This window comes from Kitasatospora sp. NBC_01246, from assembly GCF_036226505.1.
Lineage (GTDB): Bacteria > Actinomycetota > Actinomycetes > Streptomycetales > Streptomycetaceae > Kitasatospora.
Window position 1 is genome coordinate 4,621,298 of the sequence record NZ_CP108484.1, and the last position, 57,671, is coordinate 4,678,968.

A 57,671-nucleotide genomic window follows, 5' to 3' on the forward strand; every position below is an offset into this window, starting at 1 on the left:
GGTGGTCTCGGTCGGCCCGTAGATGTTGATCAGGGCCGTCCGCACGCCGAACTTCGCCGTCCAGGGAGCCAGTTGCGACATGTCCAGGCGCTCACCGCCGAACACGACCGCACGCAGCCCCAGCCGGTCGACGCGCGGGTCGCCCTCCTGCACCAGCCCGGTCAGCGAGCGGAACGCGGACGGGGTCTGGCAGAGCACGGTGACCCGCTCGGCCACCAGCAGCTCGACCAGCTCCTGCGGCGACCGGGCGACCATCGCGGGGACGACCACCAGGCGGCCGCCGTGCAGCAGCGGGGCCCAGATCTCCTTGACCGAGAAGTCGAAGGCGTAGGAGTGGAACAGCGCCCACACGTCGTCCGCGGCGAACGGGAAGTCCGCACGGGTCGCGCCGAACAGGCGCGGCACGTTGGCGTGCGCGGTGCCGACGCCCTTCGGCAGGCCGGTCGAACCGGAGGTGTAGATGACGTACGCCAGGTTGTCCGGGCGCACCCCGGTGGCCGGGGCGGTGGCCGGGCGGGCGTCGATCGCGGCCCGGTCGGCGTCCATCAGCACCCGGGCGCCCGCGAACTCGATCGGCTCCAGGGCGGAATGGGTCACTAGGATCGGCGCCTTGGCGTCGGCCAGCATGTAGGCGAGACGGTCGGCCGGGTTGGCCGGGTCCAGCGGCAGGTAGGCGGCGCCGGACTTCAGGATGCCCAGCAGGGCGGGGACGAGGTCCGGGCCGCGCTCCAGCGACAGGCCGACGACCCGCTCCGGCCCGGCGCCCAGGGCGATGAGGTGGTGGGCGATGCGGTTGGCCCGCTCGTCCAGCTCGGCGTAGGTGAGGCTCTGATCGCCACTGGTCAGCGCGACGGCGTCCGGGGTGCGGGCGGCCTGGGCGGCGAACAGCTCGTGCAGGCAGCCGGCGGCCTGCTGCTCGACCGGTGCCCGGAGCACCGGGACGAGCCGTCGGTCGGCCTCGGCCAGCGGGACGGGCAGGGCGTCACCGTCGGCGTCGGCGGCCATCGCCTCCAGCACCGACCGGTACATCGCGCCCAGCCGCTCCAGGTTCTCCCGGCTCATCGTCGAGACCGCGGCCCCGAGGCTGAGCCGGCCGACCCCGGCGATCGCCATCAGGCCGAACTCGTTGCGGCCGTCGTTCAGGCCACCACCGGTGTCCACCGTGCCGGTGTCGACCTGGTGGAAGTCCTGGTGGTCGAAGAGCACGGTGAGCAGGTCGCGGGTGTTCCCGGCGGCGCGCTGGATGGCGGGCAGTGGGTACCGGCGGTGCGACCAGATCTCGGTCTCCGTCGCGTAGGTCCGCTCGACCAGTTCGCGCCAGGTCTTCGCGCCCCGCGTGGTCGGGAACGGCAGGGTGTTGAGGTGCATGCCGAGCACGCGGTCGGCGCCCGGCGCCTCCAGGCGGCCGTGGTAGACCACGCCGGTGTGGAAGGCGTCCTCGGCGGTGAGGCTGCCCATCACCTTGAGGTGAGCGGCCAGCATGACGGTCTTGAGCGAGGTCTTCGCCTCGGCCGCCAGCCTGTGCAGGCCCTCCTCCAGGTCCGCGAACGGCACGCCGATCGAGTGGCGCTGCTCCGAGTCCTCGGCGCCGGCCCAGGTGGCCGGGATCCGCAGCGGGGTGTACCCGTCCACGACGTCCTGCCAGAAGACCTGCTCCTCGGTGCTCGCCAGGGCGGCCTCCTCGGCGGCGACGTAGTCGGCGTAGCGGACCGCCGGGGCCACGTGGGCGGCCGGCTCGCGGCCGTCCCGCAGCGCCTGGTAGCAGCCGACCAGCTCCATCAGGAAGGAGTTGATCGTCCAGCCGTCGGTCACCGCGTGCAGGTGGCTGACCGTCAGGCGCCAGGCCTCGGCCGACTCGATGTGGACCGCCAGGTGGAGCAGCGGGCCGTTCACCAGGTCGAACCCGGCCGTCCGGGCCGCGGCGACGAACGCGCGGCCGTGGGCTTCCTGCTCGGACTCGGTCAGGCCGCGCAGGTCCTCGACGACGAACGGGATCTCGACGTCGGCGTGGACGAGCTGGAGCGGCCGGCTGTAGCCGGTCAGGTCGACCGAGGTCCGAAGGATCTCGTGCCGGGCGGTGACCAGGCCGATGGCCTCGCTCATCGCTGCGGCGTCGAAGGCGTTCGCGTCCGGCAGACGGAAGGAGTTGATGTTGTGGTAGCTGTTTCCGCCGTCCGCCGTGAGCATCTCGACGAGCATGCCGGTCTGGATCTGGGAGAGCGGGTAGGCGTCGACGATGTCGGCCGGGAGGGCCTTGCGGTCCTCGTCGCCGATGAGGGCGAAGGGCTGGACGGCGGTGATGAGGGATTCGCCGGTGCCGTTGCCGGGGAGGGCTGCGGCCATGGCGGTGATGGTGCGCTGCTGGAAGACGTCGCGGATGGTGACGTCGTAGCCGGCGGCGCGCAGGGCGCCGACGAGGCGGACGGCGCGGATGGAGTCGCCGCCGAGGTCGAAGAAGCTGTCGTGGATGCCGATGCGGGGGAGGTCGAGGACCTCGGCCCAGATGGTGGCGAGGCGTTCTTCGAGGGGGGTGCGGGGGGCGGTGTAGTGGGTGGTGGTGAGGGTGTCGAGGTCGGGGGTGGGGAGGGCGCGGGTGTCGATCTTGCCGTTGGGGGTGAGGGGGATGGTGTCGATGGTGAGGTAGGTGGTCGGGATCATGTAGTCGGGGAGTTTGTCGGCGAGTTGGGCGCGTAGTGCCTGGGTGTCGATGGTGGTGTGGGTGATGAGGTAGGCGGTGAGGCGCTTGTTGCCGGGGCTGGGTTCGCGGACGGTGACGACGGTGTCGGTGATGTGGGGGTGTTCTCGCAGGCGGGCTTCGATTTCGCCGAGTTCGATGCGGTAGCCGCGGATCTTGACCTGGTTGTCGATGCGGCCGAGGGTTTCGAGGGTGCCGTCGGGGAGGAAGCGGGCGAGGTCGCCGGTGCGGTAGAGGCGGGTGCCGGCGGGGCCGTGGGGGTTGGGGAGGTACTTCTCCGCGGTGAGGTCGGGGCGGTGGTGGTAGCCGCGGGAGATGCCGGTGCCGTCGATGTGGATCTCGCCGGGGACGCCGACGGGGACGGGGTGGAGGTGCTCGTCGAGGACGTGCATGCCGGTGTTGGGGAAGGGTGTGCCGAGGGGGACGGCTTCGAGGGTGAGGGTGGTGTCGACGGGGCTGCCGGAGTTGCCGATGGTGATCTCGGTGGGTCCGTACTCGGTGGCGAGGCGGGTGCCGTGGGGGCCGGCGAGGTCCTGCCAGCGCTGGGCGAGGGTGAGGGGGAAGTTGTCGCCCGCGGCGATGACGATGCCGGCGAGGTCGCGTGCCTGGGTGGGGGTGAGTTGGTGGGTGAGGAGGTCGAGGTGGCCGGGGGTGAGCTTGATGAAGGAGAACGGTCCGGCTTCCACCAGTGCCGTGCCCAGGCTCGCGGTGTCGAGGCTGTCGGGGAGGAGGGTGAGGGGCTGGCCGGTGAGGAGGGGGTGAAGAGGTTGGGGATGCCGAGGTCGAACGCGATGGAGGAGAAGAGGGGTGCGCCGCCGGTTCCGGCAGCGGCGTAGAGGTGGGTGGTGTGGTTGAGGTAGTTGGCGAGGCCGTGGTGGTGGACGAGGACGCCCTTGGGGCGGCCGGTGGAGCCTGAGGTGTAGATGGCGTAGGCGAGGTTCTGGCCGTCGAGGGTGCGCTGGGGGGTGGTGGTGGGGTGGCGGTCGATGCGGCGGTGGTCGCGTTCGAGGACGACGAGGGTGGCGTCGAAGACGGGGGTGAGGGTGGCGGTGAGGGCGCCGGAGGTGACCACGATCGGGGTGGCGGTGTCGGTGAGGACGTAGGCGAGGCGGTCGGCGGGCCAGGACGGGTCGAGGGGGAGGTAGGCGGCGCCGGCCTTCCAGACGCCGAGGAGGGTGGGGACGAGGTCGGGGCCGCGGTCCAGGCAGACGCCGACGAGGACGTCCGGTCCGGCGCCGAGGGTGAGCAGGTGGTGGGCGATGCGGTTGGCGCGTTCGTCGACCTCGCGGTAGGTGAGGCGGACGTCCCCGGCGATGACGGCGATGGCGTCGGGCGTGGCCTGCGCCTGGGCTTCGATCAGGTCGACGGTCAGGCCCTGCGGCCAGTCGACGGGGTCGCCCGCGGCCCAGGTCGTGAGCTGGGCGCGCTCGGTCTCGGGCAGGTGGGAGAGGGTCGCGTCGCCGTTGGGGTCGGCGGCCATCGCCTCCAGGACCAGCCGGTAACGCTCACCCAGCAGGCCCAGCCACTCCCGACCCACCACGGCGGTCGGGGCACTGAGGTTCACCCGGTCCGGGCGGGCCAGCACGTTGAGGGCGAACTCGTTGGCGCCGTCGCCCAGCGAGCCATCGGTGTCGATGGGGCCGTCGTCGACGAGGTGGAAGTCCAGGTACTCGAAGAGGATCGAGACCAGGTCGCCGGAGCTGCCGGCGGCGCGCTGGACGGCGGGCAGCGGGTAGCGGCGGTGCGACCAGATGGCGGTCTCGGTGGCGTAGGTCTGCTCGACCAGCTCACGCCAGGTCTTCGCGCCCCGGGTAGTCGGGAAGGGCAGGGTGTTGAGGTGCATGCCGAGCACCCGGTCGGCGCCCGGTGCCTCCATCCGGCCGTGGTAGACCACGCCGGTGTGGAAGGCGTCCTCGGCCGTCAGGCTGCCGAGCACCTTGAGGTGCGCGGCCAGCAGCACGCTCTTGAGCGAGGTCTTGGCGGCGGTGGCCAGTCGGGTCAGTCCGTCCTTGAGGTCCAGGAACGGGACCGGGACACCGTGGCGCTCGTTCCCGTGGCGCTCGCCCTCACCCCAGGAACCGGGCAGGACCAGCGGGCTGTGGGCATCGACGAGCTGCTGCCAGAAGGCCTGGGTGGCCGGGTCGGCCAGCGCGGTCTGCTCGGCGGCGATGAAGTCCGCGTAGCGGACCGCCGGCACCTCGTAGGCGGTCGGCTGCTCGCCGTTCCGCAGGCTGCGGTAGAGGGTCACGATCTCCATCGCCAGGGTGTGGTAGCTCCACCCCTCGGTGACGGCATGGATATGACTGAACGTCAGGCGCCAGCTCTGGTCCGACTCGACGTGTGCGGCGATGCGCAGCAGCGGGGCGGCGGTCAGGTCGAAGCCCGTCGCCCGCTCCTGCTCGACGTAGGCGGTCGTGCGCTCCGTGACCTCGGCCTCGGTCAGTCCGCGCAGGTCGTGCGTGGTGATCGGGACCTCGGCCGTGGCGTGGACGAGCTGGAGGGGCTGGCTGTAGCCGTCCAGGTGCATCGAGGTGCGCAGGATGTCGTGCCGGGCGACCACCGTGTCGACGGCCTGGCGCAGGACGTCCGGCGAGAACGACAACGCGTCCGGCAGGCGGAACGAGTTGATGTTCCGGTAGGTGCTGCCGCCCTGTGCCGCGAGCATCTCGACGAGCATGCCGGTCTGGATCTGGGAGAGCGGGTAGGCGTCGACGATGTCGGCCGGGAGGGCCGCGCGGTCGTCCTCGCCGATCAGGGCGAAGGGCTGGACGGCGGTGATCAGGGACTCGCCGGTGCCGTCACCGACCGCGATGGCCATGGCGGCGATGGTGCGCTGCTGGAAGACGTCCGGGATGGTGATGTCGTAGCCGGCGGCGCGGAGGGCTCCGACGAGTCGGACGGCGCGGATGGAGTCGCCGCCGAGGTCGAAGAAGCTGTCCTCCACACCGACCTGCGGCAGACCCAGCACCTCGGCCCAGACCGCGGCCAGGCGCTCCTCGACCGGAGTACGCGGGGCGGTGTAGCCGGTGGTGCTGAAGGCGTCCAGGTCGGGCGCGGGGAGGGCGCGGGTGTCGGCCTTGCCGTTGGTGGTCAGCGGAATCGTGTCCAGGGTGACGAACGCGGCCGGGACCATGTACTCGGGCAGTGAGGTCCCGAGGTGGGTGCGGAGCGCGGTCGCGTCGAGGACGGTGTCGGTGGCCGGGACGACGTAGGCGACGAGCATCTTCTCGCCGTTGGTGTGGCTGTCGCGAACGGTGACGACGCTCTGGCGGACGGTGGGGTGTTGGGTGAGCGCGGCTTCGATTTCGCCCAGTTCGATGCGGTAGCCGCGGATCTTGACCTGCTTGTCGATCCGGCCGAGGGATTCGAGGGTGCCGTCGGGCAGGCGCAGGGCGAGGTCGCCGGAGCGGTAGAGCCGGGAGCCGGCGGGTCCGTGGGGGTTGGGGAGGAAGCGTTCGGCGGTGAGTGCGGGGCGGTTGAGGTAGCCGCGGGCGACGGCGGGGCCGGTGACGTGGATCTCGCCGGGGACGCCGGTCGGGACGAGGTGTCCCCGGGCGTCGAGGAGGTGGATGGCGGTGTCGTCCATCGGGGAGCCGACGGGGCTGTGCGCGGTCCGGGTGACGTCGGTGTCGGTGATGCGGTGGTAGGTGGAGTGCACGGTGGTCTCGGTGATGCCGTACATGTTGACGAGTGCGGTGTGCTGGGTGCCGACGCGGTCGGTCCAGGGACGCAGTTCGGTCATTTCGAGGCGTTCGCCGGCGAAGACGATGGCACGTAGGGCGAGTTCGTCGATCCGGGGGTCGTTGTCGGCGGCGAGCTGGGTGAGGGTGCGGAACGCGGAGGGGGTCTGGCAGAGGATGGTGGCCTGTTCGGTGGTGAGCAGGTCGAGCATGTCGTGCGGGGAGCGGGCGATCGCGGAGGGAACGACGACGAGTCGGCCGCCGTGGAGGAGGGCACCCCACATCTCCCAGACGGAGACGTCGAAGGCGTAGGAGTGGAAGAGCGGCCAGACGTCGGTGGGGCCGAAGCGGTAGTTCTCGCGGGTGGCGGTGAACAGGCGGGCGACGTTGGCGTGGGTGAGGCTGACGCCCTTGGGCAGGCCGGTGGAGCCCGAGGTGTAGATGACGTAGATCAGATTGTCCGGACGGACACCGGTGACCGGCGGGGTCGCCGGGCACGCGTTGATCTCCGCCGCGTGGACGTCGACGAACAGACGGGTCCCGGTGAACTCCAGCTCTTCGAGGGCGGAGTGGGTGACGAGCAGGTCGGCCTTGGCGTCGGCCAGCATGTAGGCGAGGCGGTCGGCGGGGTTGGCCGGGTCGAGTGGCAGGTAGGCGGCGCCGGACTTCAGGATGCCCAGCAGGGCCGGGATGAGGTCGGGTCCGCGCTCCAGCGAGAGGCCGACGATCCGCTCGGGGCCGGCGCCGAGGGCGATGAGGTGGTGGGCGATGCGGTTGGCCCGCTCGTCCAGCTCGGCGTAGGTGAGCTTAAACGAGCCACTGGTCAGCGCGATGGCGTCCGGGGTGCGGGCGGCCTGGGCGGCGAACAGCTCGTGGACGCAGTCCTCGACCGGCTGCTCGACGGCGGTGTTCCAGGTGTCGAGCAGCCGGGAGAGTTCGTCGGCCGGCAGGTGGGCGGCGCGGGCGTCACCGTCGGCGTCGGCGGCCATCGCCTCCAGCACCGACCGGTACATCGCGCCCAGCCGCTCCAGGTTCGCCGCCGTGAAGAACTCCGTCGAGCTGCTCAGGTTGACGTGCCCGCCCTGCGGGATCGCCATCAGCGCGAACTCGTTCGAACCGCCCGCCATGGTGGCCTCGACATCGACGGAGTCGGTGTCGACCTGGTGGAAGTCGTGGTGGTCGAAGAGGACGGTGAGCAGGTCGCGGGAGCTGCCGGCGGCGCGCTGGATGGCGGGCAGTGGGTAGCGGCGGTGGGACCAGATGGCGGTCTCGGTGGCGTAGGTCCGCTCGATCAGTTCGCGCCAGGTCTTCGCGCCCCGGTCGGTCGGGAAGGGCAGGGTGTTGAGGTGCATGCCGAGCACCCGGTCGGAGCCGGGGGCCTCCAGGCGGCCGTGGTAGACCACGCCGGTGTGGAAGGCGTCCTCGGCGGTGAGGCTGCCGAGCACCTTGAGGTGCGCGGCCAGCAGCACGCTCTTGAGCGAGGTCTTCGCCTCGGCCGCGAGCCTGCGCAAGCCGTCCTCCAGGTCCGCGAACGGCACCCGGACCCCGAGGCGCTCGCCCGGCTCACCGCCCCAGGTGGCGGGCAGCACCAGCGGGCTGTGGGCGTCGACGACGCGCTGCCAGAAGGCCTGGGTCGCCGGGTCGGCCAGCGCGGTCTGCTCGGCGGCGACGAAGTCGGCATAGCGCACCGGAACCGGCTCGTGGGCCGCCGGCTCAAGGCCGTCCCGCAGTGCCCGGTAGGCGCCGTGGAGCTCCATCAGCAGCGAGTTGAGCGTCCAGCCGTCGCTGACCGCGTGGTTGTGGCTGATCGTCAGGCGCCACGCCCGGTCGGACTCGACGTGTGCGGCGAACCGCAGCAGCGGAGCCGTCGTGAGCTCGAACCCGCGGGCCCGCTCCTCCTCGGCGTAGGCGAGCGCACGCTCCGTGATCTCGGCCTCGGTCAGACCGCGCAGGTCGTACACGGCCACCGGGGCCTCGGTGGCGGCGTGGACGAGCTGGAGGGGCTGGCTGTAGCCGTCCAGGTGCATGGAGGTGCGCAGGATGTCGTGCCGGGCCACCACCGTGTCGACGGCGCGGCGGAAGGCCTCGGCGTCGAACGGCTGCGGGTCGGGCAGCCGGAAGGAGTCGATGTTGTGGTAGACCGCACGGTCGACCGCGGACATGACCTCCACCAGGATGCCGGTCTGCGCCTGGGAGAGCGGGTAGGCGTCGACGATGTCGGCCGGGAGGGCCGCGCGGTCGTCGTCGCCGATGAGGGCGAAGGGCTGGACGGCGGTGATCAGGGACTCGCCGGTGCCGTCGCCGACCGCGATGGCCATGGCGGCGATGGTGCGCTGCTGGAAGACGTCCGGGATGGTGATGTCGTAGCCGGCGGCGCGGAGGGCTCCGGTGAGGCGGACGGCGCGGATGGAGTCGCCGCCGAGGTCGAAGAAGCTGTCCTCGACGCCGACCTGGGGCAGGCCGAGGACCTGGGCCCAGACGGCGGCGAGGCGTTCCTCGACGGGGGTGCGGGGGGCGGTGTAGCCGGTGGTGGTGAAGGCGTTGAGGTCGGGGGTGGGGAGGGCGCGGCGGTCGGTCTTGCCGCTGCTGTTGAGGGGGATGGCGTCGAGGGTGACGAACGCCGCGGGGATCATGTATTCGGGGAGGGTGGTGGCGAGTTCGCGGCGCACGGTGGTGAGGTCGAACCCGGTGTTGTCGGTGACGAGGTAGGCGAGGAGGGTGTCGTCGCGGACGATGGCGACGGCCTGGTGGATGTGGTCCAGGGCGGTGAGGGCGGTTTCGATTTCGCCGAGTTCGATGCGGTAGCCGCGCAGTTTGATCTGGTTGTCGATGCGGCCGAGGTAGTCGATGGTGCCGTCGGGGAGGTAGCGGGCGAGGTCGCCGGTGGCGTAGAGGCGGGTGCCGGCGGGGCCGTACGGGTCCGGCACGAACTGCTCGGCGGTGAGTTCGGGGCGGTTGAGGTAGCCGCGGGCGACGGCGGGGCCGCCGACGTGGAGTTCGCCGGGGACGCCGATGGGGACGGGGTGGCCGGCTTGGTCGAGGAGGTGGATGGTGAGGTCGGTGAGGCGGGTGCCGATGACGCTGCGGCGGGGGCCGGTGAGTTCGGCGGGGGTGACCTGGTGGAACGTGGCGTAGACGGTGGTCTCGGTGGGGCCGTACATGTTGACGAGGGCCGGGTTGTTCCAGCCGAACGTGCTGGTCCAGTCGGTGAGTTCGGTGACGTCGAGGCGTTCGCCGGCGAACACGACGGTGCGCAGGGCGGTGCCGGTGCCGCTGCCGGTGCTGGTGGTGAGGGTGGTGGCGAGGGTGCGGAATGCGGAGGGGGTCTGGCAGAGCATGGTGATCTGCTCGGTGGTGAGCAGGTCGGCCATGTCCTGGGGGGAGCGGGCGACCATGGTGGGGACGACGACGAGGCGGCCGCCGTGGAGGAGGGCGCCCCACATCTCGAAGACGGAGACGTCGAAGGCGTAGGAGTGGAACAGGGCCCACACGTCGTTCGCCGAGAGGGCCAGCTGGTCGCGGGTGGCGGTGAACAGGCGGGCGACGTTGGCGTGGGTGAGGCTGACGCCCTTGGGTCGGCCGGTGGAGCCTGAGGTGTAGATGACGTAGATCTGGTTGTCCGGACGCACGCCGGTCACGGGTGCGGTGGCCGGGCGGGCCGCGATCTCGGCCGCGTGGGCGTCGACGAGGACGCGGGTGCCGGTGAACTCCAGCTCTTCGAGGGCGGAGTGGGTGACGAGCAGGTCGGCCTTGGCGTCGGTGAGCATGTAGGCGAGGCGGTCGGCGGGGTTGGCCGGGTCGAGTGGCAGGTAGGCGGCGCCGGACTTCAGGATGCCCAGCAGGGCCGGGATGAGGTCGGGTCCGCGTTCCAGGGAGAGGCCGACGATCCGCTCGGGGCCGGCGCCGAGGGCGATGAGGTGGTGGGCGATGCGGTTGGCCCGCTCGTCCAGCTCCGCGTAGGTCAGGTGGGCCGAGCCGCTGGTCAGCGCGATGGCGTCGGGGGTGCGGGTGGCCTGGGCGGCGAACAGCTCGTGGACGCAGTCCTCGACCGGCTGCTCGACGGCGGTGTTCCAGGTGTCGAGCAGCCGGGAGAGTTCGTCGGCCGGCAGGTGGGCGGCGCGGGCGTCGCCGTCGGCGTCGGCGGCCATCGCCTCCAGCACCGACCGGTACATCGCGCCCAGCCGCTCCAGGTTCGCCGCGGTGAAGAACTCCGAGGAGCCGCCCAGCTGAACGGCGCCACCGCTGGCGATCGCGTTGAGGGCGAACTCCGTGGTGCCCTGGTTGAGTGAGGCCTCGACGTCCACCGCGTCGGTGTCGACCTGGTGGAAGTCCTGGAACTCGAACATGACGTTGATCAGGTCGCTGTTCCCGGCGGCGCGCTGGACGGCGGGCAGCGGGTAGCGGCGGTGCGACCAGATGGCGGTCTCCGTCGCATGGGTCCGCTCGACCAGTTCGCGCCACGTCTTCGCGCCCCGAGTCGTCGGGAACGGCAGGGTGTTGAGGTGCATGCCGAAGACCCGGTCGGCGCCCGGCGCCTCCAGCCGGCCGTGGTAGACGACGCCGGTGTGGAAGGCGTCCTCGGCGGTGAGGCTGCCGAGCACCTTGAGGTGCGCGGCCAGCATGACGCTCTTGAGCGAGGTCTTCGCCTCGGCCGCGAGCCTGCGCAGGCCGTCCTCCAGGTCCGCGAACGGCACCCGGGCCGTAACGGACTCGCCCGGGTCGCCGCCCCAGGTGGCGGGCAGGACCAGCGGGCTGTGGGTGTCGACGACCTGCTGCCAGAACTCCTGGGTCTGCGGGTCGGAGAGCGCGTCCTGTTCGGCGGCGATGTAGTCGGCGTAGCGGACCGACGGCACCTCGTGTGCCGCCGGCTCAAGGCCGTCCCGCAGCGCCTGGTAGGTGCTGAGGAACTCCATCAGCAGCGAGTTGATGGTCCAGCCGTCGGTGATCACGTGCAGGTGACTGACCGTCAGGCGCCAGGCCTGGTCGGACTCGACGTGCGCCGCGAACCGCATCAGCGGGGCCGTGGTCAGCTCGAAGCCCGTGCCGTTCTCCTGCTCGACGTAGGCCCGGGCCTGCTCGGCGATCGCGGCCTGGCTCAGACCGCGCAGGTCGTGGACGGCGACCGGGATCTCGACGTCGGCGTGGACGAGCTGAAGCGGCTGGCTGTAGCCGTCCAGGTGCATGGAGGTGCGCAGGATGTCGTGCCGGGCGACCACGAGGTCGGCGGCGCGGCGGAAGGCCTCGGCATCGAAGGGGTGGGTGTCCGGGATGCGCGAGGAGTTGATGTTCCGGTAGACGTGCTCGTTCTCCGTGGACATCAGCTCGACGAGCATGCCGGTCTGGATCTGGGAGAGCGGGTAGGCGTCGACGATGTCGGCCGGGAGGGCCTTGCGGTCCTCGTCCGAGATCTGGGTGAAGGGCTGGACGGCGGTGATGAGGGATTCGCCGGTGCCGTTGCCGGGGAGGGCTGCGGCCATGGCGGTGATGGTGCGCTGCTGGAAGACGTCGCGGATGGTGACGTCGTAGCCGGCGGCGCGGAGGGCGCCGACGAGGCGGACGGCGCGGATGGAGTCGCCGCCGAGGTCGAAGAAGCTGTCCTCGACACCGACCTGGGGCAGGCCGAGGACCTCGGCCCAGACCGCGGCGAGGCGTTCCTCGACGGGGGTGCGGGGGGCGGTGTAGCCGCTGGTGGCGAACGCGTCCAGGTCGGGGGTGGGGAGGGCGCGGGTGTCGATCTTGCCGTTGGCGGTGAGGGGGATGGCGTCGATCGTCAGGTAGGCGGTCGGGACCATGTACTCGGGGAGCTTGTCGCCGAGTTCGGCGCGCAGTGCCGCGGTGTCGATGGTGGTGCCGAGCACGGTGTCGGTGACGAGGTAGGCGACGAGGGTCTTCTCGCCGTTGGTGTTCTCGCGGACGGTGACGACGGTGTCGGTGATGTGGGGGTGTTCGCGCAGGCGGGCTTCGATTTCGCCGAGTTCGATGCGGTAGCCGCGGATCTTGACCTGGTTGTCGATGCGGCCGAGGGTTTCGAGGGTGCCGTCGGGGAGGAAGCGGGCGAGGTCGCCGGTGCGGTAGAGGCGGGTGCCGGCGGGGCCGTGGGGGTTGGGGAGGTACTTCTCTGCGGTGAGGTCGGGGCGGTGGTGGTAGCCGCGGGAGACGCCGGTGCCGTCGATGTGGATCTCGCCGGGGACGCCGACGGGGACGGGGTGGAGGTGCTCGTCGAGGACGTGCATGCCGGTGTTGGGGAAGGGTGTGCCGAGGGGGACGGCTTCGAGGGTGAGGGTGGTGTCGACGGGGCAGCCGGAGTTGCCGATGGTGATCTCGGTGGGTCCGTACTCGGTGGCGAGGCGGGTGCCGTGGGGGCCGGCGAGGTCCTGCCAGCGCTGGGCCAGGGTGAGGGGGAAGTTGTCGCCCGCGGCGATGACGACACCGGCGAGGTCGCGTGCCTGGGTGGGGGTGAGCTGGTGGGTGAGGAGGTCGAGGTGGCCAGGGGTGAGCTTGACGAAGGAGAACGGTCCGGCTTCCACCAGTGCCGTGCCCAGGCTCGCGGTGTCGAGGCTGTCGGGGAGGAGGGTGAGGGGCTGGCCGGTGAGGAGGGGGGTGAAGAGGTTGGGGATGCCGAGGTCGAACGCGATGGAGGAGAAGAGGGGTGCGCCGCCGGTTCCGGCAGCGGCGTAGAGGTGGGTGGTGTGGTTGAGGTAGTTGGCGAGGCCGTGGTGGTGGACGAGGACGCCCTTGGGGCGGCCGGTGGAGCCTGAGGTGTAGATGGCGTAGGCGAGGTTCTGGCCGTCCAGGGCGCGCCGGGGTGCGGTCGCCGGGTACTGGCCGATGGTCGCCTGCTCGCGCTCGACGACGACGAGGGTGCCGTCGTACTGGGCGCCGACAGTGTCGGCCAGGGCGGCGGAGGTGACGATCACCGGGGTCGCGGTGTCGGTGAGGACGTAGGCGAGGCGGTCGGCGGGCCAGGACGGGTCCAGCGGCAGGTAAGCGGCGCCGGCCTTCCACACACCGAGGAGGGTGGGGACGAGGTCGGGGCCGCGCTCCAGGCAGACACCGACGAGGACGTCCGGTCCCGCGCCGAGCGCGAGCAGGTGGTGGGCGATGCGGTTGGCGCGTTCGTCGACCTCGCGGAAGGTGAGGCGGACGTCCCCGGCGATGACGGCGACGGCGTCCGGAGTCGCGGCGGCCTGGGCTTCGATCAGGTCGACGGTCAGGCCCTGCGGCCAGTCGACGGGGTCGCCCGCGGCCCAGGTCGTGAGCTGGGTGCGCTCGGACTCGGGCAGGTGGGAGAGGGTCGCGTCGCCGTTGGGGTCGGCGGCCATCGCCTCCAGCACCAGCCGGTACATGGCGCCCAGGCGCTGCAGGTTCGCCAAGCTGATCACATTGGTCGCACCCGCGAGGTCGAGCTTGCCGCCGACCGTGATGACGCTGAAGCCGAACTCGGTCGTGCCGTCGACCATCGTGCCCTCGACGTCGACCGAGGACTTGTCGACGAGGTGGAAGTCGAGGTACTCGAAGAGGGCGTTCAGCAGTTCCCGGTTGCCTCCGGCGGCGCGCTGGATGGCGGGCAGCGGGTAGCGGCGGTGGGACCAGATGGCGGTCTCGGTCGCGTGGGTGCGCTCGACCAGCTCGCGCCAGCTCGCGGCACCGCGCGTGGTGGGGAACGGCAGGGTGTTGAGGTGCATGCCGAGCACGCGGTCGGCGCCCGGTGCTTCCAGGCGGCCGTGGTAGACGACGCCGGTGTGGAAGGCGTCCTCGGCGGTGAAGCTGCCGAGCACCTTGAGGTGCGCGGCGAGCAGCACGTTCTTGAGCGAGGACTTCGCCTCGGTCGCGAGCCTGCGCAGGCCGTCCTCCAGGTCCGCGAACGGGATGTGGACGTGGTTGCGGTCCGCGACGCCGTTCAAGTCGGACTCGGCGAAGCCGTCCGGCAGGACCAGCGGGCTGTGGGTGTCGACGACCTGCTGCCAGAACGCCTGGGTCTGCGGGTCGGAGAGCGCGGTCTGCTCGGCGGCGATGAAGTCCGCGTAGCGGACCGACGGCACCTCGTAGGCCGCCGGCTCAAGGCCGTCCCGCAGGCTGCGGTAGCAGGCGAGCAGCTCCATCAGGAGGGTGTGGTAGCTCCACCCCTCGGTGATGGCGTGAATGTGACTGAACGTCAGGCGCCAGGCCTGGTCCGACTCGACGTGCACCGAGATGCGCAGCAGCGGGGCGGCGGTCAGCTCGAAGCCGTTCCGGTGCTCCTGCTCGACGTAGGCGAGCGTGAGGGCCGTCACCTCGGCCTCGGTCAGGCTGCGGACGTCGTGGATGGCGACCGGGATCTCGACGTCGGCGTGGACGAGCTGAAGCGGCTGGCTGAAGCCCTCCAGGTGCATCGAGGTGCGCAGGATGTCGTGCCGGGCCACCACGAGGTCGGCGGCGCGGCGGAACGCTGCGGCGTCGAAGGCCTTCGGGTCGGGCAGGCGGAAGGAGTTGATGTTCTGGTAGACGTCCCGGGACTCGGCCGCGAGCATCTCGACGAGCATGCCGGTCTGGATCTGGGAGAGCGGGTAGGCGTCGACGATGTCGGCCGGGAGGGCCTTGCGGTCCTCGTCGCCGATGAGGGCGAAGGGCTGGACGGCAGTGATGAGGGATTCGCCGGTGCCGTTGCCGGGGAGGGCTGCGGCCATGGCGGTGATGGTGCGCTGCTGGAAGACGTCGCGGATGGTGACGTCGTAGCCGGCGGCGCGCAGGGCGCCGACGAGGCGGACGGCGCGGATGGAGTCGCCGCCGAGGTCGAAGAAGCTGTCCTCGACGCCGACCTGGGGCAGGCCGAGGACCTCGGCCCAGACCGCGGCGAGGCGTTCCTCGACGGGGGTGCGGGGGGCGGTGTAGCCGCTGGTGGCGAACGCGTCCAGGTCGGGGGTGGGGAGGGCGCGGGTGTCGATCTTGCCGTTGGCGGTGAGGGGGATGGCGTCGATCGTCAGGTAGGCGGTCGGGACCATGTACTCGGGGAGCTTGTCGGCGAGTTCGGCGCGCAGTACCGGAGCATCGAGCACGGTGTCGGTGACGAGGTAGGCGACGAGGGTCTTCTCGCCGTTGGTGTTCTCGCGGACGGTGACGACGGTGTCGGTGATGTGGGGGTGTTCGCGCAGGCGGGCTTCGATTTCGCCGAGTTCGATGCGGTAGCCGCGGATCTTGACCTGGTTGTCGATGCGGCCGAGGGTTTCGAGGGTGCCGTCGGGGAGGAAGCGGGCGAGGTCGCCGGTGCGGTAGAGGCGGGTGCCGGCGGGGCCGTGGGGGTTGGGGAGGTACTTCTCCGCGGTGAGGTCGGGGCGGTGGTGGTAGCCGCGGGAGATGCCGGTGCCGTCGATGTGGATCTCGCCGGGGACGCCGACGGGGACGGGGTGGAGGTGCTCGTCGAGGACGTGCATGCCGGTGTTGGGGAAGGGTGTGCCGAGGGGGACGGCTTCGAGGGTGAGGGTGGTGTCGACGGGGCAGCCGGAGTTGCCGATGGTGATCTCGGTGGGTCCGTACTCGGTGGCGAGGCGGGTGCCGTGGGGGCCGGCGAGGTCCTGCCAGCGCTGGGCGAGGGTGAGGGGGAAGTTGTCGCCCGCGGCGATGACGACGCCGGCGAGGTCGCGTGCCTGGGTGGGGGTGAGTTGGTGGGTGAGGAGGTCGAGGTGGCCGGGGGTGAGCTTGATGAAGGAGAACGGTCCGGCTTCCACCAGTGCCGTGCCCAGGCTCGCGGTGTCGAGGCTGTCGGGGAGGAGGGTGAGGGGCTGGCCGGTGAGGAGGGGGTGAAGAGGTTGGGGATGCCGAGGTCGAACGCGATGGAGGAGAAGAGGGGTGCGCCGCCGGTTCCGGCAGCGGCGTAGAGGTGGGTGGTGTGGTTGAGGTAGTTGGCGAGGCCGTGGTGGTGGACGAGGACGCCCTTGGGGCGGCCGGTGGAGCCTGAGGTGTAGATGGCGTAGGCGAGGTTCTGGCCGTCCAGGGCGCGCCGGGGTGCGGTCGCCGGGTACTGGCCGATGGTCGCCTGCTCGCGCTCGACGACGACGAGGGTGCCGTCGTACTGGGCGCCGACAGTGTCGGCCAGGGCGGCGGAGGTGACGATCACCGGGGTCGCGGTGTCGGTGAGGACGTAGGCGAGGCGGTCGGCGGGCCAGGACGGGTCCAGCGGCAGGTAAGCGGCGCCGGCCTTCCACACACCGAGGAGGGTGGGGACGAGGTCGGGGCCGCGCTCCAGGCAGACACCGACGAGGACGTCCGGTCCCGCGCCGAGCGCGAGCAGGTGGTGGGCGATGCGGTTGGCGCGCTGGTCCACCTCGGCGTAGGTCAGCCGGGTCTCCCCGGCGATGACGGCGACGGCGTCCGGCGTCGCGGCGGCCTGGGCTTCGATCAGGTCGACGGTCAGGCCCTGCGGCCAGTCGACGGGGTCGCCCGCGGCCCAGGTCGTGAGCTGGGTGCGCTCGGTCTCGGGCAGGTGGGAGAGGGTCGCGTCGCCGTTGGGGTCGGCGGCCATCGCCTCCAGCACCAGCCGGTAACGCTCACCCAGGGAGTTCAGGTTCGCCCGGTCGATCGCGGTGCTCATGCTGTCGAGGTTGATTCGGCCGCCACGCACGATCACGTTGAGGGCGAACGAGTTGGCGCCGTCGCCCATCGATCCGTCCAGGTCGACGGAGTTCTCGTCGACGACGTGGAAGTCCAGGTACTCGAAGAGGACGGAGACCAGCTCGCCGGAGTTGCCGGCGGCGCGCTGGACGGCGGGCAGCGGGTAGCGGCGGTGGGACCAGATGGCGGTCTCGGTGGCGTAGGTCTGCTCGACCAGCTCACGCCAGGTCTTCGCGCCCCGAGTGGTCGGGAACGGCAGGGTGTTGAGGTGCATGCCGAGCACCCGGTCCGCGCCGGGCGCCTCCAGGCGGCCGTGGTAGACGACGCCGGTGTGGAAGGCGTGCTCGGCCGTCAGGCTGCCCATCACCTTGAGGTGCGCGGCCAGCAGGACGCTCTTCAGCGACGTCTTCGCCTCGCCGGCGAGACGACGCAGGCCGTCCTCGATGTCGGTGTAGGGCACCCGGGCATGCAGCTGCTCGACGCCGGCGTCCGGGGTGCCGAAGGAGGTCGGCAGGACCAGCGGGCTGTGGGCATCGACGAGCTGCTGCCAGAAGGCCTGGGTGGCCGGGTCGGCCAGCGCGGTCTGCTCGGCGGCGATGAAGTCCGCGTAGCGGACCGACGGCACCTCGTAGACGGCCGGCTGCTCGCCGTTCCGCAGGCTGCGGTAGCAGGCGAGGATCTCCATCACCAGGGTGTGGTAGCTCCACCCCTCGGTGACGGCATGGATGTGACTGAACGTCAGGCGCCAGGCCCGGTCGGACTCCAGGTGGACGGCGATGCGCACCAGCGGCGCCTCGGCCAGCTCGAAGCCCAGGGCGCGCTCGGAGGTCATGTACTCCTGCTTGCGCGCCGCGATCTCCTCGGCGGCGAGCGCACGCAGGTCGTGGATCGCGACCGGGACCTCGGCGGTGGCGTGGACGAGCTGGAGGGGCTGGCTGTAGCCGTCCAGGTGCATCGAGGTGCGCAGGATGTCGTGCCGGGCCACCACCGTGTCGAGGGCGCGGCGGAACGTCGTTGCGTCGAAGGGGACTTCGTCGGGGACGAGGAAGGAGTTCAGGTTGTGGTAGGTGTTGCCACCCTGTGCCGCGAGCATCTCCACGAGCATGCCGGTCTGGACCTGGGAGAGCGGGTAGGCGTCGACGACGTCGGCGGGGAGGGCCGCGCGGTCGTCGTCGCCGATGAGGGCGAAGGGCTGGACGGCGGTGATCAGGGAGTGGCCGGTGCCGTCACCGATCCGGGCCGCGAGGGCGGTGATGGTGCGCTGCTGGAAGACATCGGGGATGGAGATGTCGTAGCCGGCGGCGCGCAGGGCTCCGACGAGGCGGACGGCGCGGATGGAGTCGCCGCCGAGGTCGAAGAAGCTGTCCTCGACGCCGACCCGCGGCAGGCCGAGGACCTCGGCCCAGACCGCGGCCAGACGCTCCTCGACCGGAGTACGCGGGGCGGTGTAGCCGCCGGTGGCGAACGCGTCCAGGCCGGGGGCGGGGAGGGCGCGGTGGTCGACCTTGCCGCTGTTGCTCAGCGGGACGGCGTCGATCGTCACGAACGCGCCCGGGACCATGTACTCGGGCAGGGTTTCGGCGAGGCGGGCCCGCAGCTCCCCCGCGTCCACCCTGCCGCCGGCGGGCACGACATACGCGACGAGGGCCTCGTCGTGGACGGTCACGACGGCCTGGCGGACCTGCTCCAACCCGCTCAGGACCGTCTCGATCTCACCCAGCTCGATACGGTAACCACGGATCTTGACCTGGCTGTCGATCCGGCCCAGGCACTCCAGACTGCCGTCCGCCAGGAACCGCGCCAGGTCACCCGTCGCGTACAGCCGCGAACCCGCCGCCCCGAACGGGTTCGGCAGGAACCTCTCCGCCGTGAGGTCCGCCCGCCCGTGGTAACCCCGGGCCACCCCGTCACCGTCGATGAACAACTGACCCGTCACCCCCGACGGAAGCAGCCGCAGCCCCTCGTCCAGGACATAGACGCCGGTGTTGGCCAACGGGTGGCCGATGGCGATGGTCTCCGGCTCCTCGGGGACGTCCCAGAAGCTCGACCAGATGGTCGTCTCCGTCGGACCGTAGACATTGACCACCCGCCGCGTGACCGCCGACAAGGCGGACGCCAGGTGCCCGGGCAACGGCTCGCCACCCGTCAGCGCGGTGACCGAACGCTCCTCGAAACCCGCCTCCAGCAGCAGCCGCCACGCCGACGGCGTCGCCTGCACATGACTCACCCCATGCGCCCCGACCAGAGCGATCAGCGCCGCCGGATCCTTCACCTCATGGTCCCGCGCCAGCACCACCCGGCCACCCGTGACCAACGGCAGGTGCAGCTCCAGACCCGAGATGTCGAACGACACCGACGTCGAGGCCAGCCACACCGACCCATCCGGCACACCCAGGTCGTCCCGCACCGACGCCAGCAGATTGTGCAGCGCACCGTGCCCGATCATCACGCCCTTCGGACGCCCCGTCGAACCACTCGTGTACAGCACGTACGCCAACTGCTCCGGAACCACCACACCCGGCACGGCAAGGGTCGGCGGCTCGTCGAACACCACCGTGTCCAGGTCGATCCTGGTCCCGGCGAACTCCACCGACCGGCCGCTCACGGTGACCAGCACCGCCGCGCCCGAGTCCGCCAGCATGTAGTCGATCCGCTCACCCGGCAGCGCCGGATCGATCGGCAGATACGCGCCACCGGCCCGCCAGACGCCGTGCAGCAGCGGCACCAGATCCGCCTCACGCGGCAGGCACACACCCACCACGCTCTCCGGACCGACACCAGCGGCCCGCAACAGGGCACCGAACCGCGCCGCCCGCTCAGCCACCTGCCCGTACGTCAGCTCCACATCACCGACCACCACCGCGACCGCGTCCGGCGACTCCACGACCCGGGCCGCGAACGCCTCCGGCGCACTGGCCGTCGACCACACCACCTCACGCCCCGGCGCGGACAACACCGCCACCTCGGCCCCGGACAACGGCACCACACGCGCGTCACCCTCCGGATCCGCCGCCATCGCCTCCAACACCGACCGGTACAACCCACCCAACCGCTCCAGGCCCTCGGCACCGAAGGCCTCGGTCGTGCTGCTGAGGTGGAAGCGCCCGTCACGGGTGATGACGGTCAGCCCGAACTCGTTTGCGCTCTCCCGCAGTTCGGCGGAGGTGTCGACCTCATCGGCGTCCAGCTGGTGGAAGTCGTGGAAGTCGAACATCACGGAGACCAGCTCGCCGCTGCTGCCGGCGGCGCGCTGGATGGCGGGCAGCGGGTAGCGGCGGTGGGACCAGATGGCGGTCTCGGTGGCGTAGGTCCGCTCGACCAGCTCACGCCAGGTCTTCGCGCCCCGAGTGGTCGGGAACGGCAGGGTGTTGAGGTGCATGCCGAGCACCCGGTCGGCGCCCGGTGCTTCCAGGCGGCCGTGGTAGACGACGCCGGTGTGGAAGGCGTCCTCGGCCGTGAGGCTGCCCATCACCTTGAGGTGCGCGGCCAGCATGACGCTCTTGAGCGAGGTCTTCGCTTCGGCCGCGAGCTTGCGCAGCCCCTCCTCCAGGTCCGCGAACGGCACCTGCAGACCGGTCCGGCCGCCCGCGTCACCGCCCCAGGTGGCGGGCAGGACCAGCGGGCTGTGGGTGTCGACGACCTGCTGCCAGAAGGCCTGGGTCGCCGGGTCGGCCAGCGCGGTCTGCTCGGCGGCGACGAAGTCCGCGTAGCGCACCGGGAGCGGCGCCGGGGCGGCGGGCTCGCGGCCGTCCCGCAGCGCCTGGTAGTCGCCCAGGAGCTCCACCAGCATCGAGTTGACGGACCAGCCGTCGGTGATGGCGTGCGGGTAGGTGAGGGTCAGGTACCAGGACTCGTCGGACTCCAGGTGTGCGGCGACGCGCATCAGCGGAGCGGTCGTGAGCTCGAACGCGGCGGCGTGCTCGGCGGCGGCGAAGGCACGGCCGTGCTCGGCCTGCTGCTCGGCGGTCGAGCCGCGCAGGTCATGGACGGTGACCGGGATCCCGGCGGTCGCGTGCACCAGCTGGAGCGGCTGCGAGAACCCGTCCAGGTGCATCGAGCTGCGGAGCGTCTCGTGGCGCGCGGTGATCAGCTCGACGGCGCCGCGCAGGGCGTCCGGCGAGAACGCCTGGCGGTCCGGAAGGCGGAAGGAGGTGATGTTCTGGTAGACGTTCCGCCCGTGGGTCGCTGCCAGCATCTCGACGAGCATGCCGGTCTGGACCTGGGAGAGCGGGTAGGCGTCGACGACGTCGGCCGGGAGGGCCGCGCGGTCGTCGTCGCCGATGAGGGCGAAGGGCTCGACGGCGGTGATCAGGGACTCGCCGGTGCCGTCACCGATCCGGGCCGCGAGGGCGGCGATGGTGCGCTGCTGGAAGACGTCGCGGATGGTGATGTCGTAGCCGGCGGCGCGGAGGGCTCCGGTGAGGCGGACGGCGCGGATGGAGTCGCCGCCGAGGTCGAAGAAGCTGTCCTCGACGCCGACCTGGGGCAGGCCGAGGACCTGGGCCCAGACGGCGGCGAGGCGTTCCTCGACGGGGGTGCGGGGGGCGGTGTGGTTACTGGTGGTGAAGGCGTTGAGGTCGGGGGTGGGGAGGGCGCGGCGGTCGGTCTTGCCGCTGCTGTTGAGGGGGATGGCGTCGAGGGTGACGAACGCCGCGGGGATCATGTATTCGGGGAGGGTGGTGGCGAGTTCGCGGCGCACGGTGGTGAGGTCGACGCGGGCGTTGTCGGTGACGAGGTAGGCGAGGAGGGTGTCGTCGCGGACGATGGCGACGGCCTGGTGGATGTGGTCCAGGGCGATGAGGGCGGTTTCGATCTCGCCGAGTTCGATGCGGTAGCCGCGCAGTTTGATCTGGTTGTCGATGCGGCCGAGGTAGTCGATGGTGCCGTCGGGGAGGTAGCGGGCGAGGTCGCCGGTGGCGTAGAGGCGGGTGCCGGCGGGGCCGTACGGGTCCGGCACGAACTGCTCGGCGGTGAGTTCGGGGCGGTTGAGGTAGCCGCGGGCGACGGCGGGGCCGCCGACGTGGAGTTCGCCGGGGACGCCGATGGGGACGGGGTGGCCGGCTCGGTCGAGGAGGTGGATGGTGAGGTCGGTGAGGCGGGTGCCGATGACGCTGCGGCGGGGGCCGGTGAGTTCGGCGGGGGTGACCTGGTGGAACGTGGCGTAGACGGTGGTCTCGGTGGGGCCGTACATGTTGACGAGGGCCGGGTTGTTCCAGCCGAACGTGCGGGTCCAGTCGGTGAGTTCGGTGACGTCGAGGCGTTCGCCGGCGAACACGACGGTGCGCAGGGCGGTGCCGGTTCCGGCGTCGGTGCTGGTGGTGAGGGTGGTGGCGAGGGTGCGGAATGCGGAGGGGGTCTGGCAGAGCATGGTGATCTGCTCGGTGGTGAGCAGGTCGGCCATGTCCTGGGGGGAGCGGGCGACCATGGTGGGGACGACGACGAGGCGGCCGCCGTGGAGGAGGGCGCCCCACATCTCGAAGACGGAGACGTCGAAGGCGTAGGAGTGGAACAGGGCCCACACGTCGTCGGCGGTGAAGTCGATGCGTTCGCAGGCCGCGGTGAACAGGCGGGCGACGTTGGCGTGGGTGAGGCTGACGCCCTTGGGCCGGCCGGTGGAGCCCGAGGTGTAGATGACGTAGATCTGGTTGTCCGGACGCACGTCCGTGACCGGCGGGGTCGCCGGGCACGCGTTGATCTCGGCCGCGTGGACGTCGACGAGGACGCGGGTGCCGGTGAACTCCAGCTCTTCGAGGGCGGAGTGGGTGACGAGCAGGTCGGCCTTGGCGTCGGCCAGCATGTAGGCGAGGCGGTCGGCGGGGTTGGCCGGGTCGAGCGGCAGGTAGGCGGCGCCGGACTTCAGGATGCCCAGCAGGGCCGGGATGAGGTCGGGTCCGCGTTCCAGCGAGAGGCCGACGATCCGCTCGGGGCCAGCGCCGAGGGCGATGAGGTGGTGGGCGATGCGGTTCGCCCGCTCGTCCAGCTCGGCGTAGGTGAGCTTAAACGAACCACTGGTCAGCGCGATGGCGTCCGGGGTGCGGGCGGCCTGGGCGGCGAACAGCTCGTGGACGCAGTCGTCCACCGGCTGCTCGACGGCGGTGTTCCAGGTGTCGAGCAGCAGCTCACGCTCCGCGGCCGGCAGGAAGTCGATCGCGGAGAGCCGGGCGTCCGGCGTCGCGGTGAGGCCGGCCAGCAGGTTCAGGTAGTGCGCGGCCATCCGCTCGATCGTGCCGCGGTCGAAGAGGGCGGTGGCGAAGCAGAGCCGGGCCTCCAGCGGCCCGTTCACGCCGTCGGTGATGTCCAGGGTGAGGTCGACCTTGGCGATCCGGTCGGCGGACTCGGGGCGCACGGTCAGGCCGGGCAGCTCGAAGGTGGGCGCCTGGTGCTCGCGGAGGATGAAGTCGACCTGGTACAGCGGCGTGCGCGAGAGGTCGCGGTTCGGCTGCAGCTCGTCGACGAGGCGGGCGAACGGCACGGACTGGTGCTCGTAGGCGTCCAGCATGGTGCGGCGGCCGGTCGCGAGCAGCTCGCGGAAGGTCGGGTCGCCCTGCCAGTCGAGGCGGTTGACCACGACGTTGATGCCGTAGCCGATCAGCCGCTGGAGCTCGGGGCGGGCGCGGCCGGAGACGGTGACGCCGACGGGGATGTCGGTGGTGCGGGTGTAGCGGGAGACCAGCGACTGGAAGGCGGTGAGCAGGACGACGAACCGGGTGACGTCGTTCTCGGCAGCCACCTGCTGGGCCCGCTCGGCGAGTTCGGCCGGGATCGTGAAGGTGACGGCGTCGCCGGCGGACTCGCGGCGGGCGGGGCGGGGGCGGTCGGTGGGCAGGTCGATGACCGGGACGTCGGACAGCCGGCCGCGCCAGTAGTCGAGCTGGCGGTCGAGCACGTCACCGCTCAGCTCCCTGCGCTGCCAGGCGGCGAAGTCGGCGAACTGGACCGGCAGCGGGGCGAGCGGGGAGGGCGCGCCGGTGGTGAACGCGGTGTACAGGGCGCCGAGTTCCTCCGCGAAGACGCCCATCGACCAGGCGTCGCACGCGATGTGGTGGAAGGTGACGACCAGGATGTGCCGGTCCTCGGCGAGGGCGAGCAGCCGGGCGCGGACCGGCCAGTCGCGCTCCAGGTCGAACGGGGTGACGATCTCCTGCTCGGCGAGCTCCCGGGCCCGCGCCTCGCGGTCCTGGACGGGGACGTCCGCCAGGTCCACGACGGGGAACGGCGGGGCCGCGGGAGCGTCGACGATCTGGACCGGCTCCTCGCCGGCCAGCAGGTAGCGGGTCCGCAGGATCTCGTGGCGGGCGACGATCTCCGTCCACGCCGCGCGCAGGGCGGCGCGATCCAGCGTCCCGTCGAGCCGCAGCGCCAGCGGTACCAGGTACTCGGCGCTGTCGGGCTCCAGGCGGTTGAGGAACCACATCTGCTGCTGACCGAACGTGACGGGCAGCGGCTGGTCCCGATCAACCGTGGTGATCAGGGACCGGCGACCGCCCCGCTTGCCGGCCAGCCGGCGCCGCAGCAGCTCCTCGCGCTGCGCTGCCACGTCCTGCTTGGTCGACTTCATGTCGCCGGTGTTCATTCCTAGTTCTCCTTGGAGTTCGTGGCGGCGGCGCCGGCCGTGGCGGTGCTGGGGGCGAAGAGGTCCGACTCCGCGATCTCGGAGTCGCTCAGCTGCTCGATCTCGGCCCTGATCTGGTCCTCGATCGCCGCGGCCAGACGGCCGACGGTGGGCTGGGCGAAGACGGTGCCGATGGAGAGGTCGATGTCGAACTCGTCCTGGAGCTGGGAGGTCATGCGGATGGCCAGGATCGAGTGGCCGCCGAGCGTGAAGAAGCTGTCCTGCACGCCGACCCGGGGCAGTCCGAGCAGTTCGGCCCAGATCTGGGCGATCCGCTCCTCGGTGGGGGTGGTGGGCGGCTGGAAGCCGTCGTCCCCGGCGTCGATGTCGGGCAGGGCCCGACGGTCGACCTTCCCGTTGGCGGTGAGCGGGATCCGGTCGATCACCGTGAGGGCCGACGGGACCATGTAGTCGGGGAGGCGCTCGGCGAGCGCGGCCCTGACCGGTTCGAGGTCGACGGGCCCGGTGCCGTCCGTGACCAGGTAGCCGACCAGCGACTTCTCACCGGTGGTGCTCTCCCGGACGATCACCACGGCGTCGCGGACCGGTGCCAGCTCCGACAGTACGGCCTCGATCTCTCCGAGTTCTATGCGGTATCCGCGCAGCTTGACCTGGGTGTCGATGCGGCCGAGGAAGGAGATGCTGCCGTCGGAGAGCACCCGGGTCAGGTCACCGGTGCGGTAGAGGCGGGAGCCGGCCGGGCCGTAGGGGTTCGGGACGAACTTCTCGGCGGTCAGCTCGGGCCGGCCGTGGTAGCCGCGGGCCAGGCCCTCGCCGCCGACGTGGAGTTCGCCGGCGACGCCGACCGGGACGGGCCGGCCGGCCCGGTCCAGCACCAGGGTGGTGGTGTTGGGCAGCGGGCCGCCCAGCGGTACGGCGGCGGCCTGCGGCCGGTCCACGGGGTGCACGGTGGAGCCGATCGAGGCCTCGGTCGGTCCGTACTCGTTGATCAGCCGGCCGGGGCCGAGGGCCGTGAGCCAGCGGTTGGCGAGGCGGGCGGGCAGTTCCTCGCCGGCCACCAGGACCAGCCGGGCCAGTGCCGACATCCGGTCGTCGGTCAGCTGGTCGGTGAGCAGTTCGAGGTGCCCGGGGGTGAGCTTGACGAAGGCGTACGGCGCACCGGCCAGCAGCGTCTCGCCGAGGGTGGCGAGATCCAGGTCGGCGGGCAGGACGTGCACCGCGCGGCCGGTGATCAGCGGCACGTACAGGTTGGTGGCCGGCAGGTCGAAGGCGATGGAGCTGAACAGCGGGGCGCCGCCCTCGGCGCCGGTCAGGTCGCGGGCCGCCCAGCGCAGGTGGTTGGCCAGGCCGCGGTGGTGCACCATGACGCCCTTGGGGCGGCCGGTGGAGCCGGAGGTGTAGATCGCGTAGGCGAGCAGCTCCGGGTCCCCGGAGCGGGCGGGCCGCTCGGCCGGGCGGGCCTCGACGGCGGCGCGGTCGGCGTCCAGCAGGACGAGGGCGCCCTGGTGGCCCGCCGTGGCGGAGGCCTGGTCGGAGGTGGTGACGAGCAGCGGCGAGCGGCAGTCGGAGAGGACGTGGCGCAGCCGCTCGGCGGGCAGCGACGGGTCCAGCGGCAGGTAGGCGGCGTCGGCCTTCCAGATGCCGAGCAGGGCGGGGACGAGCTCCGGTCCGCGGGCCAGGCAGAGGCCGACGACGGTGTCGGGGCCGGCGCCCAGGGCGATCAGGTGGTGGGCGATGCGGTTGGCCCGCTCGTCCACCTCGGCGTAGGTCAGCCGGGTCTCGCCGGCGATCACGGCGACGGCGTCGGGGGTGGTCCGGGCCTGCTCCTCGAACAGGTCGAGGGTGGTGCCGGCCGGCCAGTCGGCGTGCTCGCCGGTGCCCCAGCCGGTGAGCTGCTCGCGGTCCCGCTCGGCCATGATCCCGGCGGCCGCGAGGGTGACGGCGGGCTCGGCGGTGACGGACTCCAGCAGGCGCAGGAAGTGGTCGGCCAGCCGCTCGACGGTGGTCCGCTCGAACAGCGCGTCGGTGTACTCGAAGGCGCCGCTCCAGGTGCCGTCGGCCTCGCTGCGGACGTAGAGGGTGAGGTCGGTCTTGGCGACCTGGCGGGCCGGGTGGAGGTAGTCGATGTCGGCGCGGTCGGGCATGCCGCCGATCAGCTGGCCGTCGTGCAGGTTGAAGGCGACCTGGTAGAGCGGGGTGCGGGACTGGTCGCGCTCGGGGCGCAGCTCGTCCACGATGTGCTCGAAGGAGAGGTTCTGGTGGGCGAAGGCCTCGCGGCAGACCACCCTGACCTTCTCCAGGGCCTCGGTGAAGGTCAGGCCCTCCGCCAGCCGGCAGCGCAGCACCAGCGAGTTGAGGAAGAAGCCGACGGTGCGGTCGACCTCGGGCCGGGTGCGTCCGGCGACCGGGGTGCCGATCACCACGTCCCACTGGCCGCTGAGCCGGGCGAGCACGGTACCGAAGGCGGTCAGCAGCGTCATGAACGGCGTGGCCTCGCGGCTCTGGCCGAGGTCGGTGACCGCGGCCATCAGGCGCTGCGGGATGTCGAAGGTGACGACGTCGCCGTGCGGGTCGCGCTTGGCGGGGCGCGGGTGGTCGGCGGGCAGCTCCAGCGGGACGAGCCCGTCGAGCGCGGTGCGCCAGTAGGCGAGCTCGTCGGCCAGCCGCTCCTTGGAGTGCCACTCCTGCTGCCAGCCGGCGTAGTCGGCGTACTGCACCGGGACGGCGGGCAGCCGCGGGGTGACGCCGGCCCGCAGGGCGGCGCACAGCTGGTGGAACTCCTCCTCCAGGACGGCGGCCGACCAGCCGTCGCAGGCGATGTGGTGGATGGTGACGAGCAGCAGCTGCTCGTCGCCGTCGGCGGGGGTGCGGGCCAGGGTGGCGCGCCAGAGCCGGCCGGAGGCGAGGTCGAAGCCGGTCTCGAACTGCTCGCGGAAGAGCTCGACGATCCGCTCACGGCTGCCTTCGGCGCACCGCAGCTCGATCGGCAGGGTTTCGCCGATCTCCTGGAGCGGTTCGCCGTCGACGACGGTGTAGCGGGTGCGCAGCGCCTCGTGGCGGTCGGCGAGGGTGTCGAGCACCAGGCGGACGGTGTCGGCCTCGACGTCCCCGGGCAGCCGCAGGAACAGCGGGGCGGTCCACTCCGGGCTGGGCTCCATGGTGTCGAGCAGCCAGATCCGGCGCTGGCCGTACGAGAGCGGCAGCGGCCGGTCGCGCGGCACCGGGGTGATGCCGGCGGCGGTCGGCCGGGCGTCCGCGAGCAGGGCGACCTGCTCGCGGACGGTGACCGCGCCGAACAGGTCGGCGAGCACGATCGGGGTGCCGGTGGCCGCGTGGAGGCGCTTGGCCAGCTCGGTCATGATCAGCGAGTAGCCGCCGAGCTGGAAGAAGTTGTCGTCCAGGCCGACCTGCGCCACCTCCAGCAGCTCGGACCAGATCCGGGCCACGGTCCGCTCGACGGCGGTCACGGGGGCGACGTGGGCGGGGCGGCCGGGCGCGGTGTCGGCGGGCGCGGCCTGCGGGCGGTCGGCCTCGTCGAGCAGCTCCAGGACGCCGTCGCCCTGCCAGCGGACCAGGTCGCCGGTGGCGTGCATGCGGCTGCCGGCGGTGCCGTAGACGGCGGGGCGCAGCCGCTCGGCGGTGGTGCGCGGGTCGTCGAGGTAGCCGGCGCCGGCGCCGAGGCCGGCCGCGTTCAGCCGGCCGGGGACGCCCGGCGGGACGAGGTCGCCGTACTCGTCGAGGACGAGCAGCGGGATCCGGTCGATCGGGCGGCCGAGCAGGGTGTTCGGGCCGGTGCGGTCCGGGTCGACGGTGTGGGCGGTCACCGCGAGGGCGCCGTCGAGCAGGTGGACGCTGCACACTTCCTCGGCGCCGGTGGCGGTCAGGGCGCGCGCGGTGCCGGCGGTCAGCCCGGCGCCGGCGGCGAGCACCAGGCGGGGGGCGGTGCCGGGCCGCAGGTCGGCGGCGGCGAGCAGCGCGGGCGCGCCGGCCAGTACGGTGGCCCGCTGCTCGGCGGCGACGGCGGCGAGGCCGGCGGGGTCGGTCACCGGGACGGCGGTGGCCCCGGCGGCCAGCGCGGCGAACAGCGGGGCGAACCAGCCGTCGGTGCCGCCGGCGCAGAGCACCCGGTCGCCCGGCTCCAGGCCGAACTCCTCGACCAGCCAGTCGATCTGGTGCAGTACGGCGGCCTGGTCGAGGACCAGGGTGCGGCCGGTGGCCGGGTCGTGGCGCAGCCAGGCGGCGTCGGTCGGCCCGGCGGGCCGACCGGGGTGGTCGGCGGGCCGGTCGGCGAGGTCCAGCGCCAGCGTGCGGGGGCCGACGACCCGGGCGGCGCCGTGCCGCTCGGGCGCGTCCTCGTCCAGGGTGAGGACGAGCTCCACCCGGGCGGGCAGGGAGCCGAGCGGGAGGTCGGCGGGCAGGGGCAGGACGGCCGCGCCGGCGCGCCAGACGCCGAGGGCGGTCCGCGCGAACGCCGCCCCGGGGGAGAGGCGCACGCCGACGACGCCGCCGGGCGCGATGCCCGCCTCGGCGAGGAAGTGCGCCAGCCGGCCGGCGTGCTCGTCGAGCCGGCGGTAGTCGGCGCGGTCCTGGTGGTCGGACACGGCGATGGCGTCGGGAGCCCGGCGGGTCGAGCTCGCAATCAGGTCGTGCAGGGAAGGCCGCGGGGTCACGAGAGCTCCTCGCTCGGTGTCACGGTGGGGTGGGCGGTACGACGACGCGCGCTCTCCCGCGGCGGCCGGTGGGGGCCGCCGCGGGAGAGCGGGGTCGTTCAGTTGGCGGCGGCCTGGGCGGCCATCCGGGTGCGCAGGCTCAGCGGGCGCATGTCGGTCCACACCTCGCCGATGCGGGTGAGGCACTCCTGCTTGGTGCCGCCGGTGCCCTCGGCCCGCCAGCCGTCCGGCAGGGCGCGGTCCGCCCACCAGATCGAGTACTGCTCCTCGTCGTTGAGCACCACGAGGTAGCTCTGCTCGTCGACAATCTGCTCAGCCATGACGCTCCCAGGTCGGTTGAGGCCGGTGCCGCCAGGGGCGGCTGGATGCACGGGACGGCCGAGCTGTTGGGCGGGCCGGCTGCCCGCACACTCGTCCGACTGCCCGGGAAGTCTGCGGTGGCCCGCTATAGACGCTCTATACCGTCGGATCCGGCCGTCGGCGTGCCTTCCGGCGCAGGTCACGAGGGGTGCGCGGGCCCCGGATCGGGGCGGTCCGGGGCGTGGTGGAAATCACGATTGCTTATATCGAGGGGTTTGCGGTGGCCGAAAAATGCCCTTCCGCCACCCTGGGTGTCCATTACTTGACTTCATGTCATTCGATGACAGAAACTCGACCGGGGGCGTGCAGGGAGTGACATTTCCGTGGCTCGGCCCAGCCGGGGGGCAGCCATATTCAAGGCCCCCGTGTGAAGAAGTTCAGAGATTCCTCGGGGGACGTTTCACCATGTCAGACCTGCTTCGCGTGATCAGACCGCGTCTGTGTCCAGCCTCTTCGCATTCCGACTGTCCAATGTCGACTGATTCTTGACGGCCCATCAGACCATCCTCCCTGGACAATTGGATTCACGGCAATGCTGGAGAAGCTGGGCCTCGGTGCCGAGGCCGGTTCGGTCTACAAAGAAATGCTCAAGGATCCGCAGAGCGGACCCGCCGACATCGCCGGCCGGCTCGGCTGGACCGAGGCCCGGGTGCGGTCGTCCCTGGACGAGCTCGCCCGCCTCGCGCTGCTGAGACCGTCCTGGCAGGACCCGGGCGTGCTGAAGCCGGTGGAGCCGGAGGTCGGGCTGCGCTATCTGCTCGACCGCCGGGAGGCCGAGCTCCAGCGGCGCCTGCTGGAGATCGAGCAGGGCCGCCGCGACCTCGTCGAGGTGGTCGCCGAGTACGCCAACCTGACCCGGTCCTCCCGCAAGAGCGCGGACGTCGAGGTGCTGGAGGGGATCGACTCGATCCGGCTGCGGATCGAGTCGCTGGCGACCGGCTGCACCGAGGAGGTGCTGGGCTTCGTCACCTCGGGGGTGATGTCCGAGGCGAACATCGAGGCCAGCCGTCCGCTGGACCTGCGGGTGCTGCGCGGCGGGGTCCGGCTGCGCTCGATCTACCTGGAGAGCATCAAGAACGACAACAACACCATTGCGTATGCTCATTGGCTGACGGAGCAGGGCGCCCAGGTGCGCGTCGCGCCGACGCTTCCGCCGCGCATGGTGATCTACGACCGGTCCACCGCTATTGTTCCGGTGGACCCCGAGGAGACCCGCAGGGGCGCCCTCGTGCTGCGCGGCCACGGAGTGGTCGGCGCGCTGTGCGAACTGTTCGAGCGGGTCTGGCAGAGCTCCCTGCCGGTCGCCTCCGAGCCGGAGGCTCCGGTCGGCCGGGAACAGCCCGAACTGTCCCCGCGATCGCAGGCCATCCTGGTCCTGCTGGCCAAGGGCGCCACCGACGAGATGATCGCCCGCAGGCTCGGCGTCTCGGTCCGCACCGTACGGCGCGGCACTGCCGAGCTGGCCGCCCAGCTGGGCGCCAAGACGAAGTTCCAGGCCGGGATGATGGCGCTCCAGCACGGCTGGGTCGATCCCGCCCTGCTCTCCTGACACCGGCCGCCGCCGGACCCGGACCCGGGGCCGGCGGCGCTCGGCCCGGTCGGGAGCGTCGGCGGCCGGCCGGGGCGGGAACGCCGGTGCCGCGCCCGGCTGGACCCACCTGCCGCATCCCCGTCCTCGCGGGCCGGGCCGGCCGCCCCGTGCCACCGGGGGTGTAGCCAGCCATACCCCGGGACTGAATCCCAGGCCATTGAGCCGCACCCACCCCGACTGATGGGCTGAGACTATGAACGCCACGGACTTTGCCGTTGAACTCCGATCGGTCTGCCGGACCTACCGACGCGGACCCGAGCCGGTCGTCGGCCTGGACGACGTGAGTGTCGGATTCCCCTTCGGGACCTTCACCGCCGTCATGGGCCCCTCCGGCTCCGGCAAGTCGACCCTGCTGCGGTCCGCCGCGGGCCTGGAGCCGATCGACCAGGGGGAGGTACGGGTCGACGGCACCGCCCTGGGCGGCCTGCGCGACAACGACCTGACCGTGCTGCGCCGGGAGAAGATCGGCTTCGTCTTCCAGTCCTTCAACCTGCTGCCCGCCCTGACCGCGGCGCAGAACGTGGCGCTCCCGGCCAAGCTGGCCGGCCGGCACCCCGCGCCCTCCGAGGTGACCGCCGCGCTGGCCGTCGTCGGCCTCGCCGAGCGGGCCGGACACCGGCCGGGCGAGCTCTCCGGCGGTCAGCAGCAGCGGGTGGCCATCGCCCGCGCGCTGATCACCCGCCCCGCGGTGCTGCTGGCCGACGAGCCGACCGGCGCCCTGGACACCAAGAGCGGCCGCGAGGTCCTGGCCCTGCTGCGCTCCATGGCCGACGAGCCCAGCCGCGCCGTGGTCATGGTCACCCACGACCCGGTCGCCGCCTCCTACGCCGACCGCGTGGTCTTCCTCCGCGACGGCCGGCTGGCCGGCTCGCTGGAGCGGCCCACCGCCGAGCAGGTCGCCGCCCGGATGACCGCGCTGGAGGCCGTGGCATGCTGAGCCTCGCCCTCGCCACCATCAAGCTGCGCTGGGCCTCGTTCGTCGGCAGCTTCGTCGCCCTGGCCTGCGGTGTCGCCCTGATGGCGACCTCGATCCTGGTCATGGCCGCCACCTCGGACATCCCCGACCAGGAACGCCAGCGCTTCTCGCAGGCCCCCGTCCTGGTGTCCGCCTTCCACACCCTGGACTTCAGGCGGGACGACGGCGACGTCTCCCCGACCCCGGTGGCCAAGCAGCAGGGCCTGCCGGCCGAGCTGATCGCCGCGGTGGCCGCCACCGGCCGGACGGTCGAGGACCGCACCTTCTACGCCCAGCTCGCGGACGGCCCGCACGACCAGGTCGGACGCGCCTGGTCCAGTGCGGAGCTCGGCGGCTACCGGCTGACCGCCGGCTCGGCGCCGAGCACCGACGAGCAGATCGTCATCGGCGGCGGCAGCCCCGACCAGGTCGGCCGGCGCGTCCAGTACGTCACCGCCGACGGCCTGCACAGCGCGACCGTCTCCGGCGTCACCGAGGCGGAGCCGTTCGAGCACGCCGTCTTCTTCACCGACGCGCAGGCCGCCCGCTTCTGCCCCGCCGTCGGCGTGCTGGCCGCCTTCGGCCCCGTCGACGCGGTCCGCCAGGCGGTGGCCGGCGCCGGCGGCGCGACCACCGCCCGGGTGCTGACCGGTGCCGAGCGCAGCCAGCTGGACCCGCACCACATCGACGTCGCCGGCCAGCTGGACAACGTGCAGACCCCGCTCGGGCTCTCCGCCGCGGTCTCCGGCGGCACCGCGGTGTTCGTGGTCGCGGGCACCTTCGCGCTGTCGATCGCCCAGCGCCGCCGTGAGCTCGCCCTGCTCCGCCTGATCGGCGCCACCCGCAAGCAACTGCGCACCCTGGTCAACCGGGAGGCCCTGCTGGTCGGCCTGCTGGCCTCCGTCACGGGCTGCGTGCTCGGTGCGGTCGGGGCGCCGCTGGCCGGCCGCTGGCTGATCGACCACGACATGGTGCCGGCCGACTTCACCGTCCCGATCAGCTGGTGGGGGCTGCTCGTCGCGGCCCTGATCGGACTGCTGACCGCGATGGCCGGCGTGGTGCTCTCCTCGTTCAAGGCCGGACTGGTCAGCCCGGGCGAGGCGCTGATGGAGGCCGACGTGGAGCGGCGCTCGCGGGTCGCCCTGGCGGTCCGCTGGATCAGCGGCCTGCTCGTGCTCGGCGGCGGCATCGCGGCGCTCGTGGTGGTGGCCCGGACCTGGCCCGACGCCGCGGCCAGCGCCGCCGACTCGCTCGGACTGCTGCTGGCCGTCGTCGGCGGCTGCGTCCTGCTCGCGGGCGTGCTGGCCACCCCGGTGATCCGGCTGCTGACGGTGCTGCCCACGCTCTCGGCCCGGCTGCGCGGCCGCCCCGCCGAGGACGGCGGCGGCATCGTCTGGGCCACCGCCCGGCAGAGCGCGCTGACGGCCTTCCGGCGCACCGCCGCCACCACCACCCCGGTGGTGCTGGTCGTCGCCTTCGCCGGCTGCCTGCTCGGCAGCGTCGACACCATCAACCGCTCGAAGGTCACCGAGGTCCGCGGCCAGCTGGCCGCCACCGACTTCGTCGTCGCACCGGCCGGCACGCCCGGGCTGAGCCGGACCGTGGTGGACCGCGTCCGCGCCGTGCCCGGCGTGCGGAGCCTGGTCATCACCCCGACCCTGGTGATGGCCGACCAGGACGGCCAGGCCCTGGTCGCCTTCCCCGCCGCGACGGCGGACGCCGCCGCGCTGGCCGAGGTCGACCGGCTCCCGGTCGTCGAGGGCTCGCTGGCCGACCTCGGCCCCGACTCGATCGTGCTCAGCCGCACCTGGCCCGGCTCGCCGCGGACCGGGCAGCAGGTCCCGGTCTGGCTGGCCGACGGCACCCCCCGGACCCTGCGGGTCGCCGCCGTCCTCGGCACCGGCGCCGAGACGGTCCAGGCCTGGGTGACCGGGCACAACGCCGTCACCGGCGGGGTCGGCGGCCAGGCCCTGGCGAGCCAGATCCACCTGCGGGTGCTGCCCGGCACCGACCGGCAGCAGGCCGCCGACGCCCTGCGGACGGCCGTGCAGGGGCTGGGCGCCAAGCTCGCGACCTCGGAGGAGACCTGGTCGGCGGCCACCGACAGCAACGAGGAGGCCTCCTGGAACGCCCTGCTGATGATCCTCGGCCTGGCGATCTGCTACGCGGCCATCGCGCTGGCCAACTCGCTGGTGATGACCGTCGCCGACCGCAGGAAGGAGCTGTCGCTGCTGCGCCTGGCCGGCGCCACCAAGGCCCAGGTGCTGCGCACCGTCGCCGTCGAGACGATGCTGTGCGTGGCGGCCGGGACGTTCCTCGGCCTGCTCGGTACCGCGATCAGCATCGGCGGCTCCTGGGCGGCCCTGACCAACCTGGTCGGCCCGACGCCCGCGGTGGTGCCCTGGGGCACGATGGGCGTGCTCGCCGCCTGCTGCGCGGCCATCGCGCTCGTCTCGGCGGTGCTGCCGGCCGCGCTCGCGCTGCGCGACCGGGACGGCCAGGGCATCCTGCGCGGGGCCGCCGGTTCGGCCTGACCACCCCGCCAGCGGCTCCAAGTGCCGGGAACTCCACGGGAGTTTCCGGCACTTTCGGTTTCCGGGGGCGGTGCCGGAGCGGCCGGCCCGGCGGCGTATAGGGGCGTTATAGCGAGGCTGCGCAGACTGGCCGGGAATCCCATCCCACCGTGAACTCGGGAGCGTCATGGCTGAGCAGATTGTCGACGAGCAGACCTACCTGGTGGTGCTCAACGACGAGGAGCAGTACTCGATCTGGTGGGCGGACCGCGCCCTGCCGGACGGCTGGCGGGCCGAGGGCACCGGCGGCACCAAGCAGGAGTGCCTCACCCGCATCGGCGAGGTGTGGACCGACATGCGCCCGCTGAGCCTGCGCACCCGGATGGCCGCCCAGGCCGCCGCCAACTGACCCACCACCGACTCGTCCGGGGAGGCCGCACGCCCGCTGGGGGCGACGCCGGCCGCCCCGGACGGTGATGTCACCGCCAGCTACCCGCCCGAAGTGGAGCAAGTCGAAGTGTCAGGATCGCGGATCGATGCGAGCAACCCCGTACTGACCGGCGAGCTGTTCGCAGCCCGGGCGGCGGCCACTCCGACCGCGGTCGCGGTGGTGGTCGGTGATGTCGAGCTGACGTACGGGCAGGTGGCGGAGCGGGCGGCGCGGTTCGGAGCCCTGCTGCGGGCGGCGGGTGTCGGTCCGGAGAGCGTGGTGGGTGTGTGCCTGCCGCGTGAGGCGGATCTGGTGCCGCTGCTGCACGGCGTCTGGCGGGCCGGTGGCGCGTATCTGCCGATCGACCCGGCCCTGCCGGGTGAGCGCATCGACTACATGCTGGCGGACTCGGGCGCCGCGGTGCTGGTCACCGTCAGCGGTCAGGCGGTGGACTTCGCCGGGACCAGGATCGACCTGGACACGGTGGTGCTCGACGAGGTCCCACCGGTACCCGCTTCGGGCGCGGTGACGGATCCGGAGCAGTTGGCGTACGTGCTGTACACGAGCGGTTCGACGGGGCGTCCGAAGGGCGTGATGATCGGGCACGGTGCGCTGCACAACCTGCTCGCCTCGATCCGGGACGACCTGGGGGCCCAGGGCCGTACGGTGTGGCTGGCCTCGACCTCGGTGTCCTTCGACATCTCGGGTCTGGAGCTGCACCTGCCGTTGATCACGGGTGGCCGGGTGGTGCTGGCACGGGACCACGAGGCGAAGGACCCGGCGGCACTGATCGCCCTGATCGGGGCCCACCGGGTGACCCATGTGCAGGCGACGCCGTCGGCGTGGCGACTGCTGCTGGAGGCCGGCTTCGACGACTGGACGGTCACCGCCCTGACCGGCGGCGAGCCCCTCCCGGCGCACCTCGCGACCCGGCTGATCGAGACCACGCAGCGGGTGGTCAACGTCTACGGTCCGACCGAGACCACCATCTGGTCGAGCTTCTGGGACGTCCCCGAGGAGCCGGAGACCATCGCCGTCGGCCACCCGCTGGCCAACACCGGCCTGTACGTGCTGGACGAGCGACTGCGGCAGCTGCCCCCCGGAGTGACCGGCCAGTTGTTCATCGACGGTGACGGGGTGGCCCGGGGTTACCACGGCCGGGCGGACCTCACGGCGGAGAAGTTCCTGCCGAACCCGTACGGGGCGGCGGGTTCGCGGCTGTACGCGACGGGTGACCTGGCGCGGTTCCTGGCGGACGGCGGCCTGGAGTGCCTGGGCCGGATCGACAGCCAGGTCAAGATCCGCGGTTACCGTATCGAGCTGGGTGAGATCGAGACGGTCCTGAGCGGGCTGGAGCAGGTCCGCCAGGCCGTCGTGACCGTCCACGACGAGGCCCTCGTCGCGTATGTCGTGCCCGCCGGCGGCAGGGTGGACGCGGGGGAGCTGCGGGCCCGCCTCGCCGAAACCCTGCCCGAGTACATGGTCCCGGGCGCGTTCGTGGCCATCGACGCCGTCCCGCTGAGCAACAGCGGCAAGGTCGACCACCGCGCCCTCCCCGCCCCCGGCCTGGACGCGTTCGCCACCGGCGGCTACACCGCCCCGCGCACCCCCGTCGAGGAGCGCCTCGCCGCGGTCTGGGCCGAGGTGCTGGGCCTGCCCCAGGTCGGTGTCGAGGACAGCTTCTTCGACCTCGGCGGCGACTCCATCCGCGCCGTCCGCCTCGTCGGAGCCCTGCGCGCAGCCGGCTACGACGTCACCATCCCCGATGTCTTCCAGCAGCGCACCATCGCCGCCCTCGCGGCCCGGATCGGTGACGGCACCGGCCACTCCCTGATCACCGCCGTCGAGCCCTTCGCCCTCATCGGCGAGGACGACCGCGCGGCCCTCCCGGCCGACGTCGTCGACGCCTACCCGCTCTCCCAGGCGCAGACCGGCATGCTCGTCGAACTGGCGGCGGCCCAGGGATCGACGCTCTACCACAACCTCAACTCCTTCCGGATCGCCGAGAGCATCGGCTACGCGGCGGAGGAGCTGCGCCGCGCCGTCGACATCCTGACGGAGCGTCACGAAATTCTGCGCACCTCGATCGCGCTGTCCGGGTACGCGCAGCCGCTGCAGCTCGTGCACCCCTCGGCGCGGATCCCGCTCACCACCGTCGACCTGCGCGGCCTCACCGCCGACCAGGCGCGGGACCGGGCACGCGAGTACGTGCGGCAGGAGCGCGCGGCCGGCTTCGACCTGACCGCCGCCCCGCTGCTGCGGATCGCCGCGCACATCGAGTCCGACCGGGCCTGGCACCTGACCTTCAGCCACAGCCACACCGTGACCGACGGCTGGACGCTCAACTCGCTGCTGATGGAGCTCCTGGGCGTCTACCAGGCGCTCTGCGAGGGCCGTGAACCGGCGGTCCACGAGGCGCCCGCCGTCCGCTACGCCGACTACATCGCCGCCGAACAGGCCTCCCTCGCCGACCCGGCCGACCAGGCCTTCTGGCAGCAGGTCGTCGACGAGCACAGCCCGCTGGTGCTGCCCGGCAGCTGGGCGGACCAGGCGGGGCGGGCCCCGGTCGACCGGACCGTCGACTACACCGACCTGGAGGACGGGCTGCGCGTCCTCGCCGGCCGGGCGAAGACCTCGCTCAAGAGCGTGCTGCTGGCCGCGCACCTCAAGGTGCTGTCCGCCCTCACCCCGGACGAGGCCTTCCACACCGGCGTGGTCTACCACGGCCGTCTGGAGGCGCCGGGCGCCGACCGGGTGCTCGGTATGCACCTCAACACCCTGCCGTTCCCGACCACTCGGGGTGCGAAGACCTGGCGTGAGCTGGTCGAGCGGACCTACGCCACCGAGACCGCCATCTGGTCCCACCGCCGCTACCCGCTGCCCGCCGTCCAGCGCGCCGCGGGCGGCGTCGGCCTGCTGTCGACCCTCTTCGACTACCAGGACTTCCACCAGGTCGACAGCGGGAAGGCCGGCGGCGGCATCGGCATCGACGGCGGCCTGGACGGGGGCGGCAACGAGTTCGCCCTGATGGCCATCGCCGGCAACGGACGACTCGGCCTCGCCGCCGGAGCCGGCGCCCTCGGAAGCGCGAACCTGGAGCGGCTGGCCGCCCTCTACCGGCTGGTCCTGGAGTCGATGGCCGCCGATCCGGACGGTGACGCCCTCGCCGTCCCGCTGCCCGAGACCGACCGCCGGCTGCTCGCCGACTGGCAGCGGCGCACCGAACTGCCCGTGGACGCCTGCCTCCACGAGCTGTTCGCCGCCCGGGCCGCCCGCACCCCGGACGCCGTCGCCCTGACCAGCGGCTCGTCCCACCTCACCTACGCCGAGCTGGACGAGCGGGCCAACCGCATCGCCCAGCACCTCACCGCCCTCGGTGCCCGTCCCGACACCGTGGTCGGCGTCAGCCTGGAGCGCGGCCCGGACCTCGTCCCGACCCTGCTCGGCGTCCTGAAGTCCGGCGCCGCCTACCTGCCGCTGGACCCTTCCAACCCGGCCGACCGCCTCGCCTACATGCTGGCCGACGCCAAGGCCGGCCTGCTCGTCACCCACTCCGCCCTGGACGAGCTGGAGTTCACCGGCACCCGCGTCCTCGTCGACGCCCACGAGGCCGAGATCGCGGCCCGTCCGGCCACCGCGCCGGTCACGGACGTGCGTCCGGACAACCTGATCTACGTCATCTACACCTCGGGCTCCACCGGCCTGCCCAAGGGCGTCAGCCTCACCCACGCCAGCGTCGCCCGCCTGTTCACCACGACCCGCGAGCAGCTGGCCTTCTCGGCGGACGACGTGTGGGCGCTGTTCCACTCCTACGCCTTCGACGTCTCCGTCTGGGAGATGTGGGGCGCCCTGCTGCACGGCGCCCGCCTCGTCGTCGTCCCGCCCACCGTGAGCCGCTCCCCGCACGACCTGATCGACCTGCTGGTCCGCGAGCGGGTCAGCGTGCTGTGCCAGACGCCGTCCGCCTTCCGCGCGCTGTCCGGCCTGGCCGAGCAGGACGACCCGCGGGTGGACCGACTCGCCCTGCGCACCGTCATCTTCGCCGGTGAGCGCCTCGACATGGCCGAACTCCGCTCCTGGGCGGCCCGCAAGGGCACCGAGCGCCCGGCCCTGGTCAACATGTACGGCCCCACCGAGATCACCGTGTACGCGACCCACCACGTGATCACCGCCGACGAGGTGGCCACCTCCCACCGCAGCAACATCGGCCATGCGCTGGGGGACCTGAGCATCCACCTCCTGGACACCGCCGGCCACCCGGTGCCGGTCGGCGTGCCCGGTGAGATGCACATCGGCGGCCCGGGCCTGGCCCGGGGCTACCTCGACCGCCCCGGGCTGACCGCCGAGCGGTTCGTCCCCGACCCCTTCGGCGCGCCCGGCTCCCGCCTCTACCGCACCGGCGACCTCGTCCTCCGCCTGCCCGACGGCGCCATCGACTTCCTCGGCCGGATCGACGGCCAGATCAAGATCCGCGGCTACCGCGTCGAGCTCGGCGAGATCGAGGCCGCGCTGGCCGCCTGCGCCGGGGTGCGCCAGGCCGTGGTCACCGTGCGCGAGAACGCGGCGGGGGAGAAGTCCCTGGTCGGTTACGTCGTCACCGGGACCGCCGGGGCGGGCGCCGACACGGCGGCGCTGCGCGCGGCGCTGTCCGTCACCCTGCCCGAGTACATGGTCCCGGCCGCGTTCGTCGCCCTGGACGCCCTCCCGCTCAGCAACAGCGGCAAGCTCGACCGCCGCGCGCTGCCCGCGCCGGACCTGGACGCCTTCAGCACCGGCGGCTACACCGCCCCGCGCACCCCGGTCGAGGAGCGCCTGGCGGCGGTGTGGGCCGAGGTCCTCGGCCTGTCCGAGGTGGGCGTCGAGGACAGCTTCTTCGACCTCGGCGGCGACTCCATCCGCGCCGTCCGCCTGGTCGGCGCGCTGCGCGCCGCCGGCTACGACGTGAGCATCCGCGACGTCTTCGACCACCGCACCGTCGCCGCCCTGGCCGCCACGGTCGGCGACGGCGGCGCGTCGCTGATCACCGCCGTCGAGCCGTTCGCGCTGATCGCGGAGGAGGACCGCGCGGCCCTGCCCGCCGACGTCGTCGACGCCTACCCGCTCTCGCAGATCCAGACCGGCATGCTGGTCGAGCTGATGACCTCCGGCGACCGCGGGCTCTACCACAACCTGAACTCCTTCCGGATCCCCGACGCCGTGCCCTTCGACGCCGTCGCGTTGCGCGGCGCGCTCGACCTGGTCGCCGCCCGGCACGAGATCCTGCGCACCTCGCTGCACCTCGCGGACTTCTCCCGGCCGCTCCAGCTGGTGCACGCCGCCGTCACCTTCCCGCTCGCCGTGCACGACCTGCGCGGCCTCACCGCCGAACATGCACGGGACCGGGCGGACACCTACCTGCGGGAGGAGCGCGCGGCCGGCTTCGACCTGACGGCCGCTCCGCTGCTGCGCTTCGCCGCGCACATCGAGTCCGACCGGGCCTGGCGCCTGACCTTCAGCCACAGCCACACCGTGACCGACGGCTGGACGCTCAACTCGCTGCTGATGGAGCTCCTGGACGTCTACCGGGCGCTGTCCGAGGGCCGTGAACCGGCGGTGCACGAGGCGCCCGCCGTCCGTTACGCCGACTACGTCGCCGCCGAACAGGCCTCCCTCGCCGACCCGGCCGACCAGGCCTTCTGGCAGCGGATCGTCGACGAGCACAGCCCGCTCGCGCTGCCGGCCGGGTGGGGCGGCGAGCGCGGCGGGCAGGTGAGCCACCAGGTGCCGTTCGCGGACCTGGAGGACGGCCTGCGGGCGCTGGCCGCCGAGGCGAGGACGTCGATCAAGAGCGTGCTGCTGGCCGCGCACCTCAAGGTGCTCGGCAGCCTGACGGCCGAGGACGCCTTCCACACCGGCGTGGTCTACCACGGCCGGCTGGAGGCGCCGGGCGCCGACCGGGTGCTGGGCATGCACCTCAACACCCTGCCGTTCCCGGCGACCCGGGGCGCGAAGACCTGGCGTGAGCTGGTCGAGCGGACGTACGCGACCGAGAGTGCCATCTGGTCGCACCGCCGCTACCCGCTGCCCGCCATCCAGCGCGCCGCCGACAACACCCGTGACCTGATCACCGTCCTCTTCGACCACCACGACTTCCACCAGGTCGACACCGACACCGTCGACGTGGACGGCGGGATCAACGACGGCGGCACCGAGTTCGCGCTCAACGCGATCCCCTCGAACGGGTACGTCAACCTGAGCGGCTCGACGGAGTTCTTCACCGCGGCGAACCTGGAGCGGCTGGGCGCGATGTACCGGTCGGTGCTGGAGGCGATGGCCGCCGACGCCGACGGCGACGCCCGCGCCGCCCACCTGCCGGCCGACGAACTCTCCCGGCTGCTCGACACCTGGAACACCGCCGTCGAGCAGCCGGTCGAGGACTGCGTCCACGCGCTGTTCGCCGCCCAGGCCGCCCGGACGCCGGACGCCATCGCCCTCACCAGCGGCTCGTCCCACCTGACCTACGCGGAGCTGGACGAGCGGGCCAACCGCATCGCCCACCACCTCATCGCGCTGGGCGCCGGCCCCGAGCGGATCGTCGGCCTCTCTCTGGAACGCGGACCCGACCTCATCCCGGCCCTGCTGGGCATCCTGAAGTCCGGCGCCGCCTACCTGCCGCTCGACCCGGCCAACCCCGCCGACCGCCTCGCCTACATGCTCACCGACGCCAAGGCCGACCTGCTCGTCACCCACTCCGCCCTCGAAGAGCTGGAGTTCACCGGGACCCGCGTGTTCGTCGACGTCCACGCGGCCGAGATCAACGCGTGCCCGGCCACCGCACCGGTCACGGACGTGCGTCCGGACAACCAGATCTACGTCATCTACACCTCGGGCTCCACCGGCCTGCCCAAGGGCGTCAGCCTCACCCACGCCAACGTCGCCCGCCACTTCGCGGCCACCCGGAAGCAGTTCGGCTTCCGGCCGGGCGACGTGGTCACCCAGTCGCATGCCTACAGCTTCGACGTCTCCGTCTGGGAGATGTGGGCCGCCCTGCTGCACGGCGGCCGGCTCGTCGTCGTCCCCTCGGCGATCGCCCGCTCGCCGCACGACTTCCTGGACCTCATGGTCGAGCAGCAGGTCACCGTCCTGCTGCAGACGCCCTCCGCGTTCTCCGCCCTCGCGGCGGCCGCCAAGGACGGCGACCCGCGGCTCGACCGGCTGGCCCTGCGCCTGGTCGCCTTCGGCGGTGAGCGGCTGGAGGCCGCCGAACTCCAGCCCTGGATCGCCCGGATGGGCCTGGACCACCCCGAGCCGGTCAACCTGTACGGCCCGACCGAGACCACCATGCACTGCGCCTACCACCGGGTCGGCGCCGAGGACCTCGCCGACCCGCGCCGCAGCGTCATCGGGCGCCCGGTCGGCGACCTCACCATCCACCTGCTGGACGCGGCCGGCCGCCTGGTACCCACCGGCGTTCCCGGCGAGATCCACGTCGGCGGCCCCGGCGTGGCCCGCGGCTACCTCGACCGCCCCGCCCTCACCGCCGAGCGCTTCGTCCCCGACCCGTTCGGCGCGCCCGGAACTCGCCTCTACGCCACCGGCGACCTCGCCCGCCGCCTGCCCGACGGCAGCCTCGACTCCCTCGGCCGGATCGACAGCCAGGTCAAGATCCGCGGCCACCGCGTCGAGCTCGGCGAGATCGAGTCCGCGCTGACCGCCCACCCGGACATCCGCGACGCCGTGGTGACCGTCCACGAGCCGGCCCCGGGGGTCAAGCGCCTGATCGCCTACCTGGTGGCCGCCGGGCCGCTCGACCTGACCGGGCTGCGCGCCCGGCTCGGCGAGAGCCTGCCGGAGTACATGGTCCCGGCCGGGTACGTCCTGCTCGACCGGATCCCGCTGACCAGCAGCAGCAAGGTCGACGTGCGTGCGCTGCCCGCCCCCGACGCCGAAGCCTTCGACGCCTCGGAGTACGTCGGCCCGCGCACCCCCGCCGAGGAGCGGATCGCCGCCATCTGGGCCGACGTCCTCGGCCTGTCGCAGGTGGGCGTGCGGAGCAGCTTCTTCGACCTCGGCGGTGACTCGATGCGGGTCGTCCGGCTGGTCGGCGCGCTGCGCGCGGCGGGCTTCGACATCACCGTCCCCGCGGTCTTCGAGCACCGCACCGTCGCCGCGCTGGCCGCCACGGTCGGGACCGGCGGCGAGTCGCTGATCACCGCCGTCCGGCCGTTCGCGCTGATCGGCGACGGTGACCGGGCGCTGCTGCCCGCCGACGCCGTCGACGCCTACCCGCTCTCCCAGGTGCAGACCGGCATGCTCGTCGAGCTGCTCGCCACCACCGCCGCCCCCGGGAAGCAGCGCAGCCTGTACCACAACGTCAACTCCTTCCTGATCCGGGACGGGCAGCCCTTCTCGCTGGAGTCGCTGCAGGGCGCCGTGGACACCGTGGCGGCCCGCCACGACATCCTGCGCACCTCGATGCACCTGGAGGGTTTCGACGAGCCGCTGCAGATCGTGCACGCCACCGCCGACTACCCGGTGGTCCTGGAGGACCTGCGCGGCCTCGACCAGGCCGAACGGGCGCGGCTCAAGGGCGAGTTCCTGACGCGGGAGCAGTCCCGGACCTTCGACCTCACCGTCGCGCCGCTGCTGCGGGTCTCGGCGCTCGTCGAGTCCGAGGACTCCTGGCGGCTCAACTTCACCTACAACCACGCCATTTCGGAGGGATGGAGCTACAACTCGCTGCTGATGGAGGTGCTCGACTGCTACCGCGCGCTGCGCGCCGCGGGCGCGCCGGACGCCTACGAGCAGCCGGCGGTGCGGTACGCGGACTTCATCGCCGCCGAGCAGACCGCGCTGGCCGACCCGGCGACCCAGGCCTTCTGGCAGCAGATCGTCGAGGAGCACACGCCGCTGGCGCTCCCGGCCGGCTGGGCCGCCGAGGCGGGCGAGGCGACCCGCCGGCACCTCCAGGTGCCGTTCGCGGACCTGGAGGACGGCCTGCGCGAGCTGGCCGCCCGGGCGAAGACCTCGCTCAAGAGCGTGCTGCTCGCGGCGCACCTCAAGGTGCTGTCCGCCCTCACCCCGGACGAGGCCTTCCACACCGGTGTGGTCTACCACGGCCGTCTGGAGGCGCCGGGTGCCGACCGGGTGCTGGGTATGCACCTCAACACCCTGCCGTTCCCGACCAGTCGGGGTGCGAGGACCTGGCGTGAGCTGGTCGAGCGGACGTACGCGACCGAGACCGCCATCTGGTCGCACCGCCGTTACCCGCTGCCCGCCATCCAGCGCGCCGCCGGGAACACCCGCGACCTGCTCACGGTGCTGTTCGAGTTCCTCGACTTCCACCAGGTCGACACCGAAGCGGTCGACGTGGACGGCGGAGTCAGCGACGGCATCAACGAGTTCGCGCTCAACGTCATCCCGACCCGCGGCAGCGTGAACTTCCACGTCTCGGCCGGGGTGCTCAGCCAGGCGAGCCTGGAGCGGTTGGGTGGGTTGTACCGGTCGGTGTTGGAGGCGATGGCGGCGGATCCGGAGGGTGACGCGCGTGTGGTGCCGTTGTCCGGGGCCGAGGTGGCGGTGTTGTCCGCGCCGGGGCGTGAGGTGGTGTGGTCGACGGCCAGTGCGCCGGAGGCGTTCGCGGCCCGGGTCGTGGAGTCGCCGGACGCGGTCGCGGTGGTGGTCGGTGATGTGGAGCTGACGTACGGGCAGGTGGCTGAGCGGGCGGCGCGGTTCGGTGCCCTGTTGCGGGCCGCTGGTGTCGGTCCGGAGAGCGTGGTGGGTGTGTGCCTGCCGCGTGAGGCGGATCTGGTGCCGCTGCTGCACGGCGTCTGGCGGGCCGGTGGCGCGTATCTGCCGATCGATCCGGCCCTGCCGGGTGAGCGGATCGACTACATGCTGGCGGACTCGGGCGCCGCGGTGCTGGTCACCGTGAGCGGCCGGTCGGTGGACTTCGCCGGGACCAGGATCGACCTGGACACGGTGGTGTTCGACGAGCCGCCGACCCTTGCCGTGCCGGGTGTGACGGTTCCGGAGCAGTTGGCGTACGTGCTGTACACGAGTGGTTCGACGGGGCGTCCGAAGGGCGTGATGATCGGGCACGGTGCGCTGCACAACCTGCTCGCCTCGATCCGGGACGACCTGGGGGCGCAGGGCCGTACGGTGTGGCTGGCCTCGACGTCGGTGTCGTTCGACATCTCGGGTCTGGAGCTGCACCTGCCGCTGGTCACGGGTGGTCGGGTGGTGCTGGCGCGGGACCATGAGGTGAAGGATCCGGCGGCGCTGATCGCTCTGGTCGGGGCGCATGGGGTGAGTCATGTGCAGGCGACGCCGTCGGCGTGGCGGCTGCTGCTGGAGGCGGGTTTCGAGGAGCGTTCGGTCACCGCGCTGACGGGTGGCGAGCCGTTGCCCGGGCACCTCGCGTCCGCCTTGTCGGCGGTCACGCGGCGGGTGGTCAACGTCTACGGTCCGACGGAGACGACCATCTGGTCGAGCTTCTGGGACGTCCCCGAGGAGCCGGAGACCATCGCCATCGGCCACCCGTTGGCCAACACCGGCGTCTATGTCCTGGACGAGGGGCTGCGGCTGCTTCCGTCGGGGGTGACCGGCCAGTTGTTCATCGACGGTGACGGGGTGGCCCGGGGCTACCACGGCCGGGCGGACCTCACGGCGGAGAAGTTCCTGCCGAACCCGTACGGGGCGGCGGGTTCGCGGCTGTACGCGACGGGTGACCTGGCCCGGTTCCTGGCGGACGGCGGCCTGGAGTGCCTGGGCCGGATCGACAGCCAGGTCAAGGTCCGTGGCTACCGTATCGAGCTGGGTGAGATCGAGACGGTCCTGAGCGGGTTGGAGCAGGTCCGCCAGGCCGTCGTGACCGTCCACGACGAGGCCCTCGTCGCCTACCTGGTGACCGAGGACGGCAGCGCGCCGGACATCGCCGCCGTACGGCGCGAACTGGGCCGGCAGTTGCCGGAGTACATGGTCCCGGGCGCGTTCGTGGCCATCGACGCCGTCCCGCTGAGCAACAGCGGCAAGGTCGACCACCGCGCCCTCCCCGCCCCCGGCCTGGACGCGTTCGCCACCGGCGGCTACACCGCCCCCCGCACCCCCGTCGAGGAGCGCCTGGCCGCGGTCTGGGCCGAGGTCCTCGGCCTGCCCCAGGTCGGTGTGGAGGACAGCTTCTTCGACCTCGGCGGCGACTCCATCCGCGCCGTCCGCCTCGTCGGAGCCCTGCGCGCCGCCGGCTACGACGTCACCATCCCGGACGTCTTCCAGCAGCGCACCATCGCCGCCATGGCCATCGCGGTCGGTGACGGCACCGGCGAGTCCCTGATCACCGCCGTCCAGCCCTTCGCCCTCATCGGTGACGACGACCGCACGGCCCTCCCGGCCGACATCGTCGACGCCTACCCCCTCTCCCAGGTCCAGACCGGCATGCTCGTCGAACTGCTGGGTTCGGGGGACCGCGGGCTCTACCACAACCTGAACTCCTTCCGGATCCCGGACACCGCGCCCTTCGACGCCGTCGCGTTGCGCGGCGCGCTCGACCTGGTCACCGCCCGGCACGAGATCCTGCGCACCTCGCTGCACCTCGCGGACTTCTCCCAGCCGCTGCAGTCGGTGCACGCCACCGCCGAGGTCCCGCTCACCGTGCACGATCTGCGTGGTCTGACCGAGGCCGAGGTGGCGGAGCGCACGACCGCCTACGTCGAGCAGGAGCGGGCGGCGGGCTTCGACCTGGCCGCCGCCCCGCTGCTGCGGATCGCCGTGCACATCGAGTCCGACCGGGCCTGGCGGGTGACCACCAGCCACAGCCACACCGTGACCGACGGCTGGACGCTCAACTCGCTGCTGATGGAGCTCCTGGAGGTCTACCGGGCGCTGCGCGACGGCCGCGAACCGGCGGTCCACGAGGCGCCCGCCGTCCGCTACGCCGACTACATCGCCGCCGAGCAGACCGCGCTCTCCGACCCGCAGACCCAGGCCTTCTGGCAGCACCTGGTCGACGCCCACAGCCCACTCGCCCTCCCCGGCAGCTGGGCGGATCCGGCGACCCCGGGTACGCCCGTCGGCCGGATCGTCCACTACGGCGACCTGGAGGACGGTCTGCGTCGTCTCGCCACCGAGGCGAAGACGTCGCTGAAGAGCGTGCTGCTGGCCGCGCACCTCAAGGTGATGGGCAGCCTGACGGCCGAGGACGCCTTCCACACCGGCGTGGTCTACCACGGGCGCCTGGAAGCGCCCGGGGCCGACCGGGTGCTCGGCATGCACCTCAACACCCTGCCGTTCCCGACCACTCGGGGCGCGAAGACCTGGCGTGAGCTGGTCGAGCAGACCTACGCCACCGAGACCGCCATCTGGTCCCACCGCCGCTACCCGATGCCCGCCGTCCAGCGCGCCGCCGGCAGCTCCGGCGAGCTGGTCTCGATCCTCTTCGAGTACCTGGACTTCCACGTCGTGGACGAGAACTCCGTCGACCTGGACGGGTCGATGGGCGACGGCGCCAACGAGTTCGCCCTCAACGTGCTGGCCCGGCGCGACCATCTGACGCTGGCCGGTACCAGTGCGGCCGTCGACCGGTCGCGGCTGGGCCTACTGGGTGAGCGTTACCGGCTGGTCCTGGAGGCGATGGCCGCCGACCCCAACGGCGACGCGACCCTCTCCCACCTGCCGGAGGCGGAGCGCGCCCAGCTCACGACCTGGGCCGCGGGCGACCCCGTCGACTGGCCGCAGGGCCTGACCGTCGACCTGATCGAAGCCCAGGCCGCCGCGACGCCGGACGCCATCGCCGTCATCGCCGGGAACGTCCGCCTCACCTACCGCGAGGTCGACGAACGCGCCAACCGCATCGCCCACCACCTGCTCACCCTCGGCGCGGGACCGGACGTCCTCGTCGGTGTCTGCCTGGAGCGCGGCCCCGACCTCGTCCCCACCCTCCTCGGCGTCTGGAAGGCCGGCGCCGCTTACCTGCCGCTGGACCCGTCCTGGCCCGCCGACCGCCTCGCCTACGTCCTCACCGACACCGCCACCCCGATCGTGGTCACCTCCGGCGCCCTCACCGCCACCCTCACCCCCGTCTTCGACGCCACCCTCGTCGTCCTCGAACGCGACCACCGCCGCATCGACCGCCACCCCACCACCACCCCCCAGCGCACCCTCGACGGCCAGAACCTCGCCTACGCCATCTACACCTCAGGCTCCACCGGCCGCCCCAAGGGCGTCCTCGTCCACCACCACGGCCTCGCCAACTACCTCAACCACACCACCCACCTCTACGCCGCTGCCGGAACCGGCGGCGCACCCCTCTTCTCCTCCATCGCGTTCGACCTCGGCATCCCCAACCTCTTCACCCCCCTCCTCACCGGCCAGCCCCTCACCCTCCTCCCCGACAGCCTCGACACCGCGAGCCTGGGCACGGCACTGGTGGAAGCCGGACCGTTCTCCTTCATCAAGCTCACCCCCGGCCACCTCGACCTCCTCACCCACCAACTCACCCCCACCCAGGCACGCGACCTCGCCGGCATCGTCATCGCCGCGGGCGACAACTTCCCCCTCACCCTCGCCCAGCGCTGGCAGGACCTCGCCGGCCCCCACGGCACCCGCCTCGCCACCGAGTACGGACCCACCGAGATCACCATCGGCAACTCCGGCAGCCCCGTCGACACCACCCTCACCCTCGAAGCCGTCCCCCTCGGCACACCCTTCCCCAACACCGGCATGCACGTCCTCGACGAGCACCTCCACCCCGTCCCCGTCGGCGTCCCCGGCGAGATCCACATCGACGGCACCGGCATCTCCCGCGGCTACCACCACCGCCCCGACCTCACCGCGGAGAAGTACCTGCCCAACCCCCACGGCCCCGCCGGCACCCGCCTCTACCGCACCGGCGACCTCGCCCGCTTCCTCCCCGACGGCACCCTCGAAACCCTCGGCCGCATCGACAACCAGGTCAAGATCCGCGGCTACCGCATCGAACTCGGCGAAATCGAAGCCCGCCTGCGAGAACACCCCCACATCACCGACACCGTCGTCACCGTCCGCGAACCCAGCCCCGGCAACAAGCGCCTCACCGCCTACCTCATCACCCACACCACCATCGACACCCAGGCACTACGCGCCCAACTCGCCGACAAACTCCCCGACTACATGATCCCGACCACCTACCTCACCATCGACACCATCCCCCTCACCCCCAACGGCAAGATCGACACCCGCGCCCTCCCCACCCCCGACCTCGACACCCTCACCACCACCCACTACACCGCCCCCCGCACCCCCCTCGAAGAACGCCTCGCCACCATCTGGGCCGAGGTCCTCGACCTCCCCCGCATCGGCATCCACGACAGCTTCTTCGACCTCGGCGGCGACTCCATCCGCGCCGTGCAGGTGCTGGCCAAGTGCCGGGAGGCCGGCGTGCCGCTGGCGCTGTGGATGATGCTCCAGGCCAAGAGCCTGGCCGAGGTGGCGGGCATGATCGACGCCGAGCCGGCCGGTCCGGCCGGGGAGGACGTGCCGCTGACCCCCAGCCAGCACCGGCTGCTGGCCTCGGCCGACGGCGGTGCCCGGACGGTTCGGCTGGCGCTCGGGCGGCTGCCCGACGCAGCGGTGCTCGCCGCCGCGCTCGGCGCGCTGGTGGCCCGCCACGAGGCTCTGCGGCTGCGGATCTCCGCCGACGGCCGGTCGGCGGAGCCGGCCCCGGCGCCCGCCGGGACGGCCCTGCTCTCGGTGCTCGATCTCGGTACCGTGGCGCCCGCCGACCGTGCCGGCGAGCTCGACGGCGCGCTCGCCCGGGACCGGGCCGGGCTGGTCCCGTCCGAGGGTGCGATGCTCCGCGCCACGCTGGTCCGCTTCGACGACGAGAAGCGTCACGAGCTGTGGCTGACGATCCACCAGCTCGCGGCGGACTCCGCCTCCTGGCCGATCGTGCTCGCCGATCTGAACGCGGCCTACGCCCAATCGGCGGCGGGTGCTCCGGTGCTGACGGCCCCGGTCGAGGTGCCGTGGCGGGCCTGGGCGCAGGAGCTGGGCGAGCAGGCGCACTCCGAGCGGGTGGCCGAGCAGGCGGAGTACTGGCTCGACCGGGCCGAGGCCGTGTCGCTGCCGGTGGACCGGGTCGGGGACCAGGCGCCGTGCCGGGCCACCGAGGAGACCGTCACGGTCGTGCTGCCCGCCGAGCGGACGGCCGCGCTGCTGGCCGGTCCGCGCCCCGAGCAGCCGTTGCTGACCGCCCTTGGCCAGACCCTGGCGCAGTGGGCGGGCGGTGACCGGATCCTGCTCGACGTCGTCACCGATCCGCGCCACCAGCAGGCGCTGGCATCCGAGTTGGCGAACACCGTCGGCCCGCTGGCGGACCTCCACCCGGTGGTGCTGCGGATCCCGAAGGGGCGTGAGCTGTCCGCCGTGCACACCGCGGTCGCGCGCCGGCTGCGGTCGGTGCCGGCGCCCGCGCACGGCTACGGCCTGCTCCGCTACCTGGCGCCGGATGCCGAGCTGGCGGCCGAGCTGGCGGAGCTGCCGACCGGCGAGGTCCGGTTCGGCTTCACCCCGGCCGCGCCGACGGCCGCCGCGCCGCCGCTCATCGGTGCCGAGCGGGACGGCGAGCCGCCGCTGGTGTTCGTCCCGGGCCGGATCGAGCTGCGGGCGGCCCCGGACGCGCCGTCGACCCACCTGCTCGACATCGCGGCCGAGGTCTACGACGGCCGGCTGTACCTGCACTGGACGTACAACACCGCCGTCCACGAGCCGGCCACCGTCCAGCGCCTCGCCGCCGAGCAGCTGCGCTGCGTGGCGGAGCTGCTGGACCAGGCCGGTGACCGGCCGGCGGCCGCCCCGCGCGGCCGGTCCGCGGCGGCCCCGGCGGGTGTCGCCGGGGTGGCCGAGGTGATGGCGCGGCACGGCATCCCGGGTGCCTCGCTGGCGCTGATCCGCAACGGCGAGCTGGCGGCGGTCGAGCAGTTCGGCGTGCTCGGGGTGGAGGACCCCGCACCGGTGACCGCCGAGACGCTGTTCCCGGCCGGTTCGATCTCCAAGCACGTGACCACGTTCGCCCTGTTGCGCCTCGTCGAGGCCGGCGTGATCGAGCTGGACCGCGACGTCAACGAGTACCTCACCTCCTGGCAGGTCCCCGCGCTGCCCGGGGTGTCGACCCCGGTGACGCCCCGGCTGCTGATCGCCAACCTGTCCGGCATCGCCCCCCATCCGGACGTCGACGGGAACTACCACCGCCACGACCCGGTGCCCACGGTGCTCGACGTGCTGAACGGCCGCCCGCCGGCGATCACCCCGCCGGCCCGGCTGCTGGATGAGCCCGGCGCCACCTTCCGGCAGATCCCGCTGAACTACTCGGTGCTCCAGCAGGCCATGGCGGACGCCACCGGCGAGGAGTTCCCGGCCCTGGTGCACCGGCTGGTACTGGCGCCGTTGGGGATGACCGGCAGTGGCTTCGGGGTGGCCGTCCCGGACGAGCTGGGTCGGCCGTACGCGCGCGGCCACCACGCCGACGGCACCCCGGTGTCCGGCGGGTACGTGCTCAACCCCGAGCTGGCGGCCGGCGGCCTGTGGACCACCGCGGCCGATCTGGCCAGGCTGGCCGTCGAGGTGCGGCGCTGCCACCTGGGGCACTCCGGCGGCCTGGTGGGCGCCGAGCTGGTCCGGCGGATGCTCGCCCCGCAGTCCGGTCGCTCCTACGGCTGGAGCACCATCGTCGACGACACCAGCGGCGACCTCGAGTTCGGGCACGGGGGCCAGGCCGTCGGGTTCCAGGCGATGACCGGCCTGCGGGTGCACTCCGGCACCGGCGTGGTGCTGCTGTCCAACGCGGTCACCGGGCGCGAGCTGGTCAAGCACCTGCTCGCCACGGTGTGGACCGGACAGAACCGGCTGGCCCACCTCTGGCAGCAGGCGATCGACGAGGCCACCGAGGCGGAGTCGCGGCTGGGCTGAGCCCCGGCTGGGCCGAGCCGCTGAGGGCCCGGCCGCCGGCCCCCGTCCCCCCCGCCGCGCGCGGGGCGGGCGGGGGCCGGTCAGCGTGCGGCGGCCGTGGCCGGACCCCGGTCCGACGCGGGTTGCCGAAGCCCCGGATCGCCCCGGATCGCCCCGGACCGGCCCCCGGGCCTACCCCCGAATCGCCCCGGGCCCGCCCTCCCGGGCATGACCACATCGTGCCAGTGCAGCGTCCTGACGTCGCCGGATCGCTGACTGGGCCCCCCGACCGGCCCAGAATCCAGAGGGGGGCCGCCGGCCGGTGTCGGCGCGCCGGATCGCGGGTCGCCGCGGACGCGGCCGTCCGCACGAATTCGGCACAGCACAGGGGGAATCATGGAACTGCGTGTCCTAGGCCCAGTCGAGGTCCTCGACGACCAGGGCCTCCACATCGAACTGCCGGGCGTCAAGGCGCAGACGGTGCTCGCCAGCCTGCTGCTGGCGAACGGCCAGACCGTCTCCGACACGCACCTGAGCGACATGCTGTGGGCCTGGGACCCGCCGACCACGATGACCGCGCAGATCTACACCTACGTCTCCCGGCTGCGGAAGCGCCTGGGGCCGCACGTCGAGCTGGTCCGCCGCCCGCGTGGGTACCAACTGGTCTCGCACGAGGCCAAGTTGGACCTGACGACGTTCGAGCGACTGGCCCGTCGCGGTCGTGACGCGCTGACCCGGGGGAACCTGGCGCAGGCCGCCGACGACTTGCGGGCGGCGGTGTCCCGCTACCGCGGCACGGTGCTCGGCAACGTGACCGAGTTCCTGGCGGACGCCGAGCGGCCCCGGCTGGAGGAGCTGCGGCTGGCCGCGCAGGAGGACCTGGTCGAGGTGGAGCTCGCGCTCGGCCGGCACCAGCGCCTGGTGCCGGAGCTGACCGCGCTGGCCACCGAGCACCCGACCCGGGAGCGGCTGAGGGCCCAGCTGATGACCGCGCTGTACCGGTGCGACCGGCAGTCGGACGCCCTCGCGGTCTTCCACGCGGGGCGCCGGATCCTGGCCGAGGAGCTGGGGATCGACCCGGGGGCCACCCTGACCGGCGTCCACCAGGCGGTCCTGGAGGGCACCCTGGGTCTGCCGGCCGCCGGCCCGGCGCCGTCGGGCCCGGTGCGGCTCGGCCTGCCCGCCGCCGGGCGGCCGGCGCCGGCGATGCTGCCGCCGGACGTCGCGGACTTCACCGGCCGCCGGGCGGAGCTGGCCCAGCTGGAGCGGTTGGTGGCGTCGGACGCGGCCGGTGCCGGCCCCCGGCGCGCGCTGATCACCGGGATGGCCGGGGTCGGCAAGTCGGCGCTCGCCGTCCACCGGGCGCACGGCCTGCGGGACCGCTTCCCGGACGGTCAGCTCTACGCCGACCTGACCGACCAGGACGGCACCTCGCGCTCCCCGGAGACCGTGCTGGCCTCCTTCCTGCACGCCCTCGGCGTCGAGTCCGCCGATCCCGACCGGGGACTGCTGGAGCTGATCCGGCTGTACCGCACGCACTGCGCCGGGGCCCGCCTGCTGGTGGTGCTGGACAACGCGGTGAGCAACGCGCAGATCGCCCCGCTGCTGCCGAACGGGCCCGAGTCGGCGGTGATCGTCACCAGCCGTCGGCACCTGTTGGCCGCCTCGGGGCGGGACACCCTGGCGCTGCCGGTCTTCGACGACGGGGAGTCGATGGAGCTGCTGGCCGCGCTGGTCGGGCCGGAGCGGGTCGCCGCGGACCCGGTGTCGGCCCGGGCGATCGTGGACAGCTGCGCGGGCCTGCCGCTGGCCGTCCGGATCGCCGGGGTGCGGCTGGCGGCCCGGCCGCACTGGCCGCTGTCCCGGCTGGCCGGGCGGTTGGCCGACCAGAGCACCCGGCTGGACGAGCTGAGCTTCGGCGAGCTGCGGGTGCGCGAGACGATCCGGCGCTCGCTGCGCGAGGTCAGCCTGCGCGGCCGGCAGGTGCTGAGCAGGCTCGCGCCCTTCGGGACGGGCGTCTTCCCCGCCGAGGCGGCCGCCTGGGAGCTGGGGCTGCCGCAGGCGACGGCGGAGCAGGTGCTGGAGGAGCTGGTGGACATCCGGCTGCTGGAGACGGCCGGCGCGGGCGGTTCCGAGCGGGGCGGGTACCGGCTGCACGAGCTGGTGGTGCTGCTGGTGTCGGCGCCGGGCGCGGGCGGCGTGCCGAGCCAGCGCGGGGCGCCGCGGTCCCGGACCCCGCAACTGCTGGCCGGCTGACGGCGGCGGCACCGCGGGAGCCTCCCGGCGGGCTCGGCCGGGAGGCTCCCGCGCGCTGCTACGCCGGGGCCTCCCGCCCGGCCGCCCGGACGGCCGGGCTGAGCGTCACGGCGGCGGTCAGCAGCAGCAGGACGGCGGCCATGACGATCGCGGTCCAGGTGGTCCCGGCGCGGGCGAGCAGGTAGCCGGCGGCCAGCGAGCCCAGCGCGTTGGCGCCGGAGGTCAGGAAGGCCGAGGTGGCCGTCACCCGGCCCTGCAGCTCGTTCGGGGTGTTCCGGGCCATGTAGACGCCGCCGCAGACGTTGAACAGCCCGGCGACGAACATGATCCCGGCGGCCACCAGGCCGATCGCCACCGGCTGGTGCAGCAGCGCGACCAGCGGCATCAGCACCAGCCAGACCAGGTGGCCCAGCACCGCGGTGGCGTACAGGCCGACCCGCTTCGCCCACCAGCCGGCCGCCAGCGCGCCGAGCAGGCCGCCGACCCCGGCCACCCCGGAGACCAGGCCCAGCACCGCTGGGCTGCCGCCGTGCTCCTTGATCACCACCATGACGGTGAGGCTCAGCATCTGGAAGAGCAGGTTGCTGCCGGCGAACACCGCGGTCATGATCCGCAGGAACTTCTGGCGCCAGAGCCAGACCACGCCGTCCTTGATCTCGTGGTGCAGTCGCTGCGGCGGACCGGTCGGGGCCGCCCGCAGGTCGCGGCGGATGAAGGTCAGGCAGATCAGCGCGACCAGGTCGGCCACGGCGGTGACGGCGAACGGCAGCCAGCGCAGCACGGTGAAGAGCAGCCCGCTGAGCGGCTGGCCGAGCAGGCCGATGGCCGCACCGCGGGCCTGGTTCTGGGCGAGGGCGGCCGGCAGCTGCTCGACGGGCACGACGTTGCGGACGGTCACCTGCTCGGCGGTCGAGTAGAAGATCCCGAGCGCGCTCTCCACGAAGGCGGCGGCCATGATGAACGGCACCCAGACCCAGTGGTGGTAGGCGGCCAGCGCGACGGCGGCGAAGGCGAGCATCCGGACGGCGTCGCAGACCAGCATCACCTTGCGCCGGTCCCAGCGGTCGACCAGCGCCCCGGCGGGCAGTTGGACCAGCAGGTTGGGCAGCGCCGCGGCGAACGCGACGTAGCCGCAGGCGGTGGCGGAGCCGGTCTGCCAGAGCACCAGCATCGGGTAGGCGACCATCGAGACGGTGGAGCCGAACTTCGAGAGTCCGGCGCCGACCCAGAGCCGCAGGAAGTCCATGTTCCGGCGCAGCGGCACGGTGGGTGACGGCGCGTCGGCCCCGGCGGCGGCGGTGCCGGCGCCGCCTGCGGCCCCCGGCTTGTCGGCCCTCGGTTCGGCGGCCTCCGGTTCGTCGGCCGGTGTTCCGTCGACCGGTGTTCCTTCGGTGCCGGCCGTCGGCCCGGTTCGGTCGGGCCGCCCGCGCGCGTCGGTCGCTGTCGGTATGGTCATGAGGGGCCCTCTCGCTGCCATCGGACCGTTTCCGGCATTGGCTCGCCAGCCTTGGGCCGCCTGCTATCGATTCCCTATACCCCGGCCCGGGCGCCGTCCGGGCGGTGCGAATATCGCTGGAATATAGGACCTTTCGGGACCGTCCTCCTGCCACGGATTTCCGCGTGGCCGTCTGTCGACCTGGAAGGGGGTCGCGGCATTGGGCGCACGTCCCGCCTGGAAGCCGTTGGAGATCAGCCCGGAATCACTGTCCGTGTCCGAAGACTCGGGCCTCGACGGGCTGCTCGAATGGCTCGATTCCAGCCCTGATCTGGAGTCATTGCTGGACCGGGAGAAGGCCCTGGTGTTCCGGGGCTTCGGCGCCACCGAGGAGCGGCTCGCACCGGTCATGGACCGGCTGCTGCCGAACCGCCTCGCCTACGTGCACGGGAACTCGCCGCGCACCAAGGTCGGTGACAACGTCTACACCTCCACCGAGTACCCGGCCGAGTTCACCATCTCGATGCACAACGAGCTCTCCTACGCGCACCAGTGGCCCGCGCGGCTGCTGTTCTGCTGCGTCACGGCCGCCGCGACCGGTGGGGCCACCCCGGTGGTCGACGCGGCGCTCTGGCTGGAGCTGCTCGACGACGAGGTGCGCGAGCGCTTCGCCGACGGTGTCCGGTACACCCAGAACCTGCACGGCGGCCTCGGCCTCGGCAAGAGCTGGCAGGAGACCTTCGAGACCGGTGACCGGGACGAGGTGGACGCGTTCCTGGCCGCCTCGCACGCCGTGAGCCAGTGGCGGCGGGACGGCAGCCTGCGGATCGTCCAGAACCGCCCGGCGACCGTCCACCACCCGAGGACCGGCGCCGAGGTCTGGTTCAACCAGTCCGACCAGTGGCACCCGGCCGCGCTCGGTGACGAGACCGCGGCCGCCCTGGCCAAGGTCATGCCGCAGGAGGACCTGCCGCAGTCGGTGGCCTTCGCCGACGGGTCGCCGATCCCGGCCGAGCACGTCCTGCAGGTCCGCGACCGCGCTCTGGCGGCGGCCGTGGACGTGGACTGGCGCCAAGGCGATGTCCTGCTGATCGACAACCTGCTGGTCGCCCACGGCCGCCGCCCGTTCACGGGGGCACGCCGGGTCCTCGTGGCGATGTCCGACTGACTTCCGGTTGAGAACCGGCGAAGAAGCCTGAAAGGGGTCATCCGATGACCACGGTGTTGTCGTCGTCAATCCACACCACCAGTGCCGTCACCCTGACCGACGCCGAGCGCGACGAGGTGTACGCCCTGGCCGTGCAGCTCGTCGGGGTCGAGCGCGGCATGGTCGACGAGATCGCGTGGATGGGAGCCGCCCGCAAGCTCTCCGCGCGGCTGCCGCTGCGCGTCCGGGAGGCGGTCCGCCGCTACCGCCACGACCCGGGCCCGGACGGCCTGCTGATCCTGCGCAACCTGCCGAACGACGTGGACGCGCTGCCGGTGACCCCGACGGTCCCGGAGTCGGTGGAGCGCGTGGCCACCGTTCCGGCCGCGATCTCGGCACTGGTCAGCCTGGCCCTGGGCGAGGTCGTCGCGTACCGCGAGGAGAAGTCCGGCGCCCTGGTGCAGAACGTCGTCCCGGTGCCGGGGCGCGAGGAGTCGCAGAGCAACGCCGGCTCCGGCACGCTGCTGGAACTGCACGTGGAGAACGCCTTCCACCCGCACCGTCCGGACTACGTCGGGCTGTTCTGCCTGCGCAACGACCACAGCGGCACCGCCGGCACCCTGGTGTCGTCGATCCGCCGGGCGCTGCTGATCATCCCGGACAACGTGATCGAGGTCCTGATGCAGCCGCGCTTCGTCACGCAGCCGCCGCCGTCCTTCCACGCCGGCGCCGGGACCGAGTACCACCCGGTGCTGGAGGGCGCGGCGGACGACCCGAACATCCGGGTCGACTTCAGCGCCACCACCGGTCTGGACGAGACCGCCACGGCGGCCCTGGAGATCCTGCGCGGCGCCCTGCTCGACGTCTCGGCGATGCTGGT

12 protein-coding genes and 2 pseudogenes (2 of these 14 running past the window's edge) are annotated in these 57,671 nt (G+C 72.7%); 8 read left to right on the top strand and 6 right to left on the bottom strand.

Annotation, left to right across the window (positions count from 1 at the left end; translation table 11 throughout):
* The 5 genes and pseudogenes from OG618_RS20370 to OG618_RS20390 all read right to left on the bottom strand — a co-directional run.
* Positions 1-3,396 carry the 5' portion of a non-ribosomal peptide synthetase gene (locus OG618_RS20370; protein WP_329492189.1) on the bottom strand. The gene continues 3,087 nt to the left of window position 1, outside the view, so 3,396 of the gene's 6,483 nt are visible here — the first part of the coding sequence; the start codon lies at positions 3,394-3,396; the stop codon falls past the left edge of the window.
* A 77-nt stretch (positions 3,397-3,473) separates the two neighbouring features.
* Positions 3,474-16,094, bottom strand: a pseudogene (locus OG618_RS20375) (amino acid adenylation domain-containing protein); the annotation flags it as partial.
* A 125-nt stretch (positions 16,095-16,219) separates the two neighbouring features.
* Positions 16,220-24,535: pseudogene (locus OG618_RS20380) on the bottom strand (amino acid adenylation domain-containing protein); the annotation flags it as partial.
* 2 nt (positions 24,536-24,537) lie between these two features.
* On the bottom strand, positions 24,538-29,205 hold the full coding sequence (locus OG618_RS20385; protein ID WP_329488964.1) for a non-ribosomal peptide synthetase: 4,668 nt from the start codon (positions 29,203-29,205) through the stop codon (positions 24,538-24,540).
* 98 nt (positions 29,206-29,303) lie between these two features.
* Positions 29,304-29,525, bottom strand: a complete 222-nt coding sequence (locus OG618_RS20390) for an MbtH family protein (RefSeq protein ID WP_329488965.1) — start codon at positions 29,523-29,525, stop codon at positions 29,304-29,306.
* Positions 29,526-30,097: 572 nt separating this feature from the next.
* Here OG618_RS20390 and OG618_RS20395 point away from each other — a divergent pair.
* The 6 genes from OG618_RS20395 (at position 30,098) to OG618_RS20420 (ending at position 54,209) form a co-directional block, all read left to right on the top strand.
* The gene (locus tag OG618_RS20395) at positions 30,098-31,114 is read left to right on the top strand and encodes a helix-turn-helix transcriptional regulator (RefSeq protein WP_329488966.1); all 1,017 of its coding nucleotides are present in this window, start codon (positions 30,098-30,100) and stop codon (positions 31,112-31,114) included.
* A gap of 235 nt (positions 31,115-31,349) precedes the next feature.
* Positions 31,350-32,093 (top strand): ABC transporter ATP-binding protein, encoded by a 744-nt coding sequence (locus OG618_RS20400; RefSeq protein ID WP_329488967.1) that lies wholly within the window; start codon positions 31,350-31,352, stop codon positions 32,091-32,093.
* Positions 32,087-34,645 carry an FtsX-like permease family protein gene (locus OG618_RS20405; RefSeq protein ID WP_329488968.1) on the top strand — a complete coding sequence of 853 codons (2,559 nt, stop codon included), beginning with the start codon at positions 32,087-32,089 and terminating at the stop codon, positions 34,643-34,645. The genes OG618_RS20400 and OG618_RS20405 overlap by 7 nt, the downstream gene beginning before the upstream one ends.
* A gap of 166 nt (positions 34,646-34,811) precedes the next feature.
* The gene (locus tag OG618_RS20410; protein ID WP_329488969.1) at positions 34,812-35,033 is read left to right on the top strand and encodes an MbtH family protein; all 222 of its coding nucleotides are present in this window, start codon (positions 34,812-34,814) and stop codon (positions 35,031-35,033) included.
* Positions 35,034-35,126: 93 nt separating this feature from the next.
* Positions 35,127-51,974 carry a non-ribosomal peptide synthetase gene (locus OG618_RS20415; RefSeq protein WP_329488970.1) on the top strand — a complete coding sequence of 5,616 codons (16,848 nt, stop codon included), beginning with the start codon at positions 35,127-35,129 and terminating at the stop codon, positions 51,972-51,974.
* A 375-nt stretch (positions 51,975-52,349) separates the two neighbouring features.
* Positions 52,350-54,209 carry an AfsR/SARP family transcriptional regulator gene (locus tag OG618_RS20420; RefSeq protein WP_329488971.1) on the top strand — a complete coding sequence of 620 codons (1,860 nt, stop codon included), beginning with the start codon at positions 52,350-52,352 and terminating at the stop codon, positions 54,207-54,209.
* Positions 54,210-54,267: 58 nt separating this feature from the next.
* Here the strand turns inward: OG618_RS20420 and OG618_RS20425 are convergent, their stop codons facing one another.
* Positions 54,268-55,665, bottom strand: a complete 1,398-nt coding sequence (locus tag OG618_RS20425; RefSeq protein ID WP_329488972.1) for an MFS transporter — start codon at positions 55,663-55,665, stop codon at positions 54,268-54,270.
* 253 nt (positions 55,666-55,918) lie between these two features.
* Here OG618_RS20425 and OG618_RS20430 point away from each other — a divergent pair, with 253 nt between their 5' ends.
* Together OG618_RS20430 and OG618_RS20435 are read left to right on the top strand one after the other, a co-directional pair.
* Positions 55,919-56,812 (top strand): TauD/TfdA family dioxygenase, encoded by an 894-nt coding sequence (locus OG618_RS20430; protein WP_329488973.1) that lies wholly within the window; start codon positions 55,919-55,921, stop codon positions 56,810-56,812.
* A gap of 44 nt (positions 56,813-56,856) precedes the next feature.
* Positions 56,857-57,671: the 5' portion of a TauD/TfdA family dioxygenase gene (locus OG618_RS20435; RefSeq protein WP_329488974.1), read on the top strand. It continues 172 nt past the right edge of the window; the window shows 815 of its 987 coding nt (coding positions 1-815); the start codon lies at positions 56,857-56,859; the stop codon falls past the right edge of the window.

Coding starts and splice junctions, on each gene's coding strand:
- OG618_RS20405 (WP_329488968.1), top strand. CDS start 32,087: ATGCTGAGCCTCGCCCTCGCCACCATCAAGCTGCGCTGGGCCTCGTTC.
- OG618_RS20400 (WP_329488967.1), top strand. CDS start 31,350: ATGAACGCCACGGACTTTGCCGTTGAACTCCGATCGGTCTGCCGGACC.
- OG618_RS20390 (WP_329488965.1), bottom strand. CDS start 29,525: ATGGCTGAGCAGATTGTCGACGAGCAGAGCTACCTCGTGGTGCTCAAC.
- OG618_RS20395 (WP_329488966.1), top strand. CDS start 30,098: ATGCTGGAGAAGCTGGGCCTCGGTGCCGAGGCCGGTTCGGTCTACAAA.
- OG618_RS20420 (WP_329488971.1), top strand. CDS start 52,350: ATGGAACTGCGTGTCCTAGGCCCAGTCGAGGTCCTCGACGACCAGGGC.
- OG618_RS20425 (WP_329488972.1), bottom strand. CDS start 55,665: ATGACCATACCGACAGCGACCGACGCGCGCGGGCGGCCCGACCGAACC.
- OG618_RS20410 (WP_329488969.1), top strand. CDS start 34,812: ATGGCTGAGCAGATTGTCGACGAGCAGACCTACCTGGTGGTGCTCAAC.